38 protein-coding genes and 1 tRNA gene are annotated in these 44,172 nt (G+C 61.7%); 16 read left to right on the top strand and 23 right to left on the bottom strand.

Going from position 1 to position 44,172, the window contains the following annotated elements; genetic code table 11:
- Positions 1–408: 408 nt before the first annotated feature.
- The 4 genes from msrQ to clpB all read right to left on the bottom strand — a co-directional run bounded on the left by msrQ (position 409) and on the right by clpB (position 6,283).
- Entirely contained in the window at positions 409–1,008 is a 600-nt protein-coding gene (gene msrQ / locus CLV89_RS05930; RefSeq protein ID WP_106162704.1) for a protein-methionine-sulfoxide reductase heme-binding subunit MsrQ, read from the bottom strand.
- The gene (gene msrP / locus CLV89_RS05925) at positions 1,008–1,916 is read right to left on the bottom strand and encodes a protein-methionine-sulfoxide reductase catalytic subunit MsrP (RefSeq protein WP_106162703.1); all 909 of its coding nucleotides are present in this window, start codon (positions 1,914–1,916) and stop codon (positions 1,008–1,010) included. Before msrP ends, msrQ begins: the two co-directional genes overlap by 1 nt.
- Before the next feature lie 71 nt (positions 1,917–1,987).
- Positions 1,988–3,478: an FMN-binding glutamate synthase family protein gene (locus CLV89_RS05920; RefSeq protein ID WP_106162702.1), complete on the bottom strand. Its 1,491-nt coding sequence runs from the start codon at positions 3,476–3,478 to the stop codon at positions 1,988–1,990.
- Positions 3,479–3,664: 186 nt separating this feature from the next.
- Entirely contained in the window at positions 3,665–6,283 is a 2,619-nt protein-coding gene (gene clpB, locus CLV89_RS05915) for an ATP-dependent chaperone ClpB (RefSeq protein ID WP_106162701.1), read from the bottom strand.
- A 243-nt stretch (positions 6,284–6,526) separates the two neighbouring features.
- Here clpB and pyrF point away from each other — a divergent pair, with 243 nt between their 5' ends.
- Positions 6,527–7,258 carry an orotidine-5'-phosphate decarboxylase gene (pyrF, locus tag CLV89_RS05910; RefSeq protein ID WP_106162700.1) on the top strand — a complete coding sequence of 244 codons (732 nt, stop codon included), beginning with the start codon at positions 6,527–6,529 and terminating at the stop codon, positions 7,256–7,258.
- A 374-nt stretch (positions 7,259–7,632) separates the two neighbouring features.
- Here the strand turns inward: pyrF and CLV89_RS05905 are convergent, their stop codons facing one another.
- A complete protein-coding gene (locus tag CLV89_RS05905; RefSeq protein WP_106162699.1) occupies positions 7,633–8,049 on the bottom strand; it encodes an NUDIX hydrolase in 417 nt (138 codons plus the stop codon).
- 106 nt (positions 8,050–8,155) lie between these two features.
- On the opposite strand from CLV89_RS05905, the gene CLV89_RS05900 reads away from it, so the two are divergent.
- On the top strand, positions 8,156–9,427 hold the full coding sequence (locus tag CLV89_RS05900) for a DNA polymerase IV (RefSeq protein WP_106162735.1): 1,272 nt from the start codon (positions 8,156–8,158) through the stop codon (positions 9,425–9,427).
- 7 nt (positions 9,428–9,434) lie between these two features.
- Here the strand turns inward: CLV89_RS05900 and CLV89_RS05895 are convergent, their stop codons facing one another.
- Positions 9,435–10,295: an N-formylglutamate amidohydrolase gene (locus CLV89_RS05895; RefSeq protein WP_106162698.1), complete on the bottom strand. Its 861-nt coding sequence runs from the start codon at positions 10,293–10,295 to the stop codon at positions 9,435–9,437.
- Between the two features lie 156 nt (positions 10,296–10,451).
- On the opposite strand from CLV89_RS05895, the gene CLV89_RS05890 reads away from it, so the two are divergent.
- From CLV89_RS05890 to CLV89_RS05875, 4 genes are all read left to right on the top strand, one after another.
- A tRNA-Val gene (locus tag CLV89_RS05890) sits at positions 10,452–10,526 on the top strand.
- A gap of 81 nt (positions 10,527–10,607) precedes the next feature.
- On the top strand, positions 10,608–10,733 hold the full coding sequence (ykgO, locus tag CLV89_RS05885; RefSeq protein WP_008562923.1) for a type B 50S ribosomal protein L36: 126 nt from the start codon (positions 10,608–10,610) through the stop codon (positions 10,731–10,733).
- Positions 10,734–11,022: 289 nt separating this feature from the next.
- Positions 11,023–12,033: an extracellular solute-binding protein gene (locus CLV89_RS05880; protein WP_106162697.1), complete on the top strand. Its 1,011-nt coding sequence runs from the start codon at positions 11,023–11,025 to the stop codon at positions 12,031–12,033.
- 354 nt (positions 12,034–12,387) lie between these two features.
- Positions 12,388–13,251: a CobW family GTP-binding protein gene (locus CLV89_RS05875; protein WP_207796890.1), complete on the top strand. Its 864-nt coding sequence runs from the start codon at positions 12,388–12,390 to the stop codon at positions 13,249–13,251.
- A gap of 10 nt (positions 13,252–13,261) precedes the next feature.
- On the opposite strand, the gene CLV89_RS05870 is transcribed toward CLV89_RS05875, so the two are convergent.
- The 6 genes from CLV89_RS05870 to CLV89_RS05845 all read right to left on the bottom strand — a co-directional run bounded on the left by CLV89_RS05870 (position 13,262) and on the right by CLV89_RS05845 (position 20,015).
- A complete protein-coding gene (locus tag CLV89_RS05870; RefSeq protein WP_106162695.1) occupies positions 13,262–14,941 on the bottom strand; it encodes an ABC transporter permease in 1,680 nt (559 codons plus the stop codon).
- Between the two features lie 126 nt (positions 14,942–15,067).
- The gene (locus tag CLV89_RS05865) at positions 15,068–16,285 is read right to left on the bottom strand and encodes a phenylacetate--CoA ligase family protein (protein WP_106162734.1); all 1,218 of its coding nucleotides are present in this window, start codon (positions 16,283–16,285) and stop codon (positions 15,068–15,070) included.
- Positions 16,286–16,302: 17 nt separating this feature from the next.
- Positions 16,303–17,139, bottom strand: a complete 837-nt coding sequence (locus tag CLV89_RS05860) for an ABC transporter ATP-binding protein (protein WP_106162694.1) — start codon at positions 17,137–17,139, stop codon at positions 16,303–16,305.
- Between the two features lie 121 nt (positions 17,140–17,260).
- Entirely contained in the window at positions 17,261–18,544 is a 1,284-nt protein-coding gene (locus CLV89_RS05855; protein WP_106162693.1) for an ABC transporter substrate-binding protein, read from the bottom strand.
- Positions 18,545–18,639: 95 nt separating this feature from the next.
- The gene (locus tag CLV89_RS05850; protein ID WP_106162692.1) at positions 18,640–19,716 is read right to left on the bottom strand and encodes a branched-chain amino acid ABC transporter permease; all 1,077 of its coding nucleotides are present in this window, start codon (positions 19,714–19,716) and stop codon (positions 18,640–18,642) included.
- A 38-nt stretch (positions 19,717–19,754) separates the two neighbouring features.
- Entirely contained in the window at positions 19,755–20,015 is a 261-nt protein-coding gene (locus CLV89_RS05845) for a hypothetical protein (protein WP_106162691.1), read from the bottom strand.
- A 111-nt stretch (positions 20,016–20,126) separates the two neighbouring features.
- Between CLV89_RS05845 and CLV89_RS05840 the strand changes: the two genes are divergently transcribed.
- Positions 20,127–20,531, top strand: coding sequence for an SHOCT domain-containing protein (locus CLV89_RS05840; RefSeq protein ID WP_341477106.1), 405 nt, complete (start codon positions 20,127–20,129; stop codon positions 20,529–20,531).
- Between the two features lie 36 nt (positions 20,532–20,567).
- Here the strand turns inward: CLV89_RS05840 and CLV89_RS05835 are convergent, their stop codons facing one another.
- The 3 genes from CLV89_RS05835 to CLV89_RS05825 all read right to left on the bottom strand — a co-directional run bounded on the left by CLV89_RS05835 (position 20,568) and on the right by CLV89_RS05825 (position 24,493).
- A complete protein-coding gene (locus tag CLV89_RS05835) occupies positions 20,568–21,554 on the bottom strand; it encodes a branched-chain amino acid ABC transporter permease (protein WP_106162689.1) in 987 nt (328 codons plus the stop codon).
- Between the two features lie 38 nt (positions 21,555–21,592).
- Positions 21,593–22,411 (bottom strand): ABC transporter ATP-binding protein, encoded by an 819-nt coding sequence (locus CLV89_RS05830; RefSeq protein WP_106162688.1) that lies wholly within the window; start codon positions 22,409–22,411, stop codon positions 21,593–21,595.
- A gap of 96 nt (positions 22,412–22,507) precedes the next feature.
- Complete coding sequence (locus CLV89_RS05825; protein ID WP_106162687.1) at positions 22,508–24,493, bottom strand: AMP-binding protein; 1,986 nt, start codon at positions 24,491–24,493, stop codon at positions 22,508–22,510.
- Between the two features lie 270 nt (positions 24,494–24,763).
- Between CLV89_RS05825 and CLV89_RS05820 the strand changes: the two genes are divergently transcribed.
- The 7 genes from CLV89_RS05820 (at position 24,764) to CLV89_RS05790 (ending at position 31,503) form a co-directional block, all read left to right on the top strand.
- Positions 24,764–26,668: a PAS-domain containing protein gene (locus CLV89_RS05820; RefSeq protein ID WP_106162686.1), complete on the top strand. Its 1,905-nt coding sequence runs from the start codon at positions 24,764–24,766 to the stop codon at positions 26,666–26,668.
- A complete protein-coding gene (locus CLV89_RS05815) occupies positions 26,661–27,380 on the top strand; it encodes a response regulator transcription factor (RefSeq protein WP_106162685.1) in 720 nt (239 codons plus the stop codon). The genes CLV89_RS05820 and CLV89_RS05815 overlap by 8 nt, the downstream gene beginning before the upstream one ends.
- 245 nt (positions 27,381–27,625) lie before the next feature.
- A complete protein-coding gene (locus CLV89_RS05810; RefSeq protein WP_106162684.1) occupies positions 27,626–27,853 on the top strand; it encodes a WGR domain-containing protein in 228 nt (75 codons plus the stop codon).
- 119 nt (positions 27,854–27,972) lie between these two features.
- Complete coding sequence (locus tag CLV89_RS05805; protein ID WP_106162683.1) at positions 27,973–28,629, top strand: histidine phosphatase family protein; 657 nt, start codon at positions 27,973–27,975, stop codon at positions 28,627–28,629.
- Positions 28,630–28,652: 23 nt separating this feature from the next.
- Complete coding sequence (locus CLV89_RS05800) at positions 28,653–29,267, top strand: glutathione S-transferase family protein (RefSeq protein WP_106162682.1); 615 nt, start codon at positions 28,653–28,655, stop codon at positions 29,265–29,267.
- 11 nt (positions 29,268–29,278) lie between these two features.
- Positions 29,279–30,331, top strand: a complete 1,053-nt coding sequence (locus tag CLV89_RS05795) for a saccharopine dehydrogenase (RefSeq protein ID WP_106162681.1) — start codon at positions 29,279–29,281, stop codon at positions 30,329–30,331.
- Between the two features lie 29 nt (positions 30,332–30,360).
- Positions 30,361–31,503: a saccharopine dehydrogenase family protein gene (locus CLV89_RS05790; protein ID WP_106162680.1), complete on the top strand. Its 1,143-nt coding sequence runs from the start codon at positions 30,361–30,363 to the stop codon at positions 31,501–31,503.
- Between the two features lie 113 nt (positions 31,504–31,616).
- Here CLV89_RS05790 and CLV89_RS05785 read toward each other — a convergent pair whose 3' ends face one another.
- From CLV89_RS05785 to CLV89_RS05750, 8 genes are all read right to left on the bottom strand, one after another.
- On the bottom strand, positions 31,617–31,940 hold the full coding sequence (locus CLV89_RS05785; RefSeq protein ID WP_106162679.1) for a DUF3775 domain-containing protein: 324 nt from the start codon (positions 31,938–31,940) through the stop codon (positions 31,617–31,619).
- Between the two features lie 79 nt (positions 31,941–32,019).
- Entirely contained in the window at positions 32,020–33,330 is a 1,311-nt protein-coding gene (locus tag CLV89_RS05780) for an adenylate/guanylate cyclase domain-containing protein (protein ID WP_423837294.1), read from the bottom strand.
- Between the two features lie 5 nt (positions 33,331–33,335).
- Positions 33,336–34,571 (bottom strand): DNA recombination protein RmuC, encoded by a 1,236-nt coding sequence (locus tag CLV89_RS05775; protein WP_106162677.1) that lies wholly within the window; start codon positions 34,569–34,571, stop codon positions 33,336–33,338.
- Between the two features lie 11 nt (positions 34,572–34,582).
- Complete coding sequence (gene mutL, locus CLV89_RS05770; RefSeq protein WP_207796889.1) at positions 34,583–36,520, bottom strand: DNA mismatch repair endonuclease MutL; 1,938 nt, start codon at positions 36,518–36,520, stop codon at positions 34,583–34,585.
- Positions 36,521–36,610: 90 nt separating this feature from the next.
- A complete protein-coding gene (locus CLV89_RS05765; protein ID WP_106162676.1) occupies positions 36,611–37,537 on the bottom strand; it encodes a metal ABC transporter permease in 927 nt (308 codons plus the stop codon).
- Positions 37,537–38,739: a metal ABC transporter permease gene (locus tag CLV89_RS05760; protein WP_106162675.1), complete on the bottom strand. Its 1,203-nt coding sequence runs from the start codon at positions 38,737–38,739 to the stop codon at positions 37,537–37,539. Before CLV89_RS05760 ends, CLV89_RS05765 begins: the two co-directional genes overlap by 1 nt.
- Before the next feature lie 48 nt (positions 38,740–38,787).
- Positions 38,788–39,591, bottom strand: coding sequence for a metal ABC transporter ATP-binding protein (locus tag CLV89_RS05755; RefSeq protein WP_106162674.1), 804 nt, complete (start codon positions 39,589–39,591; stop codon positions 38,788–38,790).
- Positions 39,592–39,593: 2 nt separating this feature from the next.
- Complete coding sequence (locus CLV89_RS05750) at positions 39,594–40,559, bottom strand: metal ABC transporter solute-binding protein, Zn/Mn family (RefSeq protein WP_106162673.1); 966 nt, start codon at positions 40,557–40,559, stop codon at positions 39,594–39,596.
- Between the two features lie 212 nt (positions 40,560–40,771).
- On the opposite strand from CLV89_RS05750, the gene deoC reads away from it, so the two are divergent.
- Together deoC and CLV89_RS05740 are read left to right on the top strand one after the other, a co-directional pair.
- Positions 40,772–41,788, top strand: a complete 1,017-nt coding sequence (deoC, locus tag CLV89_RS05745) for a deoxyribose-phosphate aldolase (protein ID WP_106162672.1) — start codon at positions 40,772–40,774, stop codon at positions 41,786–41,788.
- A 10-nt stretch (positions 41,789–41,798) separates the two neighbouring features.
- On the top strand, positions 41,799–44,141 hold the full coding sequence (locus CLV89_RS05740) for an aldehyde dehydrogenase family protein (RefSeq protein ID WP_106162671.1): 2,343 nt from the start codon (positions 41,799–41,801) through the stop codon (positions 44,139–44,141).
- Positions 44,142–44,172 lie beyond the last annotated feature (31 nt).

Raw genomic sequence — 44,172 nt, 5'->3', positions numbered from 1 at the left:
AAGAGCAAACACTCAGAGCCCAAAAGCAGACCGTCGCGCAAAACTAAGAGCGCCACCGCCTAATCAATCTCCGAAGTGCCCCAGTCTTCCCTGAGCGCCAAATCGTCTTTCCGACCCGTCAAAACCGTCCGTTCCTGCGTCGCCGCCGCCCCGTCCAGTCTGCCACCGTAGCGCCTCAGCGCCGCCGGTAGAGGGGGTTCTAAGGTTAGACCCAATGAGCCGCAACCCCTTTTTTGCAAATCTGTCATTTTTTCCGCAGAACCGCACAAAACCTCATATTTATATGGACTTAGGCGCATGGCAAATAAGGGAGCGGCGGAGGTTTCGTCCTTTAGTGGCCGCTTTCACACCCCAAATTCCGATGCGCTGAACGGAATCGCGCGCGTCGGAGCGTAGAGATTGCCAGACTCACACGCGTCGCAGCGTCGGGATTCTTACCCGAAGCAGAAGAAGGAGGAGGATTGCGGCCAGATAGAGCAGGGGCTCGATCTGGAACCCCTTGGCCAGCAACACAAAATGCAGCGCCGCCAGCAGAGCGGCCGGATAGCTGAGCTGGTGTAGCCGTCGCCATTTGGGTCCCAACCGGCGGATCGAGCCGTTATTGGACGTAACCGCAAGCGGAACCAGCAATAGAAAGGCCGCCATGCCGACTGTTATATAGGGCCGCTTGGCGATGTCGGTGAGGATCTGGCTGGGGATCTGCACATCCAGCAGCAACCAGACCAGCAGATGACAGACCACATATGCGAAACATATCAGCCCCAGCGCACGCCTGTGCTTCACCAGATTGAGCCCAAGGAACCGCCGCGCCGGCGTGACCGCGAGGGTCGCGATGAAGAACTGCAATGCCAGCTCACCATAGCGATGCTCCAGCGCCTTGATCGGCTCAACACCCAGCCCACCGGTCAGACCCAGCCAGAACAGCCAGACCGCCGGGGCCAGCCCACATATATATATGAGCCACGACGGCACCCGGCGCAGGGCGAAATTCACAGAAGTCAGATCCATCAGAAGTTCTTCGTCAGATCCAGCCCCTCATAGAGGGAGGCGACCTCTGCCTCATAGCCATTGAACATCAATGTTGGCTGACGACGGGAAAACAGCCCGCCACCAATGCGCCGCTCCGAGGCCTGGCTCCAACGGGGGTGATCCACCTCAGGGTTCACATTGCTGAAGAAACCGTATTCGCGCGCATTCGCCATGTTCCAGCTGGTCGGCGGCTCCTGATCGGTCAGGGTCATCTTCACCACCGACTTGATCGACTTGAAACCGTATTTCCACGGCACCACCAGGCGCAGCGGGGCGCCGTTCTGGTTTGGCAGTGGCTTGCCGAATATGCCGGTGGCCATGATCGTCAGCGGGTTCATCGCCTCATCGAGGCGCAGCCCCTCGCGGTAGGGCCAGTCCAGCACCGGGTAACGGGTGCCGGGCATCTCTTCCGGGCGCAGCAGGGTTTCAAAGGCGACGTATTTCGCCCCCTCCTGCACACCGGCCAGGTTCAGCAGGTCCGCCAGTTCAAACCCCTGCCAGGGGATCACCATCGACCAGGCCTCGACACAGCGGAACCGGTATATGCGCTCTTCCAGCGTCATCTCTGACAGGATCTGGTCAAAGCCGTAGGTGCCGGGATTGTCGACCATGCCGTCGATCTCCACCTCCCAGGGCGAGGTGGTCATCTGGCCGGCATAGCTGGCGGGATCGGTCTTGCCGGTGCCGAATTCATAGAAGTTGCAGTAGCTGGTGACTTCTTCCCAAGTGTTGGGGTCCAGCTCCGCCTCTTGGGCCTCCGCCAGACCGCCGCCGATAGCACCCAGCCCGACGCCCCCTATGCCTGCGAGGATCTTGCGCCGGTTCCAGAACAGGGATTCCGGCGTGATGTCCCGGTGGGTCAGATCGTTTTGCCAGCGATGGGCCATGAAAGCGCTCCTTGAGATCGTGTTGATCCTTGAGGTAACGCCTTAGGCGCTCAGGGCAAAAACATATCCTCTCACATCTCCGCGACAGCACTGTAACTTGGCAGGATCTCATTCATCGGCCGCGAGGAGCCATCCTCCTGCACGATCCGCATGTGACGGCGGCGCATCTTGCGCGGCTCATCCACACCGACCGAATGGGCGATGGTCTCCACCTCCTGGATCACCTCGCGAGCAAAGCGGGCGACCTTCTTGTACTTGTCCTCCACCACAAGTCCCTGCTGAAAGCGCGGATCGTGGGTGGTGATGCCGGTCGGGCAGGTGTTGCGATTGCACTTCAGCGCCTGAATGCAGCCCAGCGAAAACATGAAGCCCCGCGCCGAGGTGACAAAATCAGCGCCCGCCGCCAGCGCCCAGGCCACATCGCCGGGGTTGACCAGCTTGCCGCTGGAAATCAGGCGGATGCGCTCCTTGAAGCCATATTCATCGCGTAGGTTGCACACCAACGGCAGGGCCTCGCGTACGGACATGCCAACAAGGTCAATCAGTGGCATCGGTGCGGCTCCGGTGCCGCCCTCGCCACCGTCAATGGTGATAAAGTCCGGAACGTCATCAGGTCGCGCCGCGAAGTTCAGGAACATCTCCCGCAGGGCAACCTCAGACCCTGCGACCGTCTTGATCCCCACCGGCTTGCCAGAAACCTGGCGCACGCGGGCAACCATATCGAGAAGGTCGTCATAAGAGGCGATCTCCGGGTGCCGGTTGGGAGAAATGCTCGCCGTCCCTTCCGGGATGCCGCGGATCTCGGAGATTTCGGCATTGACCTTGGCGGCGGGCAGGATACCGCCCTTGCCGGGTTTTGCCCCCTGCGCCAGCTTCAGCTCGAACATCTTTACCTGCGGGATCTCGGCGAGTTCCTTCAGGCGCGCATCACTCAGATTTCCTTCGGCATCGCGCACCCCGTATTTGGCGGTGCCGATCTGAAAGACCACATCACAGCCCCCATCGAGATGAAACGGGCTTAGCCCACCCTCCCCGGTGTTGAGCCAGATCCCCGCCTCGCGCGCGCCCCGGCTGAGGGCGGTGACTGCAGGGCGCGACAGTGCGCCATAGCTCATACCGGAAATGTTGAAGAACGACGGTGCATTATAGGGTACCCGCGCGGTCGGACCGATCAGCATCGGTTCGGAACTGGCATATTGGTCATTCAGCGGTGGGAAGGCGGCGTTTACGAAGATCGGCGTGCCCGGCACCGCAGTGTTGCGGGTGGAGCCAAAGGCCACCGTGTTGGTCACACCGGCGCAGGCACGGGCAATCCACTCCCGCTGCGCACGATTGAACGGAAGCTCCTCGCGATCCATGGCAAAGAAATACTGGCGGAAGAACTCCCCAAGGGAACTGAAGAGATGCCGAAACCGCCCCAGCACCGGGTAGTTGCGGCGGATCGCGTCCTGGGTCTGCGTGCGATCTATGACAAACATCGCCAGTGCCGCTAGGGCAAACACACCCAGAAGGCAGATGAACACCACCGCAAGGATCGACACCGCATTCATCGCAAACCCCATGGAAAATCCTTTCTCTTCAATATCGCGGGACAGGCAAGGCGGCCTGACCAATCCGTATTATAGCATGCCGACACACGACAGACGCATGACGTTTCACAGGTGGGATTTCACATCCGGTTCAGCAATAGTCATCGGCAAAAGGGCCGCCCCAAAGGGCGACCCTCTATCTCATCATCACGTGCAAGCTCAGTGAACGACAGCCTCATCCGGGCGTGGCCGCTTGGTTGTGCCGAGGCGATCCCCGATAACCAGCCCTTCACTGCCCGCAGACACCGAAACGGTCTCTCCGTCCTTGATGTCCCCAGACAGCAGCGCCTCTGCCAGCGGGTTCTGCAGTGCACGCTGAATGACGCGTTTCAACGGGCGCGCCCCGAACACTGGATCATACCCCTCATCCGCAAGCCACGCCTTGGCGCCATCGTCCAGTTGCAGTGTGATCTTGCGATCTGCCAACCGCTTGACCAGACGCCGGAGCTGGATCTCTACGATCCCGCCCATGTCGTGACGACCAAGCCGGTCGAAGATCACCGTCTCATCCAGGCGATTCAGGAACTCGGGGCGGAAATGCGCCCGCACCGCGTCCATCACGTCCCGCTTGGCATCCGACGCATCCGCCCCGTCTGGCAGCTGGCTGAGGGCCTGCGCGCCAAGGTTGGATGTCAGGATGATCAGCGTTTGCTTGAAGTCCACGGTCCGACCTTGCCCATCCGTCAGCACACCATCGTCCAGTACCTGAAGCAGCACATTGAACACATCCGGATGCGCCTTCTCAACTTCGTCGAACAGGATCACCTGATAGGGACGACGCCGTACGGCTTCCGTCAGAACGCCACCCTCATCATAACCGACATACCCCGGAGGGGCACCAATCAGGCGGGCGACGCTGTGCTTTTCCATGAACTCCGACATATCGACGCGCACCATGGCGCTGTCATCGTCAAACAGAAACTCAGCCACGGCCTTGGTCAGTTCGGTCTTGCCTACACCCGTTGGCCCGAGAAACAGGAAAGAGCCCAGCGGACGGTTTTCGTCACTGAGACCAGCCCGCGCCCGGCGCACCGCATTGGCAACTGCCGTCACCGCAGTGTTCTGTCCGATGACACGCGCATGCAGACCGTCTTCCATCCGCAACAGCTTTTCACGGTCACCTTCAAGCATCTTGGAGGTCGGGATGCCGGTCCAGCGCTCCACAACGCCGGCGATTTGCTCGGGACGGACAGCCTCTTCGACCATAAGCCCCTTTTGTTCGGTCTGTTCGGCCTCTGTCAGCTGCTTCTCCAAACCAGGGATGACGCCATAAGACAGCTCACCCGCCTTGGTGAGGTTGCCCTCACGCTTGGCGATGTCAAGTTCAGCACGCGCCTTGTCCAACCGCTCTTTGATGTCCCGAGCGGAGGCCAATTTGTCCCGTTCCGCCTGCCACTGCGCCGTCATCTCTGCCGAGCGCTCCTGCAAGTCAGCGAGTTCCTTCTGCAGTGTTTCCAGGCGATCCAGAGAGGCGGTATCCTCTTCAAGCTTCAGGGCCTGTTCCTCGATCTGCATCTGCAGGATCTGGCGATCAAGCGCGTCCAGCTCTTCCGGCTTGGAGTCCACTTCCATTCGCAGGCGCGACGCGGCCTCGTCCACAAGGTCAATAGCCTTGTCGGGCAGGAACCGGTCCGTGATGTAGCGGTTTGACAAGGTTGCTGCCGCCACAAGGGCGCCATCAGCAATACGCACCCCGTGATGGAGTTCGTATTTTTCCTTGATGCCGCGCAGAATGGAAATCGTATCCTCAACCGTCGGCTCAGACACCATTACCGGCTGGAAACGGCGCGCGAGTGCTGCGTCCTTCTCCACATACTTGCGATATTCATCCAGCGTGGTGGCGCCGATACAGTGCAGCTCACCCCGTGCCAGCGCCGGCTTGATGAGGTTGGCGGCGTCCATCGCACCATCGGATTTTCCGGCACCGACCAGCGTGTGCATCTCGTCGATGAACAGAATGACCTCACCCGCCGCCGCCGTGACCTCATTCAGGATGCTCTTCAACCGCTCCTCAAACTCGCCACGATATTTCGCACCGGCTATCAGCGCGCCCATGTCCAGCGCCAGAAGTCGTTTGTCGCGCAGCGATTCGGGCACATCCCCGTTGATGATGCGCAAGGCCATGCCTTCGGCGATCGCCGTTTTACCCACGCCCGGCTCACCGATCAGCACCGGGTTGTTCTTGGTCCGGCGGCTCAGCACCTGCATGGTCCGACGGATCTCGTCATCGCGCCCGATGATCGGGTCAATCTTGCCCTCGCTGGCACGTTCGGTCAGGTCCTGCGTGTATTTCTTCAGAGCCTCATATGAGTCTTCAGCCGTCGCGCTATCGGCCGTGCGCCCCTGACGAATGTCGTTGATCGCCTCGTTGAGCTTCTGTGCCGTGACATTGCCCGCCTCAAGCGCCTCTTTCGCTTTCGATTTGACCAATGCCAAGGCGGTCAACATGCGCTCTACCGGAACAAAACTGTCCCCGGCCTTCTCTGCCACCTTAGTCGCTTCATCCAGCACCCGGGCGGTCTGACCGTCAAGATAGATCTGGCCGGCATCACCGGACACTTTGGGCAGCTTGCCCATGGCCGCCTCGACGGATTCGGCCACGCGTTTCGGATCTCCTCCCGCACGGGAAATGAGATTCGTAACCATGCCCTGATCGTCGTCCAGCAATGCTTTGAGGATATGTTCCGGCGTTAGTCGCTGGTGACCCTCGCGAAGTGCGACAGTCTGGGCCGCCTGCACAAAACCGCGCGCCCGCTCAGTGAACTTGTTCAAGTCCATCTTCTTCTCCTTTTTCAAGCGCCCCTAGAATGACCCTGCCCGCTTGGCAGCACAGGATCGGTGTGGGCCTCGGGGTAAGATGTGGGTATTCACCGCACATCTTCAAGTCCCTGATTACCATGACAAGTGTTGATGAACCTTGACCGCGATCAAACCACGTAAGAAACCTCTGAAGGCCCTTTTCCGCAAGGGGCAAAGGCATTAGGAAGACGCAACCCAGCGCCCCAGACCGGAGACATGCCCATGACCACTCCCATCGCCGATGACCGCTTGATCGTTGCCATGGATGTACCCAACGCCATCGCCGGCTTGAAACTGGCCGAACAGTTGGGAGATGCCGTCTCTTTCTACAAGATCGGTCTGGGCATGCTGACCGGCGGAGGCCTGGCCCTCGCGAATGAACTGAAACAGGAACTCGGCAAGAAGATCTTCCTCGACATGAAGCTCTTTGACATCGGCGCGACGGTGGAAAACGCGGTGCGCGGCCTGTCTCAGTTCGAGCTCGACTTCCTCACCGTGCATGGCGACCCGCATGTGGTGCGCGCCGCCAAAGAGGGTGCCGCAGGCAAGGACCTGAAGATCTTGGCCGTCACCATTCTGACCTCGCTCGACCGGAATGATCTGGACGATGCGCTCATCAAGAGCGGAGATATTACCGACCTTGTACAGGAACGCGCAGGCAAGGCGCTGGCTGCAGGGGCCGATGGCGTGATTGCCAGCCCGCAAGAAGCCGCCCTGATCCGTGCGCTGCCAGAGGCCGAAGGCAAATTGATCGTGACCCCTGGCGTACGCCCTGTTGGCGCCGATCTGGGGGACCAGAAACGCGTAACCACCCCGATGCAAGCGCTGGAGGCGGGCGCCGACCACATCGTTGTCGGCCGTCCGATCTGGCAGGCCGAAGTTCCACGTCTGGCGGCGCAGGATATTCTGAAAGAGATGAACAGCGCACAGACGAAAATCCCCAACAAGGGGTAACGCCGCTCGATTGCGGGCTGCACTGCCCAAAAGACGGGCAAACGCAGACCTTAACACCCATTCCAGCCCGCACCGTAAAGCCATCGTATATCATGGCGACAAGGTGCGGGGATCAAAGAACAAATCACTCAAAAATACTGACAGTTTCGAAAAACTGAATTTCACATTCGTGACATTGAAAGCACAGGTCGGAGCGAGAAATCCATCTCGAACCGGCTTGGAGCTTTGCGAAACATGGGTTCATAGGTGAATCTGGAGTGGAGACACTCCCCTGACGTTTACCTCTTCCTGAGAAACGTCACCTTCCCCCGCCACTTGTGCGGGGGCCTTTCTTTCCGAAACATCAATATTACCTGTGTTGCTGTACCGGAGCCTCACGCCCCGTCAGACTGAGAACGCTGCAGATAGTTCTGCAGCCGGTCCTTGAAACGCGGAATGCCCAGTGGGTGGGCAATATAGGCCGCCGGTGTCATGAGCTCCCACCCCTGCCCTTCATCACCAAACCGGATATCCGCCACCGTCGCTTCTGAAAGGTGGGCGGCAAAGAACCAGCTGTCGCCATCCGGCCGGGGATAACAGCGCGCGTAGGTCAGCTCTTCGGGCGCCAGGGCGAGCCCGACCTCCTCATAGGTCTCTCGCAGAGTGCATTCCTGCGGGGTCTCGCCGTTCTCTCGCCCACCCCCGGGGAAATCCCAATGACCGGGAAAGGGAATATCGACTGTCTCGTCGCGCAGGATCACCAGCAGACGCGGACCGAGAAACAGCGCCAGTTTCGTTCCCGTGAAGCTCATGGTATATTTCACCTCTGCGCAGAGGCGCCCCGTTGACGCCGGGTGCACGCTAACCGGAGCGGGCGTCGCGCACACCCCGTTTCTGCGCTTTTTTGTCGAGTCCGCCATGCCAGCCCTCTGCCGCGACTGTCTGCACTGCTTTGATCCCGGCGCGCTGCGTCCGGGGCACCGCCGCTGTCCTGCTTGTCGCAGCCCGCGCATCAAGGCTCATGACGAGCTGTTCACGCTCTCCATCGCGCATATGGATTGCGATGCCTTCTATGCCAGCGTCGAGAAACGCGACAATCCGGAATTGGCGGACAAGCCGGTAATCATCGGCGGCGCACATCGCGGCGTGGTTTCGACCGCCTGCTACGTGGCCCGCATTCGGGGGGTCCGCTCTGCCATGCCGATGTTTCAGGCGCTGAAGCTCTGTCCTGACGCGGTGGTCATCAAACCACGGATGCATGCCTATGTGGAAACCAGCCGCGCAATCCGGGCCATGATGGATGAGCTGACACCAGAGGTGGAACCCCTGTCACTGGATGAGGCCTTCATGGATCTGTCTGGCACCGAGCGGCTACACGGCGCGCCCCCCGCGGTCATGCTGGCGCGGTTGGTCAGGCGGATGAAGGATGAGCTCGGCGTCACCGGCTCGATCGGGCTGAGCCACAACAAATTCTTGGCCAAGGTCGCCTCCGACCTCGACAAACCACGCGGCTTTTCAGTGATTGGTGAAGCCGAAACAGGGGAATTCCTGCGCGATAAACCCGTGCGCCTCATCTGGGGTATTGGCCCCGCCGCACAAGCATCACTGGAAAAAGCAGGGATTCGCGCCTTCTCGGACCTGTTGCGTTGGGATCGTCGTGACCTGCATGAGCGCTTTGGCAGCATGGGGGACCGGCTCTGGCATTTGGCGCGCGGCGAAGACCGCCGCAAGGTGTCCGCGCGTACCCCGGTGAAATCCATATCCAAGGAAACCACCTTCTTTGAGGACACGATGCAAATGGACGTGCTCGATGGGCATCTGTGGCGCCTTGCAGAACAAGTTTCGGACCGGGCCAAAGCCAAGGAGCTCGCCGGTCGAGTGGTCACGCTGAAACTAAAACGCGCGAACCATTCAACGCTCACCCGGCGCCAATCCCTGCACAGCCCGACTCAGATCGCCGATCAGATCTACCGCACCGCGCGCCACCTGCTGGATCAGTCAGTAAACCAAGGCCCCTTCCGGCTGCTTGGATGCGGCATCAGCGAACTTGGACCAGAGGCACAGGCCGACACCACGGGCGATCTGCTCGATCCCAACGCGGAAAAACGGGCAAGTGCCGAACGTGCGACAGACGAGATCCGCAAACGGTTTGGCAAGGAAGCCATCCTGAAGGGACGCGCGCTACGCTGAGTTAGGTTTATTCTGCAGCCATCGGCTTTCTGTCAGAGCCGAGGGTCGCAACACGACTGAGCGCACGTGTGAGCTGTGCTTTTACAGTTGCAAATTGCGCATTTGGCGTGATGTCGGTCTCGTCCATATAGAGAGAGCGATCAATCTCGACCTGAATGGCATGCTGCCGCCGCGCCGGTCGCCCATAGGTCTGGGTGATATAGGCCCCTGCAAACGGCGCGTTTCGCGCCACACGGAACCCTGCCTCCGCAAAGGCCGCTTCGATCAAATCCACGATCCAGCCGTCAGCGGCCGCACCGAACCGATCCCCCAAAACGATTTCCGGTCGCAATGCTCGTTTCGGCGACACGCCTTCGACCGCCTCATGCGGCATTGAATGGCAATCAACCAGAATGGTTTCGCCGAACCGCGCATGAGAGGCATCAAGCAACTGCTGCAGAGCCGCGTGATAGGGCGTCCAGTACTGATCGATTCGCGCCTGCGCCTCGGCCATGCTGATCTTGCCGCGATAGATGGAACGCCCGTTGGAAACGACTCGGGGAATCACACCCAGTCCGGAGGCCACGCGGGGATTTTGTCCGCGCCGCCGCACCCCTTCGATCAGGGCAGGATCCAATTCACCGGACGAACGGTTCAGATCGACAAATGCCCGCGGCATCTGCGCCGTCAGCATGGGCATCCCGAACTCAGGCGCGACAGCGAACAGCTGGTCGACAAATGCATCCTCGCTGCTGCGCAAGCGTTTTGCGTCGAGAACCGACTGAGAAACAAAGGTTTTCAGATAGTTCGAGCCGCTATGCGGCGATGCGATCACCACCGGGGACTGCCACATCTGTGGCATTTCAACCGAATATGCCTGACGTGACATGCCAGCTCCACTTTCCCGCCTGAGAGTCACAGCATAGAGTTTATATTTCTGTGGCAAAAGCTCTTGCGCCCACAATCGACTCCTTTTATACGCCTTTTCACTGACGCGAAGCGATGCGCCAAACGGCGTAGCAAATTGTTTTGTTGTTGGCATCATGGGCGGTTAGCTCAGCGGTAGAGCACTTCGTTGACATCGAAGGGGTCACAAGTTCGATCCTTGTACCGCCCACCATGATTTCATTGTTTCGGGCTCAGGCGCCGGAACGCCCGCTAACCCAGGCGCTGGTTCGCGCCGCAGACAAGGAGAGAGACCATGAAGGTCAAGAACTCGCTCCGTTCGCTGAAGAACCGGCACCGTGATTGCCGGGTTGTGCGTCGCAAAGGTCGCGTCTACGTGATCAACAAGACCCAGCGTCGGTTCAAAGCTCGTCAGGGCTGACATACAGCATATGACGCCTCTCACGGGGCTCCGGAAAACCGCATCTTCGGATGCGGTTTTTTGTTTTTGTGCCCCCAGTATCTCCCACAGAAGTTGTCTGACACGCCGCCTGGCCAGGGGGCGTCATTCAATCGTGAGGCATGACCTTCGCGACCGTAGAATTTTCTGACAGAATTAATCAGTTACCCCTTACATTTCGCGCGCAGTGTAGTAATTGACTAAACAACTTGGGTTTGGCGCGAGGAGGTGCCACCCAGGAACAAGCGACATTCAGAGGGGTGAAAAGCTCATGAAAATCAACGTTTTTGCAACTGTAATCGCCGCGAGTCTTGCGACCACTGCCGTCGCTGACGGAGTAGTAAACCTGTACTCCTCTCGCCACTACGACACCGATGAACGCCTCTACTCCGACTTCGAAGAGGCCACCGGCATCACCATCAACCGCATCGAAGGCAAGGCTGATGAGCTGATCGCCCGGATGCAGGCCGAGGGTGCAAACTCTCCGGCGGACATCCTGCTGACAGTGGATACCTCCCGTCTGGCGCGCGCGAAGGACGCAGGGGTTCTTCAATCGATCGACAGCAGCGTTCTCGAAGACCGGATCCCGTCCAACCTGCAGGACGCCGACAACCAGTGGTTCGGCTTTTCACAGCGCGCCCGCATCGTGTTCTACGACAAGGCCGACGTGGACAACCCGCCGGCGACCTACATGGATCTGATCAAGCCCGAGTACAAAGGCATGGTCTGCCACCGGTCCTCCAGCAACGTCTATGCCCAGACGCTACTCTCTGCGATCATCGAAAACCACGGTGAGGAAAAGGCACGTGAATGGGCCGCTGGCATGGTGGAGAACTTTGCGCGCGCGCCGCAGGGTGGCGACACCGATCAGCTGCGCGGAATCATCTCCGGCGAATGTGATGTCTCGGTTGCCAACTCCTATTACTTTGCCCGCGCGCTGCGGAAGGATGTCAAAGGCCTCTCAGCCGACATCGACAAGATTGCGTGGGTTTTCCCGTCTCAGGACGCGGAAGGTGCGCATATGAACCTGTCCGGTGGCGGCGTTGCGGCCCATGCACCGAACCGTGACAACGCGGTCAAGTTTCTTGAGTATCTCGCATCCGATCAGGCGCAACAGTATTTCTCCGGTGGCAACGACGAGTTCCCTGCCGTTCCTTCGGTCGAAAAGTCTGAAAGCGTGGCAAAGCTGGGTGAATTTGTCGCCGACGATGTCGAACTGTCCAAAGTTGCTCTGAACCTTCCGACCGCGCAGAAGATCTTCAATGAGGTTGGCTGGGAATAAGCAGCTCTAGCGTATTCAAGAGAGAGGGCGCAGTTTCGGCTGCGCCCTTTTTTGCATCCGCTTTGTAAGAATCGGGAGCGGGATTCCCAATCTGCAGCGCGTGAACAAATGCAGAGAACTGAAGCCAAGCACCAGAAATTTGAATTTTCATACAATTTTTCTGATGTGAAATCAGGGAGCAAGCTCGAAACAGGTGATTTGCTCCCAGCTTCTGCCGAATCTTTGTCTGGACCAAGCCGTCTTCAGAACCTATAGAGTCGCGCCAAGCAAGACATAGAGATTGCAAATTCATAAAGCGGGGAGCTCGGTTGACATGCCGATTGCGATGCACTTGATGCGCAGGGGCATGTCCTGATGCGCACGCCAGCTACGATCATCAGTGGATATCTCGGCGCGGGTAAGACAACTCTGATCAACGCGCTGCTTGGCGAGGATCACGGCTTGCGTCTGGCCGTTTTGGTCAATGACTTCGGCAGCATCAATATCGATGCCTCGCTTATTGCAGATGCGGATGTCGACAGGATTGCGTTGACCAACGGCTGCGTGTGTTGCTCGCTTGGTGATGACCTAGCCTTGAGCGTCAATGAGATCCTGACCCGCGGGACACAGCCTGATCATATCCTGATCGAAGCCAGTGGTGTCGCCGAGCCAGTTGCGATCGCCAATGCATTGCTCAACGACAGCCGCCTTAGCTATGCAGGTATTGTCACCGTGGTGGATGGTTCCAGCTTTTCCACCTTGATGGATGATCCACTGCTGAAACCTCAGGTGGCGCAGCAAATCTGCGCGGCAGATCTGGTTCTTCTCAGCAAACTCGACAGCACGCCCGAAACAGAATTGCTCGATCAGCTCCGTCAGGTGGGTGCTCGAACTCCAACGCGGATCGCCGATATGGAGTTGTCTCGCATGCTATTCGATATAGTGCCGCTCCCGCGCGGCACGACCCCTGCGCCGCACCCCGGATACGTCAGCTGGCAACATCGCAGCAAAACGGTCATGGACCGTCGGGCATTGGGTGACAAACTGGCCGACCGGCCAGAGGGGCTCTACCGGATGAAAGGCTTCGTGCTGACCTCAGGTGGTGCCTATGAGTTGCATATTGTCGGTCGTCATGTTGAGGCACGCCGCTGTGATGCAGATGAAACGCTTCTGGTTGCCCTTGGCCCGGAGCAACGCGTGAGCCACGCCGAGATAGAGGCCTGGTGGAGCGGCTCCTAACCTCTGCGCCTTAAGTCCGGCGTCGCACTTGCCGACAGACCAGGATCACCGGAAGCAACCCCACCGCCATGATCACCAGTGATGGTACAGCGGCCCCTTCGAGCCGTTCATCCGCCGCCAGCCGGTGCGCCTGCACCGCCAGCGTATCGAAATTGAACGGCCGCATGATCAATGTTGCAGGCAGCTCCTTCATGACGTCGACAAAGACGATCAGCAGCGCCGTCAGCAGGCTTGGCGTCAGGATCGGCAGATGCACCCGGCGCAGCATGCCAAATGGGCTCTGCCCCAATGAACGCGCAGCCGCGTCCATATTGGCATGAACCGTTGCCTGCCCTCCTTCATACGCCCCCAGCGCTGCCGCCATGAAGCGCACAACATACGCCATCACCAGAAGCCAGATCGAACCGGTGACCAGCAGCCCTGTCCGAATGCCGAAGTTGGCGCGCATCCAGGCGTCAAGCGCGTTGTCGAACGCGGCAAATGGCACCATCAAACCCACCGCGATCACTCCGCCCGGCACCGCATAGCCAAGGCGCGAAAAATTCGCCGCTGCGCTCGATAACTTGCCCGGGCGGAGACGTTGGTAAAATCCAAGGCTGACCGCCGCCAGCAGCGTTATAAGCGCCGCCATGCTCGCCAGCGTCAGCGAGTTCTTGATGAAGGCAATATAGCGGCTGCTCAGCAGGTTCTGTTCCGACTCAAGCCCCATCAACGTCAGGCTCACCAACGGCACCAGGAACCCAAAGATCACCGGCAGTGCGCAAAGCACCCAAGCCGCAATCACATTGCCGCCGCTCAGTGTCGCCGGGGGCAGTGCGGCTTGTTGTTTTCCGGCGTGGTGGTAGCGCGCCTTGCCGCGGCTGACACGCTCAGCCACCGCGAGCATCAATGCAAACCCCAACAGACAGAGGGCAAGTTGCGCAGCTCCCCCACGATCTCCCAGCGAAAACCAGCTGGTGTAGATGCCCGTGGCAAAGGTCTGCACCCCGAAATAGGCCACTGTGCCGTAATCCGCGATGGTCTCCATAACCGCCAGCAACACGCCCGAGGCCACTGCAGGCCGCGCCATCGGCAGGCTGACACGCCAAAACGCGCGCCAGGAGCTATCCCCCAACGCCCGCGCCGCAAGAAACGCGCTGGAGCTTTGCTGCAGGAAGGCGGCTCGCGCCAGCAGGTAGACATATGGGTAAAGCACCAGCACCAGCATCAGCGCCGCACCGCCAAGAGACCGGATTTCCGGGAACCAGTAGTCGCGCGGCCCCCAGCCTGTCACATCCCGCAGGGTCGACTGCACGATCCCCGGATGGTCGAGCAGAAATGTATAGGCATAGGCCAGAACATAGGCCGGAAACGCCAGCGGCAGCACCAACGCCACCTCGAAGAACCGCACGCCGGGAAACCGGGTCATGGTGACCAGCCAGGCCGCCCCCACGCCGATGGAAAATGTGCCCAACGACACCAGCAGCACCAGATAGATCGTGGTACGCGCATAGCGGGGCAGCACAGTATCCGCGAGATGCGAGATCGTCTCCACCCCGCCCGTCAGCGCCGCGATACCAACCGCCACCATCGGCAGCAGGCAGGACAGCGCGACGATCCAGGCCAGCAGTGCAAAGCCGCGTGTGCCCCTGCTCCGGGCGGCGCTTTGGCGGTGGGCTACTGGCGCCTGTGTCTGGCTTGCTTGCGTCATTCATCCTGCCTTTGAACAGAGTCGCACCTGTTTCAAGCATTTCTGTCGGAAATTCCAGCGCGAAACCGCCGCTGCGACGGCATGTCGGCAGCGGCGGCACTGTCGGGTCCAGCAAGAGGCTTCAGATCAGTCGTAGCTGCGCTGATCCTCGATCACGAGGCCATCCTTGGGCAGGCTCCCCGGGGCAACCACATCCACGGCGCCCTTCATCTTCAGCACATCAATAACCGAGCGGGCAAAGCTGATCTCGTCGCCGCCTTCGGCCTCGATCTGGACGGTCATCACATCCATCTCGCCCTCGCGGGAGGCCACGACGCGCGCCTTGACGATCTCGTCATGTTTTTCAACCAGCGCTGCCACCTGCTCGGGGCGTACGAACATGCCCTTGATCTTGGTGGTCTGATCGGCGCGCCCCATCCAGCCCTTGATACGCAGGTTCGTGCGGCCACAGGGGCTCTCACCGGGCATCACCGCGCTCAGGTCGCCGGTGGCAAAGCGGATCAGCGGGTAATCGCGGTTGAGCGTGGTCACCACCACCTCGCCGACTTCACCCGGTGCAACCGGGGTGCCGGTGCCGGGCGTGACGATCTCAACGATGACCTGTTCGTCGACAATCATCCCCTCCATCGCGGCGCTCTCATAGGCGATATTGCCCAAATCTGCGGTGGCATAGCACTGCAGACACGCAATGCCGCGATCCGCGTAATCCTGACGCAAGCTGGGGAACAGGGCGCCGCCACCAACCGCAGCTTTCTTGAACCCCAGTGTCACCCCCATAGCCTCCGCCTTGTCGAGGATCACCTTCAGGTAATCCGGCGTGCCGGCATAGGTGGTCGCGCCCACATCGCGCGCAGCCGTGACCTGCAATTCGGTCTGGCCCGTACCAGCAGGCAGAACTGCAGCCCCCACCGTGCGGGCACCGTTCTCAAAGATCATCCCGGCAGGCGTCAGGTGATATCCAAAGCAGTTCTGCACCACATCCCCGGGACCCACGCCCGCGGCATGCAGAAACCGCCCCATGCGCCACCAGTCGTGGTCCACCCCACCGGGTTCATAGATCGGCCCCGGTGACTGAAAGATATGGGCAAAGCCATGCGCCGGTTTCACGGTGAAACCACCAAAGGGTGGATGCGCCGCCTGCGCCGCGCTCAGCTCCGCCTTGCGCAGAACGGGCAAGCGCGCAAGATCCGCAACTGTCGTGATCTGCGCCGGGTCCACATCGCTCAGCAGGGCGGCAAAGCCGGGCGCCGATTTTGCGCGGGCGATCTGCTCTGGCAAAAGTTTGGCCAGATCTGCGGCCCGCTCATCTGCGCTGCGGGTTTCCAATGCATCAAAATAAGTCATGGTCATCTCTCCCCGCCTCAGCTCAGCCACCTCTTGCGACGGCGGTAGGACCGCACGTCACGGAAACTCTTGCGGCCTTCTTCGGACATCCCGAGGTAGAATTCCTTCACATCCGGGTTCTCGCGCAGCTCCGCCGCCGGGCCGTCCATTACCACCCGGCCGGATTCCAGAATGTAGCCATAGTGGGCATAACGCAGCGCCACGTTGGTGTTCTGCTCAGCCAGCAGGAAGGTCACGCCTTCGTTCTCGTTGATCGACTTCACGATCTGAAAGATCTGCTCCACAAGCTGCGGCGCCAGGCCCATTGATGGCTCATCAAGCAGGATCGTCTCCGGGCGGCTCATCAAGGCGCGCCCCATAGCGACCATCTGTTGCTCCCCGCCGGAGGTGTAGCCTGCCTGACTTTTGCGGCGCTCCTTCAGCCGGGGGAAATAAGTATAGACCATCTCCAGATCGTCTTGAATTTTGGCACTGCCATCGCCGCGCGTATAGGCGCCGGTCAGCAGGTTTTCCTCGACCGTCAGGTGTTCAAAACAATGGCGGCCCTCCATCACCTGGATCACCCCCTTGCGCACCAGATCCGCCGGATCCTGCGCATGCACGTCCTTGCCGCGATAGCGCACCGAACCCTTGGTGACCTCGCCGCGTTCGGAATGCAGCAGGCTGGAAATTGCTTTCAGGGTCGTGGTCTTGCCAGCCCCGTTGCCCCCCAGAAGCGCGGTGATCCCGCCCTTGGGCACGTTCAGACTCACGCCTTTCAGCACGAGGATCACGTGGTTGTAGATCACCTCGATATTATTGACCTCGAGCAGCGTCTCCGCCTGCACATCTGTGGTGTTCGCCGCGTCCAGCATCTCGAAAGCTATCCCTTTCGCCAGTGTCCGTTTGGGACGGAACCGATGCGGCGGCCCTGCGCCACATCATGTGAGTTATTGAAGCCGCGCCGAGAGACCTCTCCCGGCGCGACAGGACCGCTTAGTTGCAGCGTTCTTCGATGTTGTTTTCGGCTGCATAGGACGCGGAGTCCTCGGCCACCAATGCACCGATCACATCAGAGTCGGTTGGGTTGAAGCCCGAGATCAGCGACCAGGTCTGCGTATCCGCATCCCATTGCGTCACCCCGACAAGCCCCGGACCGCCGTGGTTTTCACAGGACACGTTGAAAGCAGGGCCGAAGTTCTGCATGCCCAGTGCCGTCATCTTTTCAGCCGTGAGTTCCAGACCTTCCATGCCGTCGATCATCATCGCGGCGTCGATCTCCGCAGTGCCGTGGATCTCCTGTGCGGTCTTGGCAGCCTCGACCGCCAGCATCGCCGCATACATGCCGCGGTTATAGGCCACTTTGCCGATCTGATCGCCCGCACCTGCGGCGAGACCTTTGTCGACCACATGCGTCTGGATGTCGTCAAAGACCGGGAAGTCATCGCCGACGTTGTGGAAGGTCACGGCCTTGTAGCCATCCGCCTTGGCACCCGCCGGGATCACATCGTGATCGGAGCCGGACCACCACACGCCGATGAAGTTCTCCATCGGGAAGCGAATGTTGGCAGCTTCCTGAATGGCAACCTGGTTCATCACGCCCCAGCCCCACATCACGACATAGTCGGGTTGCTGGCGGCGGATCTGCAGCCACTGGGATTTCTGCTCCTGACCGGGATGGTCAACCGGCAGCAGGCTCAGCTCGAAACCATGCTTCTTGCCCAGCTCTTCCAGCGTGCGGATCGGCTCCTTGCCATAGGCGGAGTTGTGATAGACCAGCGCGACCTTCTTGCCGTTCAGGTCACCGCCGTTTTCTTCCAGCAGGTGATTGATGACGCCGGACGCCCCATCCCAATAGTTCGCGGGATAGTTGAAGACGTTGGAAAACACCTTGCCGTTGGCAGCCGACGTCCGGCCATACCCCATGGTGTGCAGCGCAATGCCGTCTGCCGTGACCTTGGGGATCAGCTGATAGGTGATGCCGGTGGACAGCGGCTGATAGACCAGCGCGCCTTCGCCTTTGGTGGATTCATAGCACTCCACACCCTTTTCGGTGTTGTAGCCGGTCTCGCATTCGATCACGCGTGCCTTGACACCGCCGATGCCGCCGTCCCGCTCGTTTACCAGCGTGAAGTAGTCGTTGTAGCCGTCAGAGAACGGGATGCCGCCCGCTGCATAGGGACCGGTCCGATAGCTCAGGTCCGGGAATACGAGGTCCGCCATTGCAGGACCTGCGGCCATCAGCGCACTCAGCGCCAGAGTCGTCAGTTTCAGTGTCATCGGGTATCATCCTCCCTTGAATTTATTCCGATGGTGTCGTGATCGAGCCCAGCCTCCTCCTTCGCTGGACCCGGCGAGGTCGTCGCCCACCCCGATCAGTGCGGGAAGGGCCAGAGCCGGAGCTTCTCCTTGGTCACACGCCAGAGCTGCGCAAGCCCGTGCGGCTCCAGGATCAGGAATGTCACGATCAGCGCGCCCACGATGACCAGCTGGAAATGCGCCACGATATCAGTGGGCCAGCCCAGCATGTCGACGCCGACAACCTTCAGCACCACCGGCAGCAGCACCAGGAAGGCCGCGCCCGCAAAGGAGCCAAAGATCGAGCCCAAACCACCGATGATGACCATGAACAGCACCAGGAATGACTTGTTGATGCCAAAGGCTTCTCCCACTTCGACCGCACCGAGGTAGACCGAAAAGAACAGCGCCCCCGAGATGCCGACAAAGAAGCCGGAGACTGCAAATGCGGTCATTTTCGCCTTCATCGGATTGACCCCGATGATCTCCGCGGCGATGTCCATGTCGCGGATTGCCATCCAGCTGCGCCCTTGGGTGCCACGGGTCAGATTGCGGGCGACGATCGCGCAGAAGGTCAGAAAGATCAGGCAGAACATATAAGTCGCCCAGGCCGGCGCATGAGGGCCGGTGATGATGATGCCGAACACCTCGCGTTCCGGCGCGTTGATCTGGCCGGAGGCGGAGTAGTTGTAGAACCAAGGCACCCGGTTGAAGAGCCACACCAGAAAGAACTGCGCCGCCAACGTCGCCACCGCGAGGTAGAACCCCTTGATACGCAGGCTCGGCAGACCGAACAACACGCAGACCAGCCCGGTGATTCCCCCCGCCAGCAACACGTGGATAAACATCGAAATCTCAGGAAAGGCCGTCATAAGCTTGTAGCAGGCATAGGCCCCCACCGCCATGAAGCCCCCGGTCCCCAACGAGACCTGCCCGCAGTAACCAACAAGTATGTTGAGCCCGATCGCCGCGATCGCATAGATCAGGAACGGCAGCAGGATCGCATTGACCCAGTAGTCATTCACGAGGAACGGGATCACCCCGAAGGCCAGCGCCAGCACCGCATAGTAGCGATATCGGTCGAACTTGATGGGAAAGGTCTGGCTGTCCTCGACATAGGAGGCTTTGAAATCCCCGGCTTCACGGTAGAACATGATTCAGAGGCTCCCTTGGTTGAATTTATCGTTTTGCATCAAACCTCTCCCCAATTCGACTGGGCTGCATCGCGCTGATCACGCGTCATGCGGTTTGAGGGTTGGGCGTAGCCTTTGCGCTCTGAAATCCGGACCAGCTTCAGATAGGCGAAGAGACCCGCAAACAGACCGGCGGCCGCAAGTATCGTGGCCATTGTCACCTGCCCTTTGGTGTAGCCATCGCCCGTCACGGCGAGGTACCCGAAGGCCCAGAAACCGGACCAGGCAATGACGTTGAGCAGGGCCAGAAATTTCGTCATCAGAGGCTCCTCCCGTTAACCATTTCGTCAGGTTTCTGCATTTCGCCACATTTTGCCCAAATCTCAGCGGCACGTTGCCCGTGGGAAAAGTGAGTGGGTGATATGACCGTAATGTTGGAGAGACTCCGGCAGCTGGATGCTGCGCGGAAGCGAGGGGAGCTGACGGACGCGCAATACGCAGACGCGCGGTCAAAGCTTTTGTCTCTGGTTGAAGACGCCGACCTTGAGCCTGCGGGATCAAAGCCCTCTCGCCCGCGGCCGCGCCGCCCTGCACCAGCTGCGGCATCCAGCCGGGCCGCACCAAGTGCAATGCCTGCCGAGGCCCGTCGATCAGACACGGCCGAGAACAGCGACATGTCGTTTTTCTGGGGGCTATGCCTTGTCGGGCTCTGTGCCGCGGGGCTGATGACCTTCCTGGTGGGGCAGTTGATCGGTGACATCACCATCGCGCTGACATTGGCCGTCACGGTGTTTGCCGCTGTGGTCATCGCCGCCTTCCAACGCATGCAGGGCTGACGCTGCAGGCATTGGCAAGCGGGGCGGATATGCGGGTCAAACGCGTTCAATGATCTTCTCGCCAAACAGGCCCTGCGGGCGGAACACCAGGAAGATCAGCGCCAGCACATAGGCGAACCAATTCTCGGTTGCACCACCGACCATCGGGCCGATGAGGAACTCGAACAGTTTCTCGCCCACGCCGATGATCAGACCGCCGACGATGGCTCCGGGGATCGAGGTGAAGCCCCCGAGCATCAGCACCGGCAGTGCCTTCAGCGCGATCAGTGACAGCGAGAACTGCACGCCGGACTTTGTGCCCCACATGATGCCGGCCACCAGCGCGACAAAGCCCGCAACCGACCAGACCAGCACCCAGATGAAGTTCAGCGAGATCCCCACCGACAGCGCCGCCTGGTGGTCATCCGCCACCGCCCGCATCGCACGCCCTTGTTTGGTATACTGGCTGAACAGCACAAGGCCGGTCACCAGCAGCGCCGCGATCACCGTCGCCACGATATCAAGATTGTCGATGAAGAAGCCATATCCGAAGATCCCGAAGGTCGTCTCGTCGATCCACAGGTTGATGCCCTGCGGCAGGCCGACGTCCAGCGTCTTGATCTCGGAGCCCCACATCAGGTCCGCCACCCCTTCGAGGAAATAGGCCAGACCGATGGTCGCCATGAATAGGATGATCGGTTCCTGCCCGACCAGATGCTTCATCACCAACACCTGCACCAGCCAGGCCAGCAGTACCATCACGGCCACCGTCATCAGGATCGCCACGAAGGACGGAACGCTCCAGCCGAAATGGGTGATATGCCCACCGAACAGGGCATTGATCAGATGCGAGAACGGCACCTGCCCTTCCATGATACCGACCAGGGTCATAGCCGCGAACAGCGCCATAACCCCTTGCGCATAGTTGAAAATTCCCGACGCCTTGTAGATCAGCACGAAGCCCAGCGCGACCAGCGCATAAAGCACCCCGGCCATCAGCCCGTTCAGCGTCACCTCCATGGCAAAGATCAGTTGATCAGGCATGGTGCGCCTCCTTGTTCATTGCTTGCTTGCGGCCAAGATCAGTCATGAGACACCCCCAGATAGGCGTCGATGACGTTCTGATTGTTGCGCACCTCGTCCGGTGTGCCGTCGCCGATCTTCTTGCCGTAATCCATCACCACGACACGATCCGACAGGTCCATAACCACGCCCATGTCGTGTTCGATCAGCGCGATGGTGGTGCCGAATTCGTCGTTCACATCGAGGATGAAGCGGGACATGTCCTCCTTCTCCTCAACGTTCATGCCCGCCATCGGCTCGTCCAGCAGCAACAGCTTCGGCTCGGCGGCCAACGCCCGGGCCAATTCGACGCGTTTCTTCAACCCGTAGGGCAGGCGTGACACCGGCGTCTTGCGGATCGCCTGGATCTCCAGGAAGTCGATGATCTTTTCAACGACTTCGCGGTTCGCGACCTCTTCCTTTTCCGCACGGCCCTTCCAGAAGGCCTGCTGGAACAGGCCTGCTTTCATATTGTTCAGGCGCCCGGTCATAACGTTGTCCAGAACGCTCATGCCCTCGAAAAGGGCGATATTCTGGAACGTGCGGGCAATCCCCTGACGCGCCACCTCATAAGGGCGCATCGGCGGGCGCTGCTTGCCGTGGAACAGCACCTCGCCCTCCTGCGGCACATAGAAGCCGGAAATCACGTTCAGCATCGAAGATTTGCCAGCCCCATTTGGACCGATGATAGCGCGAATTTCGCCCTCGCGGATGTCGAAAGAGATATCCTTGATCGCCACCACACCGCCAAAGCGCAGGGTGATATTCTTCATTTCCATGACCACGCCACCGATGGTGCGGCCATCCTCGGTCACAAAGCTGTCGGAGGCATCAAGCATGGGTCACTCCTTGGGAATTCGCGCCACATGATAGGGTGGCAAGGGACGGTGGGCGGGGCGATGTGCAGCTGGCCTGCACGAGCGTCGTCTCAACCGTCATTCTGCGGCCACCGCCCGGGTGATCGCCGATTGCACCTTGGCGTCGACGCAAGTCAGCGTCGCGCTGATCGCCCCCTTGCGCCCATCCTCATAGGTGACCTCTGTGCGGGTCGAAACCTGATCGGAGCCGTCGTAGAGCGCGGCAATGATATCAGCGAATTTCTCCTCGACGATGCGACGGCGCACCTTGCGGGTCCGTGTCATCTCGCCGTCATCGGCGTCGAGTTCCTTGTGCAGGATCACGAACCGGTGGATCTGGCAACCCGACAGCATCTCGTCCTGCGCCACCGAGACATTGACCGCCTCCACATGGTTGCGAATGGTCTCCAGCACCCGCGGGTGCCCGGCCAGCTCCTGATAGGAGGCATAGGCGATATTGTTGCGCTCAGCCCAGTTGCCCACCGCCGTCAGGTCGATGTTGATGAAAGCCACGCAGCGATCCCGCTCATTGCCGAACACCACCGCCTCCAGGATATCCGGGTAGAACTTCAGCTTGTTCTCGACATATTTGGGGGCAAACAACGCGCCATTGGCCATCTTGCCCACGTCCTTAGCCCGGTCGATGATCCGCAGGTGGCCGGAGCTTTCTTCAATGAAGCCCGCGTCCCCGGTGGCGACCCAGCCCTCGGCATCCTTGGTCGACGCGGTAGATTCCGCGTTCTTGTAATATTCGACAAAGGTGCCGGGTGAGCGATAGAAGATCTCGCCATTGTCGGCGATGCGGAGCTCCACGTCCGGCGCGGGCACCCCTACAGTGTCCGCACGAACCTGTCCGTCGGGCTGTACGGTGATGAAAACCGTCGCCTCGGTCTGACCATAGAGCTGCTTCAGATTGATGCCGAGAGAGCGATAGAAATCAAAGATCTCCGGCCCGATCGCCTCGCCTGCGGTATAGCCGACACGAATGCGGCCATAGCCCAGCGTGTCTTTCAGCGGTCCATAAACCAACATATCGCCCAGCGCATATTTCAGCCGGTCCATCGTGCTGACGGTCTTGCCATCCAGGATCAACCCGCCGACCTTCTTTGCATGCGCCAGAAAGTGATGGAACATGCGCCGCTTCAGCTTTCCGGCGTCTTCCATGCGGATCATCACATTGGTCAGCTGGCCCTCGAACACCCGCGGCGGGGCAAAGAAATAAGTCGGACCGATCTCGCGCAGATCCGTCATCATGGTGTCTTCGCTCTCTGGGCAGTTTACGCAGAACCCGCACCAGAACGCCTGCCCCAGCGAGAAGATGAAATCCCCCACCCAGGCCATCGGCAGATAAGAGAGAATGTCCTCTTGCGCCGTCAGATGATCGAACTCGCTTGCGTTCTTGGCGCTCTCGATCACGTTGCGGTTCGACAATACCACGCCCTTGGGCCGTCCGGTGGTCCCCGAAGTGTAGAGCATCACGCAGGTCGACTCGTAGTCGAGCTTGCCGCGACGGGCCGCCAGCTCGGCGCTCAGCTCATCGCGCGCGGCGCGCCCCTGCTCCTGCACATGGCTATACTGATGCAGATGGCTGTGATCATATTTGCGCAACCCGCGTGGGTCGATATAGATCATGTGTTTCAGGTTGGTCAGCTGGTCCTTGATCTCGACCACCTTGTCGACCTGCTCCTGATCCCCGGCGATCACATAGGCCGCGCCGCAGTGATCCAGCACATAGGCCATCTCCTCGGCGCCGGAATCCTGATAGATCGGCACCGGCACCGCACCGACGCTCTGCGCGGCCACCATCGACCAGTAGAGCGAGGGCCGGTTGCGACCGATGACGGCGATGAAATCCCCTTCAGAGACCCCGAGGTTCAACAGACCCAACGCAAGCGCGTCGATCTCCTCGGCGGTTTCCTTCCAGGTCCAGCTTTGCCAGATGCCAAATTCCTTTTCCCGGTAGGCCGGGCGGTTGGCATGGACAGTTGCGTTCTTCTCCAGCAGGGCCGGAACAGACAGAAGCTGCCCGGCGCCAGACGATGTCTGCGCAGCGGTCTGAGACACGTATTTACTCCTCCCATATCCGGTCCTCCCCGACCGGATTGATCGCATCTCCCACATCTGTGGGGCGCAACCCTTATGTCCTCAGTAGGACAGCACCTTTGTAACAAAGCAAGTTTTTCGCGAAGATTTCTGAAATCTATCAAATTGTAACAAGCGCCGCAGACTACAGGGGCGAACGGCCACAGGACGACATAGCCTCCAAGCGCACAAAGGTCACAAGCCGCTTTGCCTGTCTCGGTCAAACTGCTAGCCAAGACGCGGGGAGCACGTATGAGACAAACACACGCACAGCGCACGACGATGGTGGACGCAGGCCTCAACCTGATCGCACAGGCCCTGTCGATCTATGACAGCGACCTGCGCCTGTCGGCCTGCAACAACAGGTTTCGTGAAATGTTCAACCTGCCGCCCGAACTGGTCGAGGAGGGCGCGAGCTTTGCCGCCACCATTCGCTTTATCGCCGAACAGGGCGACTATGGGCTGATCGACGACATCGACCAGTTTGTGCAGCAGCGGGTCGATCAGGCCCGCGCTTTCGTTCCGCATTATGTCGAACGTCAGCGGGCCAATGGGCAGGTGATTTCCATCGAGGGGGCGCCCCTGCCCCAGGGTGGCTGGGTCACCGTCTACACCGACATCACCCGCACCAAACGGGTGGAGGCGCTGCTGCGCGCCCGCTCCGAGGAACTGTCGGATCAGGTGACCGGCTATACCGAAGAACTCTCCGCCACCAACCGCAAGCTGGCCGCAACCATCAAGACGCTGGAGGAAACCCAGCGCCAACTGAAACAGACCGAGGCCCGCACCCGCCTGACCACCGAGATGATGCCCGCCCATATCGCCCATGTGGACAGTGAAGGGCATTATACCTTCACCAACGGGCGGCTCAGCCGGGTGTTTCCCGGTCGTCCCTCCGATATCCTGGGCCAGCATATCTCGGACGCACTGGGGCCGGCGGCCTATGCGCGCATCGCGCCACATCTCGAGGCCGCCTATCAGGGTGAGAACCCGGTGTTCGAATTCACCGAAGATCACGATAGCCGCCGCCTGCGCGTGGCCTTCACCCCTGACCATGAGGGCGGTGTGTTCATCCTGTCGATGGATGTGACCGAGGAAACCCAGGCCCGCGTTGCCCTGCAACAATCCCGCAAACGCGAGATCGCGGCGCAGATGACCAGCGGGCTGGCGCATGATTTCTCGAACCTCCTGACCATCATCCTCGGCATGCAGACAAAGCTCTCCCGCAGCGCCCTGCCGGAGGGCGCCGGGGAGCTGGTGGAGGCAACGCTGTCGGCGGCCCGCCGGGGCGGGCGTCTGCTGGACCGGATGGCGGAGATGACAAGCCACCGGGGCTTGCGCCCGCAGGCCACCGACCTGCATGCGCTGCTGGACGAGATGAAGATCCTCGCCACGCCCTCCTTGCCGCAGGGCATCGGCCTCAGCGTGCTCGACAACACCGGCGACGGGCGCTTTCTGCTCGACCCTGGACGATTGCAGGACGCGCTGTTGAACCTGATCCTGAATGCCCGCGACGCCTGTGGCACCAGCGGCCAGATCACCGTGGCCGCGCATCTGGTGGGGCAGACCTGGATCGAATTCTCTGTCGGCGACACCGGGTCCGGTTTTTCGCGCGACGCGCTCGACAATGCGCTCAACCCGTTTTTCACCACCAAGGGTCAGGAGGGATCCGGGCTGGGTCTGTCGATGGTCTATGACATGGTCAAATCCGCCGGCGGCGATATCCGCATCGGCAATACGGTCTCCGGCGCCATGGTCACCCTGCGACTGCCCTATCGCGCCGCGCCCTCGGCCACCGGTGGCATCGCGCTGCTGGTCGAGGACAGCGACGGGCTGAGGGCCACCTATCGCCAGCTGTTGATGGACCTCGGCTATTCTGTGCTGGAAGCCACCAGCGTCGACGAGGCGGTGGCGCTGGTCGCCGATGTCGAGGGCATTGCCCTGATCCTGTCCGACATCAAGCTGGAGGGCGAGGCCACAGGTGTGGATTTCTGCACGCGCCTCGGGTCAAATGCTCCGCCTGTGGTCTTGATGACCTCGTTGCCGCACACTGACCCGCTCTACCGCGCCGCATTGGCCGCAGCGCCGCTCTTGCCGAAACCCTTTGACAGCTCCCATCTGATGGCGCTCCTGCAACAAAAGGCCGACCATGCGTGATGCCAATCAATCCCCTCTCGTGACGATCCTCGATGACGAGCCGGAGATCCGCCAGCTGCTGACGGAAACGCTGGAGGACGCCGGCTATCGCACCCAGAGCTTTTCCCGCGCCCGCGATTTCGAGGTTGCCTTGAAACGGGTGACACCAGACGTCTGCCTGGTGGATCTGTCGCTGCCGGATACCGACGGGCTGGCGCTGGTGCACCGGCTGGCGCTGGAACAGGGGGCCAGTGTCATTATCATTTCGGGTCGGGCGCAAGTGCAGGATCGGGTCACTGGGTTGGAGCTCGGCGCCGATGACTATATCACCAAACCCTTTGATCCGGCGGAGGTTGTCGCCCGTATCCGCGTACGCCTGCGCGATGCCCCCCGGGGCGGGCAGGCGCCGTCTGGAGATCGGGCACAGTTTTCAGGCTGGACCGCGCATTTCGACCGCTACGCGCTGGAAGACGAGGCCGGGGAGGAAACCGCCTTTTCCCACGCCGAAGGAGAAGTGTTGCGCCTGTTTCTGGAAAGCCCAAAGCGGCTGATTTCCCGCGCACAGATGATGGAACGACTAGGCGGCGGGGCCGGGGACAGTTTTGACCGGGCAATGGATGTGCGCATTTCCCGCCTGCGCACCAAACTGCGCGAGGATCCCAAGAACCCGCGCCTGATAAAGACGATTTATGGCGCCGGGTATATTTTCCTCGGAGATGTCAGCTGGAGTTAACCCGGCCTGCCACAAATCCGGTGTGAGGGAGGAGGGGCGCTCCCGCCGCCACAGAGGCCTTGCCTGCGGCAAATCCTCTTGGCGGAGTTGGGCCGGGCCGCTTGCCCCTATTCGGGGCAAGCGGCAGCGCCGCGCCACAGGCGCGGCGCCACGCCCAACGGGAGCGGAGGATTTTCTCCTCCGGCGACGGGCGGGAGTACACCCGACCTCTTGCGGCGATGATTCGGCTCGCGTAAAAAGACAATATGGCCACCTGTCTGCTCTATAATCGCGCTGAAACCCGCCCTCCTCGGTTCTACCGGATCGAGCTCGCGATGAACCTCTTCGACGAGGTCTCCCTCCTGCGCGAATGGGGCGTGAAGGGTGGCAAGGGGCGAACGACCATCAATATCTTCGGCAACCTGCGCGAAGCCTCGGTGGCAGCAGACCGTCATCGCCACCGGATGTTGAAACGCGGCTACAACCGCGCCTGATGGCCGCGGGCCGCTCCGGACGGCCCCGCATCCCGCTCCTCTGAATCGCTTGCAGTTTGCCCCTTTCAACCCGGGCGCCCCTCCCCTAGTAATTCTGCGACAGGATCAAAGAGGCGCGCATGTCAGAGATCACGCTGGTCCGCCACGGCCAGGCCAATACCGGGGCACGGGACGAAATCAGCTACGACAAGCTGAGTCCGCTTGGCCACCAGCAGGCCCAATGGCTGGGCGATCACCTGCGCAGCTGCAAGGATCACTATGCCCGCATCTACTGCGGCACCCTCACCCGGCACGAGGAAACCGCCCGCGCCATGGGCTTTGACGCCGGACAGTTGATCCGCGATCCACGCCTCAACGAGATGGAATATTTCACCCTCGCCCAGGCGATGGAGGCCCAGCACGGTCTGGCGATCCCGCAGGAGCGCGAAGGTTTTGTCGCCCATTTGCCGCAGGTCTTTGCCGCTTGGGAAGCGGATCGCATTGCCGCCCCCTATGAAAGCTGGCGCGACTTTGAGAGCCGCACCAAGGCCGCCCTGTCGGAAATCGCCAAAGGCGACGGCCCGGCGCTGGTCGTGACCTCGGGTGGCTTAATCTCCATGGTAATGCGCCACTGCCTCGGGCTGGATACTGCCGCCACCGCCCGCATCGCCCTTGCCATCATGAACACCTCGCTGCACCGCCTGCACAATATCGGCGGGCACTATGCGCCGGTCCTCTTCAACGCGGTGCCGCATCTGGAAGAGCCCGACCGGCAATACGCGCGCACTCACCTCTAGATCGCCCCGCACAGGAGACCGCCATGCAACTCTACTACGCGCCCAATACCATCTCTATCGCCGTGGCCATCGCGCTTGAGGAAGCCGGTCTGGAGTATGAGGCGATCAGGATCGATTTTGCCGAACGTCAGCAAACCACCAGAGCCTATCACCAGATCAACCCCAAGGGCCGGGTGCCCGCACTGGTGGTCGAGGGCGGTATCCTGACCGAAACCGGCGCTCTGCTGGAATTGATCGCCGACATGGCCCCCGAGGCGGGTCTGCGCCCCAATGATCCGGTGCTGGCCGCCCGCATGCGTGAGGTGATGTTCTATCTCGCTTCCACCATGCATGTGAACCACGCCCACAAGCTGCGCGGCGCCCGCTGGGCCTCCAATCCGGCCTCGTTCAAGGACATGGCCCGCAAGGTGCCCGAGACCATGGCCGCCTCCTGCGACTACATCTGCAACCACGGCCTGCGCGGTCCTTTTGTTCTGGGCGACAGCCCCAGCCTCGCCGACTGCTACCTCTATGTGGTCTGCACCTGGCTCGAAGGCGACGGGGTCAAGATCGCACGTTTTCCGAAACTCACCGCCTTCATGGCGGCGATGGAGGCACGCGACAGCGTCAAAGCCGTGCGCGCCAAGGATATGCTTTGAAGGACAAAACTATGACACATCTCTGGGTCCGCGCCGAACAGCGCCAGAACGAGGATCGCGTCGGGCTGACCCCGGCCGGCGCAGCGGCGCTTCTGGAGGCCGGCCTCCGCGTCACCGTTGAAGAAAGCGCCAGTCGCGCCATTCCGCTGCAGGGCTACATCGACGCAGGCTGCGAGATCGCGGCAGAGAATTCCTGGCCCGACGCCCCGCCAGACGCGATCATCTTTGGCCTCAAGGAGCTGCCGGACGACGGCACGCCCCTGACCCATCGCCACATCATGTTCGGCCATGCGTTCAAGGGCCAGCACTCCGGCAAGGAACTGCTGCGCCGGTTCCGCGAAGGCGGTGGCACGCTGTATGATCTGGAGTATCTGGTGGACGAGACCGGCCGCCGGGTTGCCGCCTTCGGCTATTGGGCGGGCTATGCTGGCGCTGCCGTCACGCTCAAGGCCTGGGCCGCGCAGCAACGCGACGAGATCTGCGGCCCCGTTGGTGTCTACAAAGACAAACATGCCCTGCTGGCCGATCTGGCTGGCGAGTTGGACGCGATCAGCATGGACCGCCCCACTGCCATCGTCATCGGCGCGCTTGGCCGTGTCGGCACCGGCGCTGCCGACCTGTGCGAAGCGATGGGGGTCAGTGTCACCAAATGGGACATGGCCGAGACCGCAAGCGGCGGCCCTTTCCCACAAATCCTCGACCATGACCTGTTCCTGAACTGCATCTTTGCCCGCCCCGGCACACCGGTGTTCGTGCCGCAGGAGGCGCTTGGCGCGGTCCGTAAACTCACCGCAATTGGTGATGTGGCCTGCGACCCGGATAGCGACTACAATCCGGTTCCTGTTTATGACCGTGCCACCACGTGGGACGCGCCGGCCCTAAGGGTTGCAGAGGCGCCCGTGCTCGACGTGATGGCGATCGACAATCTGCCCTCGATGCTGCCCGCGGAAAGCTCCGAGGACTATGCGGACCAGCTTCTGGCCAGCCTCCTGACCCTGCCCGATCTGAATTCGGGCGTCTGGGGCCGGGCCAAGGCGGTCTTTGACGAACATGTGGCAGGCTAAGCGGCCTGCCCCGACCAAGGAGAACTGACATGACTATTCACTGGTGCGGCACCGGCCTCTCCGCCATTCCCGGCCTGCGTCGCCTGCTCGAAGCGGGTCACGACGTCGCCGTCTGGAACCGCACGCCCGAAAAGGCCGCCGAGGCGATCGGCGATCTGACCACCAATATCCACAAATTCTCCATCGCGCGCCTGTCCGAGCTGCTGAGCCCCGCCGACGTCGTGGTCTCCATGCTGCCCGGTGACTGGCATGTGGAGCTTGCGGAACTGGCGATCAACAACGGCGCGCATTTTGTGTCCTCCTCCTATATCTCGCCCGAGATGCGGGCGCTGGATCAAAAGGCCAAGGATGCCGGTGTCGCGCTGGTGAACGAGGTTGGTCTTGATCCGGGCATCGACCACCTGATGGCTCATGCGCTGGTGGCGGAATATGCCGAATCTCCGTCCTTCGACGCGGACAACGAGATCAGTTTCCTGTCCTATTGCGGTGGCATTCCCAAGACCCCAAACCCGTTCCGCTACAAGTTCAGCTGGTCGCCCCTTGGCGTGCTGAAGGCACTGCGCTCACCGTCGCGCTCGATCCGCAACTTCGAAACCTACGATGTCGCCCGCCCCTGGGACGCGCTCTCCACCTACGACGCGCCGCTGGCCACGCCGGAAACCTTCCAAGTTTATCCCAACCGCGACTCGCTGCCCTTCATGGAGCAGTATCATTTCGGCGCGGACTGGAAGGTGAAGACTTTCGTGCGCGGGACCCTGCGTCTGGATGGCTGGTCAGAGGCCTGGGCCGATGTCTTCAAGGAGGTCGAAACCCTCGAAGGTGAGGCAGGCGACGCCCGTCTCAAGGAGATGTCCGACCAGTTCTGGCAGGACAACGCCTATGACGAGGGCGAGCCGGACCGCGTGGTCCTCTGCGTGGATCTCAAGGCAGAAAAAGACGGCGAGACCAAGTGGCACAAGACTTATGTGATGGATGCCTGGGGCGATGATCGCGGCAGCGCCATGGCGCGTCTGGTGTCCTACCCGGTCTCCTTCGCCATCGAGGCGGCAATGAATGGCAAGATCGCCCCCGGCGTCAGCGCTGCGCCCAGCGATGCCGCGCTGGTCGACAGCTGGATGGGCCGTATCGGTGCGCTCGCGCAGCACCTTCAGGTGGTGTCACACCGCTCCTGAGGCGTACCATCCACGACTTGACACTATAAAAAGCCCCGCCAATTTGGTGGGGCTTTTTTTCCTGTTCACAGTCTGGCGGCCCGACCCTGTGAAATATCGCGCCCCAAACCCGCTCAGCGCCCCATGACATCCTCGGCAAGTGCCGAGACATCAACGCCCAAGGCCTCCAGCCCCGCCTCGATGTCATAGGCCAGGATCGGCGTTGCCATCAGGTAATCCTCGGTTGGCGTGGTCTTCTCCTGGCGCGCCGTGTCCACAGCCTGAGTGAATTCCTCCGCCTCGAAAACCCCGCGCCCGACCCAGAGGATCGCCACCAGCTCGGCCTGCTCATCCTCATTCATATCGGCAATAAAGGCGCGCAGCTCCGGCTCTGCACGGCTGATTTCGCGCGCCATCAGCGCCACCTGCTCCGCTTTGTTTGTTGCAATATCAACCATCTTGTTTGCCTCCTGCTGTCTCGCTGCTGAGGTCAGATGGTGCTGCAATGTCCGTCGTGTGTCCTTGATCTGCGACAAGTCAGACCTGAGCCGACGCGCCCCGTGGTCGCCCAAAAAGCGCGAGCGGCTGACTGCGCCCGCGTAGCGGCTCGGGATCCAGCGTCACCCAGTCTTCGCGCTCGGACATGAGCAGATTGGCGGCCTCCAGAACGGCTGCAGACACGATGATTTCCATGTCATTGGTCTTGGTCATCTGCTCCAGCCGCGACGCAGTATTCACCGTGTCGCCAAGCGCAGTATACTCAAGCCGGTCTTCGTCTCCGACCACGCCGGAGAACACCTCGCCCCAATGCAGCCCAATGCCGACATGCACATCCGGACGCCCCTCAGCATGCCGCAGCATGGACCACTCCTGCATCTCTGCCGACAATTGCATGGCACATTGCAGCGCCCGTTTCGGCGCCTCTGCGCCATCAAACAACAGCATGGCACCGTCGCCGATGAACTTGTCGACCATACCATGTGTCTGGCGGGCTGCGCGTTGAACGCGGATGCGATATTCGGTGACAAAGGCGCCGACTTCCGCCGGGTCACGTCCCTCTGCCCAGGAGGTGAAACCACGGATGTCGATGAACATCACCGCCATGTCCTGCCGCTTCCCCTGACGCAGATCGTCCAGATCCTCTGTCTGCATACGCTCGGCCAACCGCGCAGGCAGGTACCGGGTCAGCAACAGGCGTTTTTCTGTCTCGATCAGGGCGCGATGCAACAGGCCCCGCAGCGCTGCGGCCGCCACCACCAGCACCACCCCCGCGAGCAGGATCATCGCCAGTCGCACGATATTGGGCGGCACCGCCACCAGATGCTGCACACGGCTGGCGATATCAGGTGTGATGGTAACCTCCGTGACAAAACTGAGATAACCGAGGCCACCAACGACCAGCGCCACGCAATAGGCCTGCAAATAAGGGTTGAACCGCAACACCGCAAAGGCCAGCACAAGCGGCACCAGCCAGGTCGGAGGCAGCAGGAAGGTCAAGGCACCGGGCATCGAAACGTTCTCCAGACCAACCCAGGCGTTCACCAACATGAACAGGCAATCCAGCGTCACGACGGGCCAGACCATCCAGCGCCGGAAGCGTCCACTGCGCGCCAGCCAGAGCGTCAGCGCGCCCAGCAACAGATACGAGAACATCGACAGGACCGCAAAGATCCACTGTTTACGCAGAAAGTCCGCGATCTCCTCCGGCGGTTCGCCGACCGCGAGGAAGAAGACAACCATCAGCCCCAGTGCCACGAACATCCGAAGGATCGAGACAACTTTTTCGGCTCTCAGCTCTGCCTCGCGCAACAGGGCCGCATCAGGTGCAATCCGCCGCCGTTTCGGCAAGACCCTCATTCGCCTGGAGTTTCCAGTGCGACCACCTGGCTGACGCTGTCCTGGCTCAGCTCCTCGAAGTCGAAATTATCCAGCCGCTGCGCCCGGCGCCCGGCCTTGTCGGCGCTGATCTTGATGTCGGAAATATCCTTTTGCGCCTGGCTGAAGTGGCGATCAAGATTGCCGACCCGATCCCCAAGCCGCTCCACATCCTTGTGCAGCAGGCCCAATTCCTTGCGGATGGCGCCAGCCTGCTCGCGCATGCGCGCGTCCTTGAGGATGGCGCGCATGGTGTTCAGCGTCGCCATGCAGGTGGTGGGCGAGACGATCCAGACCTTGAGCGCAAACCCTTCGCGCACCACATCAGAGAAATTGGCATGCAATTCGGCATAGACTGCCTCCGAGGGCAGGAACAACAGCGCGCCATCGGCTGTCTCGCCATCCAGGATGTATTTTTCCGAGATGTCCCGAATGTGCTTCCTGAGCGCACCCTTCAGCAGCCGCGCCGCCTGCGCGCGCGCGTCCTGCGTCTCGGCATTGCGCAACGCCTCATAGGGCTCCAACGGGAACTTACTGTCGATCACGATTGGCCCCGGCGGGTTGGGCAGATGGATCAGGCAGTCCGCGCGCTTGCCGTTCGACAGCGTGTATTGAAACGCATAGGCATCCGTCGGCAACGCCTTGGACACGATATCGTTGAGCTGGATTTCCCCGAATGCCCCGCGTGTCTGCTTGTTGGACAGGATATCCTGCAGCGACAGCACATCGCCCGACAGCTTGGTGATATTGTCCTGCGCCTTGTCGATCACCGCCAGCCGCTCCTGCAGCTGCGTCAGTGAGGTGGCGGTGCGTTTGGCATTGCCATGCAGGCTCTCGCTCATGCGTTCCTGCATATCGGAGATCGCGCGGGCCTGTTTCATCGCATTGTCCGCCAGCCGATCATTCATGCGCTGCTGCACATCGCCCAGACGGGATTCCATCGTTTGCAAAATCTGCAGCTGCGCATTGGCCTGAGTGTCCGACACGGTCTGCAGATTGCCGCGCAGCGCCTCCTGTCCCGAAGAGAGCTGCTGCGCCACCTGGCTGAGGGTGCTCATCTGCTGACCCAGCGGCTCAATCGCGCGAGCGGTGCGCGCGGCGCCGCGCATCGACTGCACAAGGAGAACCACCAACAGCAGCAGCCCGGCCCCTGCGCCCAGCAGGATCAGCCCCAGCGTATCCATATTGGCGATGGCGTCATCCATGCCTTCCATCAGATGTTCCTTCAGCTGCGACCAAACAGGCGTTCGATGTCAGCAAGTTTGAGTTCCACATAGGTCGGACGACCATGGTTGCACTGGCCGGAATGGGGAGTCTCTTCCATCTCGCGCAACAACGCGTTCATCTCTTCGCCGCGCATGCGCCGGCCCGAGCGGATGGAGCCGTGACAGGCCACCCGACTCAGGATCGCTTCCAGACGCGCCTGCACCAGCTGGCTCTCGCCCTGATCGGCCAGCTCGTCAAGGATGTCGCGGATCATCGCCTCTGCATTGACCTCGCCGAGGATTGCAGGAGTTTCTCTTACTGCCACGGCGTTGCCACCGAAGGCCTCGATGCCAAGGCCGAATTTCGCCAAATCCTCCGCCACCTCCAGCAGCCGGGCACAGTCCCCCTCCGACAGCTCGATGATCTCCGGGATCAGCAACGCCTGCGCGGCGACGCCAGTGTTCGCCATCTGGTGTTTCAGCTTTTCATAGACCAATCGTTCGTGCGCGGCGTGCTGGTCGACGATCACCATGCCGTCGCGGGTCTGGGCGATAATGTAATTCTCATGCACCTGACCCCGCGCGGCCCCCAGCGGCAGATCCTCGACGGGCTGCGTCTCCGGCTCGGCGCTGACAGGCTCTTCGACCAGACGGCCACTATAGGCGGCAGAAAACTCTGCAAAGCCCGCGTTTGCCTCTGCCGGTGGCGGCGCAGGATAGGACGGTGCGGGCGGCAGCCCGGGGGACTGCGCCGCATAGGCACTGTTGCGCGCGCCGAGAGAGGGCCGGTCCATCTGGTAGACCCGTGGTGCCCCACTCGCAGTGGGCTGTTCGGGTCGCATCGCCCCCAGCGTAGCCCCCGCCACGGTGCTGGAGGCGCGATGACCAGCCTCCGCCAGCGCATGGCGCAAGGAGGAGACGATCAGCCCGCGCGCCAGACCCGGATCGCGAAAACGCACCTCTGATTTTGCCGGATGTACGTTCACGTCGACCAGCGTCGGCTCGCAATCGATGAACAGCGCCGCCGCCGGGTGCCGGTCGCGGCTGAGGAAATCCATATAGGCGGCCCGCAGCGCCCCCGTGAGCATCTTGTCCTTCACCGGCCGCGTGTTCACGAACAGGAACTGCGTCACCGCCGCACCGCGCGAATAGGTCGGCAGCGCCGCATAGCCGTAGAGGCGAATGCCCTCACGTGTGGCGTCGATCTTCAGCGCGTTTTCGGCGAACTCCCGGCCAATGACATGCGCCAGGCGCCCATGCAGCGCGTCAAACAGATCGCCGCTCAGGGGGTCGGCCCGGAAGGTCACGCGCCCCTCGCCACCGCCGGACACATCGCGCAGGGTGAACCCTACCGCAGGCTCCGCCATCGCCAGCCGCTTCACGGTGTCGGAGATTGCCTGGCTTTCGGCCCGGTCGGTGCGCATGAATTTCAGCCGCGCCGGCGTGGCAAAGAACAGATCGCGCAGCTCCACGATGGTACCCTGACGCAGGGCGGCGGGTTTCACCCCCTCCATCTGGCCGCCGGCAACGCGGATCTGCGCCGCGTCATGACCCTCGGCACGACTGGTAATGGTCAGCCGCCCAACCGCGCCAAGGCTGGGCAGCGCCTCACCGCGAAAGCCGAAGGTGTGGATGTTCAGCAGATCCGAGCCGTCGATCTTGGAGGTCGCATGGCGCGACAGGGCCAGCGGCAGATCCTGAGGCGTCATGCCACAGCCATTGTCGGTCACCCGGATCAGCGTCTTGCCGCCATCGGCGATCTCGACCGTGATGCGGGTCGCCCCGGCGTCGATGGCGTTCTCCACCAGCTCCTTCACCGCCGAGGCCGGACGTTCGACCACCTCCCCCGCGGCAATGCGGTTGATGGCGCTGTCGTCCAGCTGGCGAATGACGGGAAGAGGGGCAGACGCAGCCTGAGTCACGGGATTTTCGCTGATTTGGGGGGCGATAGTATACATAGCCCAAGATTTAGCATGCGCGAGCACGATTCTGCCACCCGGAATACGCGCGCTAGGTGGCCCGTGCAGCGAGCGCGCAGCCCTCGGCGGCTACACGCCCGACGGCGCCCCCGCACGCCCACGGCAGGGGCCGAACATCGCGGCAATCGCCAGAATCACGCCGGAGATGGTGGCGATCATGCCCGCCGCGCTGACCGCATCCCCCATGCCAATCCAGAGCGGACCGTAACCCGCCAAAACATAGCCAATGATGGCCGATAGGGTGGCGAAAGCGACGCTCCAAGCGATCTGCAATTCGAGCCGGTTGGTCATCATCCGCGCTGCGGCCGGCGGGCAGATGAACATGGCGATCACGATGATCGAGCCCACTGCATCAAAGGCCGCCACGGCCGCGATCGCCGCCGTGATCACCAGCGCTAACCCCAGCAGATCAGTCCGCATCCCGATGGTACGGGCGAAACTTTCGTCGAAGGTCGCAATCTTCAGCGGACGCCAGAACAGCGCGATGAAGCCCGCCACCACCACCAGCGTCGCTGCCATGCGCGGCAGTTCGACTGGCAGATAGGCAAGCGCCTGCGGATCCAGCAGCGATCCCCAGCCGGTGCCATCGAGCCAAATCAGGCTCTCCAAGTTGCCATAGAGCGCATGTTCCACGTCCAGATGAACGGAGGACGTATCGCTCTGCTCCAGCAGAAGCACCCCGGCGGCGAACAGCGTGGTGAAGACAACGCCCATGGCCGCACCGGGTTCGATGCGGCCGAGGCGGCGGATCGCCTCGATCATCACCACCGCGACCACCGCCGCGCCCGCCGCACCCAGCATCATCGGCCAGGTGGAGATTGCGCCGGTCAGCAGGAAGGCCACGACAATGCCCGGCAGCGCCACATGGCTGATGGCATCGCCGATCAGCGCCTGCTTGCGCAGCAGCAGGAAATTCCCCGGCAGCGCGCAGGCCACCGCCGCAAAAATCCCGATCAGCAGCGGCGTGAGGGAGAGGGTGACGAATTCGCTGCCCATCAGAAGGCCTCCTTGGGGGTGCCGATCTCGCGATCAATTGCGGCGATCTGGTCCGGGGTCAGCACGGTTTCAATCTCGCGCAGCCCATCATAAAGCGCTGCCGCTGCCTCCTGTGCCTGATCGCGGCGCAGGATGTCCCAGCGGCGTTCGTCGCGCAGCGCCTTGGCGGCGCGGGCTTGGCCGGACCGTGTCGCAACACCATCGGCGCGCACCAACCCAGCTCGGGACAACAGACGCAGGGTGAGCGGTTCATAGATGGTCTGGTCTTGCGCCAGCGCCAGCAGACCCTGTCGCATATGCAAGCGGCGCTGGAACCTTTGATGTCGCAGCACGGCGGCGAGCACACCTCTGTTGGGCGCCACCAGCAGCGACAGGGCAAAGAGCGCAAAGCTCATCAGAACGATGATCGGCCCGGTGGGCAGGTTAGGCGCAGAGGCGGAGATGGCCGCGCCGAGATAGGCCGCCAAAGCACCCAGAACGCCTGCAAGGATCACCACCTGGTCGGCGCGTTCAGTCCAGAATCGCGCAGCAACAGGCGGAATGATCAGCAGCGCCACGATCAGGATCAGCCCCACCACCTTGAGGCCCACCACGGTGACCGCCATCACCAGCCCCATCATCAGCATGTCGATCTTGCTGACCGGCAGGCCACGCGCAGCGGCATATTCGGGATCAAAGGCCACCATGGTCATGGGGCGTCGCGTCAACAGGACGAGGAACAGCACCGCCGCACCTCCCCCTGCGATCACCAGCGCATCGGTGTAGAGCATGCCAGCGGTGGAGCCCAACAGGAACCCCTCAAGCCCCGCCTGCCGTCCGACACCCAGCGTCTGGATCACAGTCAACAGCACCACGCCAAAGCCGAAGAACACCGATAGCACCGCACCGATCGCCGCATCTTCGGCCAGGCGCGTGTTGCGGGTCAGCCAATTCATGCACAGCAGACCGAGGCCAGCTGATACGGCAGAGCCGGTCAGCAAAGCGGCAAGATTGCGGCCATCCCCGCCCAGCGCCACGAGGACCAGGAACGCAACGCAGACGCCGGGCAGGGTGGCATGGCTCACGGCATCGGACACCAGCGCCCGCTTGCGCAGGAACAGGAAGGTCCCCGTGATCCCCGAGGCCGCGCCCAGCAGCGCCGCCCCGATCGCCACCAAAGTGGCGTTATAGCCCATTTGCAGGAACAGCGCGTCAATCAGCATGCTCCGCCTCTCTCTGTATCAATTAGATATGTCAGGTCGCAGTGGCAGTCACGCCGGCCGCGCGATCTGGTCGATCTGCGCGGTGGCCAGACGTCCGCCATAGGCCGATTGCAACGTGTCCGGAGTAAAGGCCTCAGCCACCGAGCCTTCGGCGACCTTGCGGGTGTTGATCAGGAACACATTGTCGAAGTAGTCCCGCACCGTCGCCAGGTCATGATGTACCACGACCACGGTCTTGCCCTCGGCCCGGAGCGCCTTCAGCACGCCGATGATCGCCTTCTCCGTCGCCGCATCCACCCCGGCAAAGGGCTCGTCCAGCAGGTAGAGATCCGCCCCCTGTGCCAGCGCACGCGCCAGAAACACCCGTTGCTGCTGCCCACCGGAGAGCTGACCGATCTGCCGGTCGGCAAACTCGCTCATGCCGACGCGATCCAGACAATCCGATGCGATTTGGCGATGGGTGCCGCGGATACGACCCAGCAGTCCCAGCTCGCGATAAAGCCCCATCATCACCACGTCGATCACCCGGGTCGGGAAATCCCAATCCACCGAGGCGCGCTGCGGCACATAGGCAATGCGCCCGCGCTGATGGTCCAGCGGGCGGCCAAAGACCTGCACCCGGCCCGAGACCGGCGGCACGATGCCCAGGGCGGCCTTCAACAGGGTGGATTTGCCGGCGCCGTTGGGACCGATAATTGCGGTCATCTGCCCCGGAACCACGGTCATGTCGACGGAGAACACCGCCGGTTTCTCGCCATAGCTGACGGTGAGGCCACGGATGGCGAGCGGACTGGTCTCCAGCCCCGGCTCGCGCGCAGCCTGTCCGTTCTGGCTGGCCAGTGAAAGTTGCATGTTCAGTGTCCCGCCCCGAGTTTGCCATCCATGCCGCCGGTGGGAACATCCGCGCCCAACGCGCCGGCGATGGTGGTAAAGTTGTGGTCCAGCATACCAAGATAGGTTGCCTCATAGGTGCCCTCCGCGCCCATGGCGTCGGAAAACAGCTCGCCGCCGATGACCACCTCATGATCCTTGGCCGCCGCGCCCTCGATCAAGGCACGCATGGAGCGATCCGCCACCGAGGTTTCGACAAACACCGCCTTGACCTGGCGGTCCACCAGCACGTCGACCAATTCGCCGATACGGTTCAGACCGGCCTCGGACTGTGTGGAAATGCCCTGAATGCCCAGCACGTCAAACCCGTAGTCGCGCCCGAAATAGCCAAAGGCGTCATGCGCGGTGACCAGCACCCGGTTGTCATCCGGCACGCCGGCGACAACCCTGCGGCCGTAGTCCGACAGGCGGTCCAGCTCGCCCAAGTGACGCTCCAGATTGGCGGCAAAGAGGTCTGCCGCCGCCGGGCGGGCCTCGGTGAGCGCCCGCGCCACTTCGCGCACCACATGCTTCCACATCTCCGGGCTCATCCAGACGTGGGGGTCGAATTTGTCAGCGTAGTCATCATGGCCGCGCAACAGGTCCTTGGGCATCGCCTCGGCCACCGGCACCACAACACGCTTGCGCGCCAGCGAATGGAAGAAGTCTTCCATCTGCGCCTCAAGGTAGAGCCCGTGCCACAGCACCAGATCGGCGCGGGTCATGGCGGCGATATCGGTGCGGGTCTGGCGATAGGCATGCGGATCCACGCCCGCGCCCATCAATTCGGTCACCTCGACCTCGCCGCCGCCGATCTGGCGCGCCGCATCTGCGATCATGCCGGTGGTGGCCACAACGGTAAGCTTTCCCTCGGCCGCAAGCCCCGAAGTCGCACTGGCCAGTGCGGCCACAGCACCCAGCCCCAGAAGAGTATGACGTCGGCTCAGCATATATACGTGCTCCCTGCTCGCAAAATCTCGTTTCTCTTTCCAGCAATATGAGAACGATTCTCAACTTCGTCAATGAAAATGCGAATTATTCTCAAGAAAGGTCAATTTTTTGTCCTTTTGGTCAAAACAGATTGCGGAAAACCCATGGGAAACCTTGCATCAACGCGGTTTGGCGTGCGATTTTGGGGCAAATCTTTCGAGGACTCCCGCACATGGACAGCCAAACCGCAGACGCCCCTGCCAAAGCCGCCGCTGCATCGCCCTCAGGGGACGGTGCCGGCGTACATCTGCCCCGCAACCCCGGCATGGAGCTGGACCTGGATTGGGCACTTGGGATGGAGGCCAACACCTCCGCCATCGAACGCCGCTGCGCCAGCCTTCCCGGGCGCCGGTCGGTCAAAAAAGACCATCAGGCCGCATGGCTTCTGAAGGCGATCACCTGCATCGACCTCACGACGCTTGCAGGCGACGACACCGAGGCCCGCGTGCGGCGTCTCTGCGCCAAGGCACGTCAGCCGGTGCGCGCAGAAATTCTGTCGCAACTCGGTATGGAGGGCATCACAACCGGCGCGGTCTGTGTCTATCACGACATGATCCCGGCCGCTGCGCGGGCGTTGCACGGCACCCAGATCCCGGTCGCCGCCGTCTCCACCGGCTTTCCTGCAGGCCTGTCGCCCTTTCACCTGCGGGTCGAAGAGATCCGCGAAAGCGTGAGCGCCGGGGCCCGCGAGATCGACATCGTGATCTCCCGCCGCCATGTGCTCTCTGGCAACTGGCAGGCGCTCTACGACGAGATGAAGGCCTTCCGCGAGGCCTGCGGCGAGGCGCATGTCAAGGCGATCCTGGCGACCGGCGAGCTGGGCACCCTGCGCAACGTCGCCCGTGCCTCGATGATCTGCATGATGGCGGGCGCCGATTTCATCAAGACGTCCACCGGCAAGGAAGGGGTGAACGCCACCCTGCCCGTTTCGCTGGTGATGATCCGCGCCATCCGCGACTACTACGCGCGCACCGGCTTTCTCGTCGGCTACAAACCCGCAGGCGGCATCTCAAAGGCCAAGGACGCGCTGGTCTACCTCTCCCTGATGAAAGAGGAACTGGGCAACCGCTGGGTCCAGCCCGACCTGTTCCGCTTTGGCGCGTCCAGCCTGCTGGGCGATATCGAACGCCAGCTCGAACACCACGTGACCGGTGCCTATTCCGCCGGCTACCGCCACCCGATGGCGTGAGGACGAACAGATGACAATCAAAGAGATCTTCGACACCATGGACTATGGCCCCGCTCCCGAAAGCGCCGCAGACGCCTTTGCATGGCTGGTCGATCAGGGCAGCCGGTTTGGTCATTTCATCAACGGTGACTTCACCACCCCGGGCAAGGGGTTCGAGAGCAAGAACCCGGCCACCGGCGAGGTGCTGGCGGAATTGAGCCAAGCGACAAAAAAGGACGTGGACGCAGCGGTAAAAGCCGCCCGCACCGCGCAAAGCCCCTGGGCCGCGATGGGTGGATCTGGCCGTGCCACCTACCTCTATGCGATCGCACGTCTGCTGCAGAAACACAGCCGCCTGTTTGCGGTGCTGGAGACGCTGGACAACGGCAAACCGATCCGCGAAAGCCGCGACATCGATATCCCGCTTGTACAGCGCCACTTCTACCACCACGCTGGCCACGCCCAGTTGATGGACGAGGAGATGTCGGGTCGTGAGGCGCTCGGCGTCTGTGGCCAGATCATCCCGTGGAATTTTCCGCTCTTGATGCTCGCGTGGAAGGTCGCGCCAGCGCTGGCCATGGGCAATACCGTGGTGCTGAAACCAGCGGAGTATACCTCGCTCACCGCGCTACTGTTTGCCGACATTTGCCGTCAGGCCGGCCTGCCCAAGGGCGTGGTCAACATCGTCACCGGCGATGGCGCCGTGGGCGAGATGATCGTCAATGCGGATGTGGACAAGATCGCCTTCACCGGCTCGACCGACGTCGGCCGCAAGATTCGCGAAGCCACCGCAGGCACCGGCAAGGCGCTGACGCTGGAGCTGGGAGGCAAGAGCCCCTACATCGTCTTTGACGACGCTGATCTGGACAGCGCCATCGAAGGGCTGGTGGATGCGATCTGGTTCAACCAGGGCCAGGTTTGCTGCGCTGGCTCGCGTCTCCTGGTGCAGGAGAGCGTCTCCGAGCGGTTCCACAAGAAACTGCGCGCCCGGATGAAGACCCTGCGCCTCGGCGATCCGCTCGACAAATGCATCGATGTAGGTGCCGTGGTCGATCCCGTGCAACATGCCGAGATCACCCGTCTGGTGGCCACTGCCAAGAATTGCACCGTGCATCAGAGCAAGGTCAACATGCCCGCGAAGGGCTGCTTCTTCCCGCCGACCCTGATCGAGGGTCTGTCGCCCGCCGATCCCCTGATGCAGGAAGAGATCTTTGGCCCGGTGCTGGTCACCACCACCTTCCGCACGCCGTCCGAGGCGGTCGAGCTGGCCAACAACACCCGCTACGGGCTGGCCGCGACGCTCTGGACCGAGAATGTGAACCTGGCGCTGGATATCGCGCCGAAGTTGGTCGCCGGCGTAGTCTGGGTCAATGGCACCAACATGTTCGACGCCGCCGCCCCGTTTGGTGGCGTGCGCGAAAGCGGCTTTGGCCGCGAGGGCGGTATCGAGGGGCTGATGGCCTACACCCGACCCAAGGGCGAGACCAAGGCCCTGACACCGATTGCCGCCTTTGAGGGCGCAGAGACCGCGACCGCCCCCGCAGGCATCGACCGCACTGCCAAGATGTACATTGGCGGCAAGCAGGCACGCCCCGACAGCGGTTACTCCAAGCCTGTCTACGGGCCAAAGGGCAACCTGCTGGGCCATGTCGGCGCTGGCAGCCGCAAGGATGTGCGCAACGCGGTCGAGGCCGCCCATGCCGCCAAGGGCTGGTCCAAGACCACTGGCCACCTGCGCGCTCAGATCCTCTATTACATGGCCGAGAACCTCGCCGCGCGGGCTGGTGAATTTGCCGCCCGCATCGACGCGATGACCGGCAAGGGGGAAGGCACCGCCGAGGTCGAAGCCTCGTTGCAGCGCCTGTTCTCCGCCGCTGCCTGGGCCGACAAATACGATGGCCTGGCGCATGGTGTGCCGATCCGCGGCGTCGCGCTTGGCATGAAGGAACCGGTCGGCACCATCGGCGTGCTCTGCGCGGACGAGGCGCCGCTGCTGGGTCTGATTTCCGCCATGGCACCCGCAATCGCCATGGGCAATCGGGTGGTTCTGGCGGCCTCACAAGCGTTTCCGCTGGCTGCCACGGATCTTTACCAGGTGCTGGAAACCTCCGATCTGCCTGCCGGTGTGGTCAACATCCTGACCGGCGCGCACAAGGACCTTGGCGACACCATGGCCAAACACCTCAACCTCGATGCGGTCTGGAGCTTCTCCTCCACCGATCTGTCACAATTGATCGAGGTCGCCTCTGCCGGAAATCTGAAACGCACCTGGGTCAACAATGGTCAGGCGACGGACTGGGCGCGCGATCACAGCAAGCGCTTCCTGCAAGCCGCAACCGAGGTCAAGACGGTCTGGATCCCCTACGGCGAGTGACTTCGAGAATCAATCAACACAGAAACGGCGC

The organism is Tritonibacter scottomollicae (assembly GCF_003003215.1).
GTDB lineage: Bacteria > Pseudomonadota > Alphaproteobacteria > Rhodobacterales > Rhodobacteraceae > Epibacterium > Epibacterium scottomollicae.
This window is presented reverse-complemented; position numbering and strand designations above follow the sequence as displayed.

What these genes read in the sequence shown, in the direction of transcription:
- CLV89_RS05755 (WP_106162674.1), bottom strand. Translation starts at nt 39,591, where the DNA reads ATGCAACTTTCACTGGCCAGCCAGAACGGACAGGCTGCGCGCGAGCCG.
- CLV89_RS05830 (WP_106162688.1), bottom strand. Translation starts at nt 22,411, where the DNA reads ATGCTTGATGCCTCCGACAGCTTTGTGACCGAGGATGGCCGCACCATC.
- CLV89_RS05810 (WP_106162684.1), top strand. Translation starts at nt 27,626, where the DNA reads ATGGCCACCTGTCTGCTCTATAATCGCGCTGAAACCCGCCCTCCTCGG.
- deoC (WP_106162672.1), top strand. Translation starts at nt 40,772, where the DNA reads ATGGACAGCCAAACCGCAGACGCCCCTGCCAAAGCCGCCGCTGCATCG.
- CLV89_RS05865 (WP_106162734.1), bottom strand. Translation starts at nt 16,285, where the DNA reads ATGACTTATTTTGATGCATTGGAAACCCGCAGCGCAGATGAGCGGGCC.
- CLV89_RS05905 (WP_106162699.1), bottom strand. Translation starts at nt 8,049, where the DNA reads ATGAGCTTCACGGGAACGAAACTGGCGCTGTTTCTCGGTCCGCGTCTG.
- CLV89_RS05790 (WP_106162680.1), top strand. Translation starts at nt 30,361, where the DNA reads ATGACTATTCACTGGTGCGGCACCGGCCTCTCCGCCATTCCCGGCCTG.
- pyrF (WP_106162700.1), top strand. Translation starts at nt 6,527, where the DNA reads ATGACCACTCCCATCGCCGATGACCGCTTGATCGTTGCCATGGATGTA.
- CLV89_RS05845 (WP_106162691.1), bottom strand. Translation starts at nt 20,015, where the DNA reads ATGACGAAATTTCTGGCCCTGCTCAACGTCATTGCCTGGTCCGGTTTC.
- CLV89_RS05750 (WP_106162673.1), bottom strand. Translation starts at nt 40,559, where the DNA reads ATGCTGAGCCGACGTCATACTCTTCTGGGGCTGGGTGCTGTGGCCGCA.
- CLV89_RS05870 (WP_106162695.1), bottom strand. Translation starts at nt 14,941, where the DNA reads ATGACGCAAGCAAGCCAGACACAGGCGCCAGTAGCCCACCGCCAAAGC.
- CLV89_RS05765 (WP_106162676.1), bottom strand. Translation starts at nt 37,537, where the DNA reads ATGGGCAGCGAATTCGTCACCCTCTCCCTCACGCCGCTGCTGATCGGG.
- CLV89_RS05880 (WP_106162697.1), top strand. Translation starts at nt 11,023, where the DNA reads ATGAAAATCAACGTTTTTGCAACTGTAATCGCCGCGAGTCTTGCGACC.
- CLV89_RS05840 (WP_341477106.1), top strand. Translation starts at nt 20,127, where the DNA reads ATGTTGGAGAGACTCCGGCAGCTGGATGCTGCGCGGAAGCGAGGGGAG.
- ykgO (WP_008562923.1), top strand. Translation starts at nt 10,608, where the DNA reads ATGAAGGTCAAGAACTCGCTCCGTTCGCTGAAGAACCGGCACCGTGAT.
- CLV89_RS05920 (WP_106162702.1), bottom strand. Translation starts at nt 3,478, where the DNA reads ATGGGGTTTGCGATGAATGCGGTGTCGATCCTTGCGGTGGTGTTCATC.
- CLV89_RS05805 (WP_106162683.1), top strand. Translation starts at nt 27,973, where the DNA reads ATGTCAGAGATCACGCTGGTCCGCCACGGCCAGGCCAATACCGGGGCA.
- CLV89_RS05820 (WP_106162686.1), top strand. Translation starts at nt 24,764, where the DNA reads ATGAGACAAACACACGCACAGCGCACGACGATGGTGGACGCAGGCCTC.
- mutL (WP_207796889.1), bottom strand. Translation starts at nt 36,520, where the DNA reads ATGTATACTATCGCCCCCCAAATCAGCGAAAATCCCGTGACTCAGGCT.
- CLV89_RS05740 (WP_106162671.1), top strand. Translation starts at nt 41,799, where the DNA reads ATGACAATCAAAGAGATCTTCGACACCATGGACTATGGCCCCGCTCCC.
- CLV89_RS05815 (WP_106162685.1), top strand. Translation starts at nt 26,661, where the DNA reads ATGCGTGATGCCAATCAATCCCCTCTCGTGACGATCCTCGATGACGAG.
- CLV89_RS05855 (WP_106162693.1), bottom strand. Translation starts at nt 18,544, where the DNA reads ATGACACTGAAACTGACGACTCTGGCGCTGAGTGCGCTGATGGCCGCA.
- msrQ (WP_106162704.1), bottom strand. Translation starts at nt 1,008, where the DNA reads ATGGATCTGACTTCTGTGAATTTCGCCCTGCGCCGGGTGCCGTCGTGG.
- CLV89_RS05800 (WP_106162682.1), top strand. Translation starts at nt 28,653, where the DNA reads ATGCAACTCTACTACGCGCCCAATACCATCTCTATCGCCGTGGCCATC.
- CLV89_RS05760 (WP_106162675.1), bottom strand. Translation starts at nt 38,739, where the DNA reads ATGCTGATTGACGCGCTGTTCCTGCAAATGGGCTATAACGCCACTTTG.
- CLV89_RS05875 (WP_207796890.1), top strand. Translation starts at nt 12,388, where the DNA reads ATGCGCACGCCAGCTACGATCATCAGTGGATATCTCGGCGCGGGTAAG.
- msrP (WP_106162703.1), bottom strand. Translation starts at nt 1,916, where the DNA reads ATGGCCCATCGCTGGCAAAACGATCTGACCCACCGGGACATCACGCCG.
- CLV89_RS05795 (WP_106162681.1), top strand. Translation starts at nt 29,279, where the DNA reads ATGACACATCTCTGGGTCCGCGCCGAACAGCGCCAGAACGAGGATCGC.
- CLV89_RS05835 (WP_106162689.1), bottom strand. Translation starts at nt 21,554, where the DNA reads ATGCCTGATCAACTGATCTTTGCCATGGAGGTGACGCTGAACGGGCTG.
- CLV89_RS05850 (WP_106162692.1), bottom strand. Translation starts at nt 19,716, where the DNA reads ATGTTCTACCGTGAAGCCGGGGATTTCAAAGCCTCCTATGTCGAGGAC.
- CLV89_RS05900 (WP_106162735.1), top strand. Translation starts at nt 8,156, where the DNA reads ATGCCAGCCCTCTGCCGCGACTGTCTGCACTGCTTTGATCCCGGCGCG.
- clpB (WP_106162701.1), bottom strand. Translation starts at nt 6,283, where the DNA reads ATGGACTTGAACAAGTTCACTGAGCGGGCGCGCGGTTTTGTGCAGGCG.
- CLV89_RS05785 (WP_106162679.1), bottom strand. Translation starts at nt 31,940, where the DNA reads ATGGTTGATATTGCAACAAACAAAGCGGAGCAGGTGGCGCTGATGGCG.
- CLV89_RS05895 (WP_106162698.1), bottom strand. Translation starts at nt 10,295, where the DNA reads ATGTCACGTCAGGCATATTCGGTTGAAATGCCACAGATGTGGCAGTCC.
- CLV89_RS05775 (WP_106162677.1), bottom strand. Translation starts at nt 34,571, where the DNA reads ATGGAAGGCATGGATGACGCCATCGCCAATATGGATACGCTGGGGCTG.
- CLV89_RS05860 (WP_106162694.1), bottom strand. Translation starts at nt 17,139, where the DNA reads ATGCTGGACGCGGCGAACACCACAGATGTGCAGGCGGAGACGCTGCTC.